Origin of the sequence: Pseudomonas sp. EL_65y_Pfl1_R83, assembly GCF_963970695.1 — a bacterium.
Lineage (GTDB): Bacteria > Pseudomonadota > Gammaproteobacteria > Pseudomonadales > Pseudomonadaceae > Aquipseudomonas > Aquipseudomonas tritici.
Genome location: NZ_CAXAQI010000018.1, coordinates 1 through 57,671, shown reverse-complemented (window position 1 = coordinate 57,671; position 57,671 = coordinate 1). Strand labels below are relative to the sequence as shown.

The window sequence follows — 57,671 nt, the reverse complement described above, 5'->3', positions numbered from 1 at the left end:
GATGACCCAACCGTAAACGCCGGTGACGACGACGGTGAAGACCAAGGTGCCAAGAATGAGCAGCGGAAAGGATTCGATGCCGAAGTAAGCCAGCAGTGCCAGACTGATCGCCGCGAGGTAAGCGGAAATCATATAAACCTCGCCGTGGGCGAAGTTGATCATGCCAATGATGCCATAGACCATTGTGTAGCCGATGGCGATCAGGCCATAGACCGACCCGAGGGTCAGGCCATTGACCAGTTGCTGCAGGAAAATACCATCCATAACGCAATCTCACGCGGTGAGCACCTGCACACCGGTGGGTGTGCGGCGCTTCTGGAGGAAAAGACAGATATCGATCACGACACCACTCCCCTGTGGAAGCGGCGGTTCGACGCTTCGACTTGCTCGCGAATGCGGTGTATCAGTCAACACATTTGCTACCTGACAGACCGCTTTCGCGAGCGAGCCCGCTCCCACATTGGTTAGGTGCTGACTAGCCTTACTTCTGCTTTTCCAACTGGTGGTATTTACCTTCCTTGTCCCACTGGTAAACCACATAGTCGGAGACTTTCAGGTCGCCCTTGGCGTCCCAGGTCTTCTCGCCCATCACGGTTTTCACAGGGTTGGCCTTGAGCCACTTGGCGGCGTCTTCGCCTTTGTCGGACTTGGCGCCGTTGAAGCCGGCGGCCAGGGCCTGGAGCGAAGCGTAGGCGTACAGGGTGTAGCCTTCAGGCTCGTAGCCGGCTTTGCGGAACTCTTCCACCACGGCCTTGCTTTCGGGCAACAGGCGCGGGTCGGCGCCAAAGGTCATGTAGACGCCGTCCACGTATTGCTTGCCGCCTGCGGTGGTGACCAATTCGTCGGTCACTACGCCGTCATCGGACATGAACTTCACATCTTTCAGGCCGGCTTCACGCAGTTGGCGAACCAGCGGACCGGCTTCCGGGTGCAGGCCGCCGAAGTACACGACATCTGCGCCGGTAGAGCGGATTTTGGTGACCAGCGCACTGAAGTCTTTCTCGCCACGGGTCAGGCCTTCTTCCAGCACCGGCTTGACGCCGCGCTTGGTCAACTGGGCAGCAGTGGCGTCAGCCAGGCCTTTGCCGTAGGTGTCCTTGTCATTGATCACGGCAATTTTCTTGCCCTTGAGCACGTCGACGATGTAATCGCCGGCGACGATGCCTTGCTGGTCGTCACGCCCGCACATACGGAACATTGCGCTCATTCCGCGCTCGGTCACTTGTGGGTTGGTGGAACCTGGGGTGATGGCGATCACGCCCGCGTCGTTATACACCTCGGACGCCGGGATGGTGTTCGACGAGCAGAAGTGCCCGACCACGCCGATCACTTTGTCCTGGTCGACCAGCCGGTTGGCGACGGCTACGGCCTGCTTGGGTTCGCAGGCATCGTCGCCGGCAACCAGCTTGATCTGTTCACCGTTAATGCCGCCGGCCTTGTTGATCGCATCGGCTGCCGCTTGGGCACCCTTCATGTACTGCTCACCGAATGAGGCGTTGGCGCCAGTCATCGGCCCCGCAACGCCAATCTTCACATCAGCTTGAACAAACGCAGAAACACCCAGCGCCGCTGCAACGGCGAGGGCCAGGAAACCTTTCTTGTAAAACGTCTGGGACATGAGTAGTGCTCCGATATTTTTGATTTTTGGCACGACAACTTGCGTTCAAACTTTTCACTGAAAGCTCAGAGCAAGGCGCGTGCCACTACGTTTTTATTCTTCAAAAAGACACGGTGTCATTGTTATTGCAGGTGTTTCAGCGCCATTCGCAAGGACGTGCAACCGTCTAGCATCAGAAGGTGCAACCAGCGAATCGAAAAAGTACAACCTCGACAGGTCGCACCTGCAACCAACCCCATAAACGACAGTTCCTACAGCTGTAACAAACGACGTAACGGAACTGCACATTTACAGTGCGTGACTGCTACGACTTGCACCAATACAGATTAGTAGCCGACTAAGAAAATGCAGGCTTTTGAGCGGTACTTCGCTGATCAGATCACGATCCTCAGACATTGGCCTGCGTGATACAGCGAAAACCCGGCCTCATAAAGACAGCTGCGCAGACCGACCCCGGCCAGCGGTTGCATGGGCGCGAAGGGAATCGGCAATGCCTGTGGATTCTGGTGACACAAGTAGTCGGCGAACGCCTTGCCGACCACGCTGGCGGTGGTCACGCCGCGTCCGTTATAGCCCGTTACTGCCACCAGGCCAGGGGCGGGTTCGAATAGGCGCATCAAGTGGTCCGGGGTGAAGGCAATGCAGCCGGTCCAGGTATAGTCCCACTGCACCGATTTGAGGTACGGGAAGTAATGCTGCCGCACCCGATCGGCCCACGCCTCGAGGAACCAAGCCGGTTTCTGGTTTCCGTTGCCCAGGCTACCGAGTAACAGACGGCCATCGGCATCGCGGCGAATGCTGCTCAGCACTTGGCGCGTATCCCACGAGCCTTGCCCGCCGGGAAGGATTTGCTGGGCGGCGTCCCCCGTCAGCGGGGCCGACGCGACCTGGTAGTAGTAACCGGGGAAGAAATTGCGCCGCAGTTCGGTCCATTCGCCTTCGGTATAGGCATTTGATGCGATGACCACCTGTCCAGCCTGCACTGAGCCTTGGGCCGTCTGCACCGACCAGCGCGCACCTTGGCGCTCGAGTTGGGTGACCGGGGAATGGTCGAACAACTGTCCGCCTAGGCCGACAGCCGCATTCGCCAAACCACTGGTGTAAGCCATTGGATTCAAGGTGCCGGCGCGCCGATCCAGCAAGGCTGCCGCGATTTTCTGAGTGCCAGTGGCTTGCTCGCATGCCTGGCCGGTGAGCAATTCCACAGGCGCGCCCCGGCGCTTCCATTGTTCTTCACGACTGCGCAAATCCGCTTCGCCACGGGCGTTGTGCGCCATGTGCAACGTGCCCTCGCGGCGCAATTGGCAATCGATGTTGTATGTGTCGATCAGGCTGAACACCAGCGACGGCGCCGCGCCCAGCATGCGGTTAAGCTGGCTGCCCACCGCCTCGCCGAAACCGGCTTCGATCTCGTCCGGCGGGATCCACAGGCCGGCGTTGACCAGCCCGACGTTACGCCCCGAGCCGCCATGGCCGGTGCGATGGGCTTCCAGCACGGCAACGCTTTTACCCTGCTCCAGCAAGTGAACGGCCGCCGACAGCCCGGTGATCCCGGCGCCGATCACGCACACATCCACGTTGACCTCGCCCTTGAGCGCGACGCGATCCGGCCTGCCAGGGGTGAGGTGTTCCCACAAACATGTTTCGCGCAGTGCCATTGCCAGACTCCGATGAGACCTAACAAACAACCATTTCAGGTTTGTAAACCCAATCAACTGTGGGAGCAGGCAAGCCGGCCTCCCACATTTTGACCTCACTCCGACTGAGAGATCAGTCGAAGGTAATACCTTGGGCCAATGGCAGCTCCAGCGAGTAATTCACCGTATTGGTCTGCCGACGCATATACCCGCGCCACGCATCCGAGCCCGACTCACGCCCACCGCCCGTCTCTTTCTCACCGCCAAACGCACCGCCGATTTCCGCGCCGCTCGGGCCGATGTTGACGTTGGCGATGCCGCAGTCACTGCCCACGGACGACATGAACTGCTCGGCTTCGCGCACATCGGTAGTGAAGATGCATGACGACAAACCTTGCGGCACGGCGTTGTTCAGACGCAGGGCTTCAGCGAAATCGGTGTAGCCAATCACGTAAAGAATCGGCGCAAATGTTTCAGTGCACACCACGTCGCTTTGCTCAGGCATTTCCACAATGGCCGGCGACACGTAGTAGGCGTTAGGGAATGTGTCTTGCAGTTGGCGCTTGCCGCCGAACACCTTGCCGCCTTCGCTCAAGGCTTGCTCCAGGGCGTCCTGCATGTTCTCGAAGCCGTGTTTGTCGATCAGTGGGCCGATCAGGTTGCCTTCCAGCGGGTGGCCGATGCGCACCTTGGAATAGGCGGCCTTGAGGCGGGTGACGATTTCCTGCTTCACCGATTCGTGAGCGATCAGTCGGCGCAGCGTGGTGCAACGCTGACCGGCGGTGCCGACGGCGCTGAACAGGATCGCGCGCACGGCCATGTCCAGGTCGGCGCTTGGGCCGAGGATCATTGCGTTGTTGCCGCCCAGCTCCAGGATGCTACGGGCAAAACGTGCGGCGACTTTCGGTGCCACTTCGCGGCCCATGCGGGTGCTGCCGGTGGCGCTGATCAACCCGACGCGCGGGTCATCCACCAGTGCGGCGCCGGCGTCGCGGCCGCCGATGATCACTTGGCTGAGGTACTCGGGAGCGCCGTCGAATTTTTTCAGCACGCGCTCGAACAGCGCCTGGCAGGCCAAGGCGGTAAGCGGGGTCTTTTCCGAGGGTTTCCAGATCACCGCGTTGCCGCACACCAGCGCCAGGGTGGTGTTCCACGCCCACACGGCGACCGGGAAGTTGAAGGCGCTGATCACGCCGACCACGCCCAGTGGGTGCCAGGTTTCACGCATATGGTGGCCCGGGCGTTCGGAGGCGATCGTCAAACCGTACAGCTGGCGCGACAGGCCGACGGCGAAGTCACAGATGTCGATCATTTCCTGCACTTCGCCCAGGCCTTCCTGGGTGATCTTGCCGGCTTCCCAGGACACCAGCTCGCCGAGATCGGCCTTGTACTCGCGCAACACATCACCGAACTGACGCACCAGTTCGCCGCGGCGCGGTGCGGGCACGTTGCGCCAAGCCTGGAATGCATGCTCAGCGCGACTGACCTGTTGCTCTACCTCGGCGGCGCCTTCCCAGTTCACGCTGCCGATACGGCTGCCATCGATCGGCGAATGCACGGGTTGTTTCCCCGACTGGTACAGCGCCGGGTTTACCCCGAGACGATCAAGCAATGCGGCAACCATGGGTCACTCCTTCAATGTTCAAAACAGTAAATAGCGCCGCCGACAGACACGGCGATCCAGGGCTTATTTGTAGCTGGCCCAAGACGTGCCAACAAACGACGATTAGGCGAGATATCATTCCGTTTATTCATGCAAAGAATAAAAAGAGGCGTGCCGTGCTCAATAAAAGACATTTGCCCTCAATCACTGCCTTGCAGTGCTTCGAAGCCGCCACCCGCCACCTGAGTTTCACCCGCGCCGCCGAGGAACTGAACCTCACGCAGAGCGCGGTGAGCAAGCAGGTGGCGCAGTTGGAAGAGTTGTTACAACACCTGCTGTTTCGCCGGGTGCGCCGCCGCTTGCAGATGACGCCAGCGGGCGACCTGTACCTGGTGGAAGTGCGCAAGATCCTCACGCAGGTGGAGATGTCCACTCACTACCTGCGTTCCTACGGCGGCGAGACCGAAGTGTTGCGGGTGTCTACGCCCTACACCTTCGGCGCGCGCTGGCTGGTACCGCGCCTCAAGGGATGGCGGCTGCGTCACCCGCAGATCCATCTGGACCTGTGTAATGAGCAGGCGCCGGACGAGCTTTTGCAAGGCAAGGCCGACATGGCCTTCTACTTTGGCCAGGGCTCACGCCCCGGCACCGAGAGCCTGAAGCTGTTCAGCGAAGAGCTTGTACCTGTCTGTGCACCGGAAAGCCTGCCCGCGCAGCCGTTCACCGACCCCACGCAACTCAGCGATCTGGTCCTGCTGCAAAACGCCTCACGGCCGCAGGGCTGGCATGACTGGTTCGCCAGCCAGGGCTATCAGACAGAGCACAGTTACCACGGGCCACGATTCGACACGTTCTATATGTGTATTCGTGCAGCGCAGGTGGGCTGTGGCGTGGCGTTGTTGCCGCGCTTTCTGGTGGAAGAAGAGTTGGCCGAAGGCAAGCTGGTGATCCCCTGGCAGCATGCGCTGCCGAGCCAGGATGCGTATTACTTGGCCTACCCCGAACATTCGGCGGAAGTGCCCAAGGTGCGTGAGTTTGTGAAGTGGATGATGGAGCAGGTGCTGTAGCGCCTGCGATGGCGCCAGTGGCCTTACCGAAAAAATCACTGGCAAAACAACACAGGTCTATGCGCCACTAGCCCTCTTCCCTAATTGTGCGTAAAGGTCGGCGCCCATTGCCGACCCGTCTGGAGATTCCCGCTATGAGCGAGAGTGTGTTTGCCGATCGCATCGTGCAGAACTTGCTCGACACCGACTTCTACAAGCTGACCATGATGCAGGCGGTGCTGCACAACTACCCCAACGTGGAAGTTGAATGGGAGTTTCGTTGCCGAAACAGCGAAGACCTGCGCCCGTACCTGGCGGAGATCCGCTACCAGATCGAACGCCTCGCCGAACTGAGCCTGAGCCCGGACCAGCTGGGTTTCCTGGAACGCATCAGCTTCATGAAGCCGGATTTTTTGCGCTTCCTCGGCCTGTTCCGCTTCAACCTGCGCTACGTGCAAACCGGCATCGAGAACGGCGAGTTGTTCATCCGCCTGCGCGGGCCGTGGCTGCATGTGATCCTGTTTGAGGTGCCAATGCTGGCCATCGTCAGCGAAGTGCGTAACCGCTACCGCTACCAGACCGTGATCATCGAACAGGCCCGCGAGCAGTTGTATCGCAAATTCGACTGGCTGACGGCGAATGCCAGCAGCGATGAGCTGTCGGAGCTGCAAGTGGCCGACTTCGGCACGCGCCGGCGCTTCTCGTACCGCGTGCAGGAGGAAGTGGTCAGTGTGCTCAAGCACGATTTCCCCGGGCGTTTTGTCGGCACCAGCAACGTGCACCTGGCCCGCGAATTCGATATGAAGCCGCTGGGCACCATGGCGCACGAATGGATCATGGCGCACCAGCAACTCGGCCCACGCCTGATCGACAGCCAGATCGCCGCACTGGATTGCTGGGTCCGCGAATACCGTGGGCTGCTGGGCATTGCCCTGACCGATTGCATCACCACCGACGCGTTCCTCGGCGACTTCGATTTGTACTTCGCCAAGTTGTTCGACGGCCTGCGCCATGACTCCGGCGACCCGGTGCAATGGGCGGAAAAAGCCATCGCCCATTACCATAAGCTGGGCATCGAGCCGATGAGCAAGACACTGGTATTCTCCGACAGCCTGTCGCTGCCCAAGGCCCTGGAGATATTCCGCGCACTGCGGGGTCGGATCAATGTGAGCTTTGGCATTGGTACCAACCTGACCTGCGATATTCCAGGTGTGGAGCCGATGAGCATCGTGCTTAAAATGACCGCCTGCAATGGCCAGCCCGTCGCGAAGATCTCCGATGAAGCGGGCAAGACCCACTGCACCGACCCGAATTTTGTCGCCTACTTGCGTCATGTTTTCAAAGTACCTGCCATCTCTAGCAAGGAGTGAATCATGCAAGCCGTACAGCGTGAGATTGCTGAACAGCTCAAGGTCCAAGCGCCGTTCAAAGACCAGGCCGCCCTCGAGGCCGAAATCTCCCGGCGCGTGACCTTTATCCAGGACTGCCTGCGCAATGCCGGGCTCAAAGCGTTGGTGCTGGGCATCAGCGGTGGCGTCGACTCCCTGACAGCCGGCCTGTTGGCCCAACGCGCGATGCAGGAACTGCGCGCCAGCACCGGTGATGACGCCTACCGTTTTATCGCCGTGCGCCTGCCCTACGAAACCCAGTTCGATGAAGTCGACGCCCAGGCCTCGGTGGACTTTATCGAACCGGACGAGCGCCACACCGTGAACATCGGCCCGGCAGTGAAAGCCCTGGCCAATGAAGTGGCGGCGTTTGAAGGCAAGGCTGCCGTATCCCGCGATTTCGTGCTGGGCAACACCAAGGCGCGCATGCGCATGGTGGCGCAGTACACCATCGCCGGCGCGGCCGGTGGGCTGGTGATTGGCACCGACCATGCAGCAGAAGCGGTGATGGGCTTTTTCACCAAGTTTGGTGATGGCGCGTGCGATCTGGCGCCATTGAGCGGGCTGGTGAAGAACCAGGTGCGCGCAATTGCACGGCACTTTGGTGCGCCGGAATCATTGGTGGAGAAAGTGCCGACGGCGGACCTGGAAGACCTGTCGCCGGGCAAGCCGGATGAGGCGTCACATGGCGTGACCTACACCGAGATCGACGCGTTCCTGCACGGCGAGCCGGTGCGTGAGGAAGCGTTTCGGATTATCTGTGAGACGTATCGCAAGACTGAACACAAGCGGGTGATGCCGTTTGCGCCGTGAGGTGAGCCAGATAGGCTTGTGTTGACTGTCAGACCGCTATCGCAGGCAAGCCAGCTCCCACAGTTGACCGGGTTCCAGCATGAGAATGCGGTTGAATGTGGGAGCTGGCTTGCCTGCGATGAACGATGACTCGGTTCAACTGACCGCCCACAAAAAAGCGCCCTTCGGGGCGCTTTTTTTTCGACCGGAGTCGGCTTACTTAACGGTCACAGTACCTTTCATCATCGAGATGTGGCCTGGGAACGAGCAGAAGAACGCGTAATCAGTACCGGCGGCCAGCTTCGACACGTCGAAGGTTACCGAGTCTTTCTCGCCAGCACCGATGATCTTGGTGTGGGCGATGATGCGGTCATCGCCTGGCTTGAGGTAGTCTTTGTCGATGCCGGCGGCCATGCCGTCAGTGGCGACTGACTGCATGGTGGCGGCGCTGGTCAGCACCCAGTTGTGGCCCATGACGTTTTTCGGCAGGTTGCCGGAGTGAGTCAGCTCGACGGTGAAGGTCTTGCAGCTCTTGTCGATTTCGATGGCTTTGGTGTTGAAGGACATTTGGTCAGTGGAGTCGACGGTGACCTTGCACTCTGCAGCAAGCAACTGGCCGCTCGCCAGAGTGAGCAGGGAAACAGCAACGAGTTTGGCAAACATGTGAATCTCCAAGGCAGGGTTTAAAAACGCGTATTGCGACAAGGGTGCCTGAAGCAGGCCGAAATGCTTATGATCTGAATCAACAGATTGTATACAACTTTAGGCTATCAGACCTATCAACACAATCTACCAGCCAAAGTACCGGCACCTGCTTATGATCGGCTCATTCCCCCCTGGAGCCTACGCCATGCACCTCAACCAACTGTTCAACGGCCTGCTGGCTGCCTACGCCTGCGGTAAGTGAGGCCCAAGCGCGCTGCTAAGCTGCTACCATAGCGACCCAAGGCAGCTGCCCGCCGCCCACCCTCACCTTCGACCCTAGAGGATCGCCCATGGCCAAACCTAATTACTCCTTCGCCAAACGTCAGAGAGACTTGGCCAAGGAACAGAAGAAAGAGGAAAAACTGCAACGCAAGAAAGCCGCTGCTGACGAAGAAGCGGGCGCACTGAACCCGGATGCGGAAGGTGAAGTGGCAGTAGACGAAACGGAAACACCGAAAGATCCGGCTGAATAATTTCCTTTGTGCTGAGCCGGCCCGACCGGCTCGGCACAATCCACCTCTACTCCAGCGGCATCACCGTCACCCGAACCTCCGGGTCATGGCTCCCTCCCCCCAGAATCACCCCTCGCAACGGCGACACATCGGAAAAATCCCGGCCCCAGGCCAGGGTGATGTGCTCCAGAGCCGGCTGCACATTGTTTGTCGGATCAAAATCCACCCAACCTGATACCGGGCAATACACCGAGACCCACGCGTGGGATGCATCGGCGCCGATCAGCCGTGGCTGGCCGGGTGGTGGCTGAGTAAGCAGGTAGCCGCTGATATAGCGCGCCGCCAGGCCCCGTGAGCGCAGGCACGCCAACATCAGGTGAGCAAAGTCCTGGCACACACCGCGCCGGCGCTCCAGCACTTCCACCAACGGCGTCGCGACCTGGGTGGCTTCGGCATCGAAGGTGAATTCGCTGAAGATCTTTTCCATCAGCGCCTGCACGCCCAGTAGTAACGGCTGGCCAGGCGGGAAACAGCTTTCGGAGAACTCGACGAAGGTCTGCTTCAAGTGCACGTAGGGCGATTCGAAGCGGTAGCGGCAGGCTTCGATCAGCTCAGGTGACATGGGATGGCTGCTGTAGGTCAGGCTGTCGCGGGTCTGGTCCCAGGCCGGCGATTGTTGGAAATCCAGCACCGGTCGCGCCAGCACTTCCACGGTCAGCCCGGCATTCACCAGCAATTCGTCATGGGGACGTTCGAACGCAAGACGGGTGATCGGGTTGCCGAACACATCCAGCTCATCACGGCGCGACGTTGGTTCCGGGCTGATCTCCAGCTGCTGCGAGCTGCAACGCTGCCAGGCGCACGGCCGTGGCCACAGGTGCGCCAACTGCTGGGCCAGGGACACCGGGCTGTCGTAGTGGTAATGGGTATCGTGAAAAATCTGGTAGCGCGCACTCATCACACCGACACCGTTTGTTGGCTGACATCATCCACATGGGCAAAGTGGCGCAAGGCCAGGCGATCCGACACTTGCCCACTTTCATCGGCCACCGCTTGCAGCAGGTCGGCCAGGCCGTCCAACGCGGCACGCACGCTGGATTCGCCAAACAGCGGGTTCTCCAGGCAGCCCAGGTCGAAACGCGACAGGCGCTCCACCAACGGCGCGAGACCGGTTTCCCGGGGTACGCCGAAATCGTCGTTGAGACGCCGCAGGGTACGGCTCACCAGTTTGAGCTGGAACAACACCGCATGCGGGTTCTGCTCGTCCAGCAGCAACAGGTCGAGCACCGGGATCAACTGCGGCACCGCCAGGTAGCGCGAGCGATAGGTGATGCTGCTGTTGCCCAGCTCCAACAACCACTCCAGCCCGGCCTGATCGAACACCGCCACACCCCGCAGGAATGCGGCAAGGCTGCTGCTAAGAAATTGCAGGCGCTCGATGCGCCGGCCCATCATCAAAAAGCGCCAGCCTTCATCGCGTGTCATGTCGTCCAGGGCAAACCCGGACAGCGCCGCCAGGGACATCACCAGGCGGTTGAGGAAATCCAGCAATTCGCCAAAGTCCGGCGTCTCGCTTTCCAGTTCCAGGGCTTCGCGCTGCAGCTCCACCAGGGCCTGCCAGTTTTCCCGGGATAGCTTGCCGCGCACCTGGGACGCCGCCCACTGCAAGCGTTGCAGGTTGGCGCGCAGGCTCGAGGGCCAGTCATCACCGAGCAAGGCCGCGAGCAGGCGCTCCGGCAATTCGCCCTCTTCTGGCAGAAGGCGCAGGTTTTCGCCCAACTCGACGGCCGCCTGCAAGGCCAGCGCGTCATCGCCATCGACATACCGCGCCAGCACAACGCGCAACCAGCGAGCGCTGTCATCACAGCGCTCGCAGTAACGACCAAACCAGAACAGGTTTTCCACTACCCGCGACGGCAGATACGGATCGCGGCGCACTAGGTCATGGGCACCAATGGCGCGTTGCGCACGCCAGTGTTCGCTACCGGCTGCGCGTTCGCCGAGCACCCAGGTGTCTTTGCTGGCGCCTCCGCGTTGCATCGACACCACTTCGGCATCGGCCTCGGCGGCCACGCGGGTCAGGCCGCCGGGAAGCACACGATAACCGTCGGCGCTGGCCACGGCATAAACACGCATGCCGATGGCGCGATGTTGCAGGTGGTCATCCACGGTGTGCCACACCGGTGCCTGGGACAATTGCGCCAGTTCCTGGGCGACGTAGGCGTACGGCCGCGCGCGCATGCGTTCGGCCAGGGCTTGGCGCTCTTCGTCGCTCAGGTCACGGCCGAACACCGGCGAGAAACTTTGCGACGGGAAAGCCGGCTTTATCAGCAGCTCCGGCAACTTTTCCAGAGCTTCGGCCAGCACCGGCGCTTCACCGCACCACCACGTGGCAATGGACGGCAGGATCAGTGCTTCACCGAACAGAAACTCGTTGATCTTCGGCAGAAAGCCGAGCAAGCCGGGCGACTCCAGCACACCGCTGCCCAAGGCATTGGCCACCAACACATTGCCTTGGCGCACCGCATCGAGCAGGCCGGGGACGCCGAGGGCTGAATCGGTGCGCAGCTCCAGTGGGTCGCAAAAGTCGTCGTCGAGACGACGCATGATTGCGTGCACCCGGCGCAGGCCGCTGAGGGTTTTCAGGAACACCGTGCTGTCACGCACGGTGAGGTCGCCGCCTTCCACCAGCGGGTAGCCGAGTTGGCAGGCGAGGTAGAGGTGTTCAAAGTAACTTTCGTTGAATCGGCCCGGCGTGAGCAGAACGATCAGTGGCTGTTGATCATTCCCGGGCGCCTGTCGGACCAATGTTTCCTGGAGCGTACGGAAGAACCCCGTGAGGTGCTGCACCTGCAGATCACGGTACAGCTCCGGGAACGCGCGGGACACGATGGTGCGGTTCTCCAGCGCGTAACCAGCACCCGACGGCGCCTGTGTGCGGTCGGCGGTGACCCACCAGCGGCCATCCGGGGTGCGCGCCAGGTCCACGGCGTACAGGTGCAGGAAAGCACCGTCCGGCGGCTGGATGCCCTGGCACGGCCACAGGAAGTTGTTGTGCCCAAACACCAGTTCGACCGGCAGCAAGCCTTCCTTGATCAGGCGCTGCGGGCCATAGAGATCGGCCAGCACGGCATTGAGCAGCCGTGCACGCTGGGCAATACCGGCCGACAGGTGCTGCCACTCATCGGCTGCGAGCACGTGGGGCAACAGGTCAAGTTCCCATGGGCGGTCGGCGCCCTTGGGGTCGGCGTAGACGTTGTAGGTCACGCCGTTTTCCTGGATCTGCCGGGTCAGCAGCGCCTGGCGTTGGGCCAGTTGCGCGGGTGTGCTGCGTTTCAGGTGGTCGAGCAGGCGCTGCCAATGGGCACGCACCGCGCCGCTGTCGTCCAGCAGTTCATGATAGGTGCCCGCGGTCAGCGGGTAACGGTCGAGCAAATCGGACATGGAACGCTCGGCAGAGGCAAGGGGGCTCAGATTAACTCAACAAACACTGCAAATCCCTTCGCGGGAGCGGGTTTGCTCACGAATGCGGTGGGTCAGTCAATACCTGTATCGGCTGATCTACCGCATTCGCGAGCAAGCCCGCTCCCACATTAGGACCGGCGTTTAGTCATTTTTATTGGGGAAACGCCGTAAGTCCAAGGTCATCGGCAACTCATCGTTAATGACGACTGCCGGCACCGGAAGCTTCCCAGGGCTATGCCCCAACCGGAAAAACCTCGCCATGCGCCGGCTCTCCGCTTCATTGGCATTCACCGGCAAGCTGTCGTAATTGCGCCCGCCCGGATGGGCGACATGGTACTGGCAGCCACCCAGCGAGCGTTGCATCCAGGTATCCAGCAAATCGAACACCAACGGCGCATGCACCGCGATGGTCGGTTGCAGGCAGTTGGCCGGTTGCCAGGCACGGTAACGCACGCCCGCCACAAACTCGCCGACTCGCCCGGTGGGTTGCAAGGGCACCGGAATGCCGTTGCAGGTGAGCAGGTAGCGCTGCGGCGGCAGCCCGGTCAATTTCACCTGAAGGCGCTCAAGGGACGAATCGACATAACGCACCGTGCCGCCCACGGCGCCCTCCTCGCCCAGCACATGCCAGGGTTCCAGGGCCTGGCGCAGCTCCAGTTCGATACCGCTGACGGCATAGTCGCCGACTTTGGGGAAACGGAACCCCAGATGCGCCGCAAACCATTCGGCGCGCAGCGGGTAACCGGCGGCGTTAAGTTCGACGATCACGTCGGCAAAGTCTTGCTCGATGAAGTGCGGCAACAGGAAACGGTCGTGCAGCTCGGTGCCCCAGCGCGCCAGTTTCGGCGGGGCATAGGGTTCACGCCAGAAACGCGCGACCAAAGCGCGCAGCAGCAGTTGTTGGGTCAGGCTCATGCGCGCATGGGGCGGCATCTCAAATGCACGCAATTCCAGCAGGCCCAGGCGGCCGGTGGCGCCATCCGGCGAGTAGAGTTTATCGATGCAGAATTCGGCGCGGTGGGTGTTGCCCGTCACATCGATCAGCAGGTTGCGCAGCAGGCGGTCCACCAACCATGGTGGGCACTCTTCGCCGGGCTCCGGCATTTGCGCGAAGGCGATTTCCAGTTCGTACAGTGCGTCGTTGCGCGCCTCGTCCACCCGTGGCGCCTGGGAGGTCGGGCCGATAAACAGCCCGGAAAACAGGTAGGACAAGGAGGGATGGTTATGCCAGTAGCTGATCAGACTGCGCAGCAGGTCGGGCCGGCGCAGGAAGGGTGAGTCCTTGGGCGTCGCGCCACCGAGCACAAAGTGGTTACCGCCGCCGGTGCCGGTGTGGCGCCCGTCGATCATGAATTTCTCGGTGGTGAGGCGGGTTTGCCGCGCTTCCTCGTAGAGAAATTCGGTGCGCTCTACCAGCTCATCCCACGTGGCGGACGGCTGCACATTAACCTCAATCACACCTGGGTCCGGCGTGACGCGGAAGTTGCTCAAGCGTGTATCAGCCGGCGGCTCGTAGCCTTCCAGCAATACCGGGCAATGCAGCTCTTCGGCGGTCGCCTCGATGGCGGCCACCAGTTCCAGGTAGTCCTCGGCGCGCTCCAGCGGCGGCATGAACAGATAAAGGCGCCCGTCCCTAGCCTCAGCGCACAGGGCGGTTCGGGTCAGCCAATCGGCAGACTCGTCGACCTTTGGCACGCGCTCATCGCTGGGGGCGGGTTCGCCGTGGCTTTGCAGCTGGGTGGTGGTCGGCAGCGTCGGCTGATCCTGGTTGGGGTCGGTTGGATGCACAAACGGATATTCCGCCGCCGTGACCCAAGGCTGCGAGGCCAACGGCAGGCGATAGCCCAGCGGCGAATCCCCCGGCACCAGGCGGCAATGGTTATCGCGCAGGTACCAACGACCACTCTGCCAGCGATCATTCGCTGCCGTACGCGCCAGCGGCAGCACTTGGCCGATGACTTTATCCAGGCGCTGACTGAACACTTTGCGCAGGCGTTCGCGCTCCAGGTCGTCGCTCAGGCGCGGGTCTTGGGCGGTGACGTTTTGCGGCAGCGCGCCTTCGCGCCACAGGTAATAGAAATTGTCTTCGAAGGCCGGGAACACAAAGCGCGCCGGCAGCTTCAGGCGCTCGGCGACACTGGCCAGGAAGCGCCCGGCCATGACGCCGTCCGCGCCGTAATCTTCTTGTTCATCGGCAATCAACGCGCTGTTGTGCCAGATCGGCACGCCGTCGCGGCGCCAGTAGCAGTTGAGTGACCAGCGCGGCAGTTGTTCGCCGGGGTACCACTTACCCTGCCCGAAGTGCACCAGCCCCTTGGGCGCGTAGTGTTTGCGCATACGCTGAAACAGCTCGGCGGACAGGCGACGCTTGTCCGGCCCGAGCGCGGCGGTGTTCCACTCAGCGCCGTCGGGGTCGTCGATCGAGACGAAGGTCGGCTCGCCGCCCATGGTCAGGCGTACATCGTCTTTGAGCAGGTCGCCGTCGATCTGCCGGCCAAGCGCCTGGATCGCCAGCCATTGTTCTTCGGTGTAGGGCTTGGTAACGCGCGGGGCTTCCCAAATCCGCTCTACGGACATTTCGTGGGTGAATTCGCACTCGCATGGTTCCACCAGACCACTGATCGGTGCCGCTGAAGAGGGATCGGGACTACAGGCCAACGGTATGTGACCTTCACCAGCAAACAACCCGGAGGTGGCATCCAGGCCGATCCAACCGGCGCCGGGCAAATACACTTCGCACCAGGCATGCAGGTCGGTGAAGTCCACCTCAGTACCGGACGGGCCATCGAGGGCTTTGACGTCGGCGGTCAGCTGGATCAAATAGCCGGACACAAACCGCGCTGCCAAGCCGAGGTTGCGCAGCAACTGCACCAGCAGCCACGCTGAATCGCGACAGGAGCCGGAGGCGTTTTCCAGGGTGAATTCCGGCGTTTGCACGCCTGGTTCCATGCGGATCAGGTAGCCGATATCGGCCGCCAGACGCTGGTTGAGGCCGACCAGAAAATCCACGGCAGGCAACGGTGTGCGGTCGATGCCGGCCAGGTAGGCGGCAAACTTCGGCGTCAGCGGCAGCGTTTCCAGGTACGGCGCCAGCTCGCGCTGCTCATCGGCGGCGTAGCTGAAAGGGATTTTTTCGGCGTAAGGCTCAAGGAAAAAGTCGAACGGGTTGAACACCGCCATCTCGGCGACCAGGTCGACTTCGATGCGCAGTTCATCGGTCTTTTCCGGAAACACCAACCGCGCCAGGTAATTGCCCTGGGGGTCTTGCTGCCAGTTGATGAAATGCTGCTCGGGCAGCACTTTCAGCGCGTAGGACAAAATCCGCGTGCGGCTATGGGCCGCCGGGCGCAAACGCACAATCTGCGGGCCGAGTTCGACCGCGCGGTCGTAGCGGTAATGCGTAACGTGGTGCAACGCGACATGAATCGACACGGCGGCCTCCTGCGAGCCAGGGCATGGAAACAAAGCGCGCAAGACTTATGCCAGAGCGGCCGTCATTGCGCTTTATCGTGGGACCCGGTGCAGTACAGCACCAAAACGGCGCCAGTGGGGGTACCGTGGTGCAAGTGACGCACATATTTGTGGCGCGTGCATGAGGATGGGTGGTGAATATACCCAGTCATCGGTGTTTGTGTTGGGCAATTATGGCCTGGCGAAGGCGGCGGACTTCGACCAGCTTCTGGCGCATTTCGCGGTGGCGTTTGCTGTTGAGTAGCAGTAGCCCCAGCAGAGGGAAGAGCAGGCTTAATCCATAGGACAGCGGATGCGGACCAAAGGCGATAGTGGGCAGTACCGCCACCACACAAAGTGCGAGCAGCGACACCAGCGGCCATACCCACTGCGGTCGCCCGCGTGCGATCATGAAATTGCAGTGCACGATGCACCACGTCAGCGCGAGGCCGCCCAGGAAGGAATACTTGAGGTTGTCGTCCATCGGCAAGCGTGGGAAATAACTATCGAAAATCAGCGGTACCGCAAACACAAGGCTGAACACCGCCGCGAAAATCGCGCCCATGAAGACCGGAAAATACTGCGTCAGAAAACTACGAATGCCCGGTAGCTCATTCATCGCTCATTTCCTCATACAGACCAACGGCAATGGTGCGCACATTGCCCGAAATTGCGCTGCCGGTAAAACCGATGGCAGCGCCCAATGCATCCTGTATCTGGGTCACCGTCGCATGCTTGACCTGGGCGGGCGTGAAACGCTTGGTCGCCTCGCGGGACAGTTGCTTCAACTTGAGTAGTTTGGCGCTCATGCGCGGGTCCTGGATGCTGAGCAGCTCTTTCGTAAGCTTGGCGCGCTCTTGCCGGGTTAATCCTCGCAACACGTCCCGCACACTTTTGCCGGTGGTCGCCTGGTTCAACCGCACCAGTTTTATTGTGGTCAACGTCGATGCACCGACCCCGATCAACGACGCCGCATCCAGCGCGATCATTGTGTACTGGTACCACTGCGAGCTATCAAGTTTGTCATTTTTGGAGGGGTCACTGATCTCATTGCTGACGCGATAGCCACTGGCAAAACACTGGAGCGTGCTAGCCGTAGCAGCGGTATAACCGATGGCCGTAATCACACTGCTGGCGCCCGCCGTGAAAGGCACAGCGACGGTGCCGCTGAGCACGACGATCCAACCGATGATCGCGCCCGCACAGGATAAAGAGGTGTTGATCGCCTCCCTCACCAGGCGCGATTCGCGGGGGTTGTCCTGGACCTGTTGCGCAAACTGTGCCGGGGCGATGTATTTCTTTGCCTCACGCAAAATAATGCGCTTGGGGGCAATGCTGCAGATCGGCTGAAACTCGCGCAGGGTGATCACGTTGAAATCGGCGTCAATATACACGACGCCTGCGCCAACGATACCTGGGTCGGCGTCGATGGCCGCAAACAGGCGCGGCAGGTTGATCTGGCTTTCAATGCGCTGGCGCTCCATGAATTGGGAGCGATTGGAGTCCATGCCGATGCCGGCCAGGGGGTTGCGAATGTGTGTTCTTCCTTGAAAGTTAGGGTGGTCAAACGGGCCTCATCGCAGGCAAGCCAGCGATGGCGACCACATCATAGTCCAAGCGAGAATCGGAAAAGATCGCCATCTGATCGTCCCTATGAACGGGAAAACAGCGGGCGAGGAAACCATTTGTCGAAGGCGACTCCTTCACATGCGACTACTTGATCGGACCGCCTGCCGAATGCGACGGATTCCCACGAGTTTCGTGCGCATCTCTCGTTGAACCTTGCTGTTAAGTGTCAATAATCCGAGCAATGGGAATAACAGCGCCAACCCATAAAGGACTTTGTGAGGCTGGAATTGAACCATCGGAACTACAAACAGTAGACAGGCGATGTAGATACCGACCATTACCCACACCCAGGAGGGTCGGCCCCGCAAAATCATAAAGTTGCTATGGACCGTCAACAGAATGAGCAGCGCCCCGGCAGACATGATCTTGAGCCCCACTTGAGCAATGGGCGCATCACGAAAATAGGTGATGAACGCCAGCGCCACAGCCAACGCCAAAGAAAAACACGCAGCAAATACGCCGCCCATAAACGTCAGAAAGTATTGCCTGAAAAAGTCGCGTAGCGTCATCAATTCGCTCATTCGCTTACCTCCTCGTAGAGTCCAATCGCGATGGTGTTGACGTTTCCGGAGTAGGCACTCCCGCCAAACCCAACGCTTGCGCCCAGGACGTCTTTGATCTGGGTAGTGGTGCTGTGCTTGAGCTGCGTAGGGGTGAAACGCTTGGTGAGTTCGCCCGACGCCTGCCTCAATTTGATCATCTTCGCGGTCAAGCTGGGATGGTTGATGCTCAGCAGCTCTTTCGTCAGCTTGGCTCTTTCCTGGCGATTCAAACCGCGAAGCACATCACGCAGGCTCTTGCCCGTCGATGCTTTGGCGGCCCTGACCAGCTTGACCGTCGTCAGGGCCGAAGCGCCCACGCCTGCCAGTGATACGGCGTCCAGCACGATGGACGAATTCTGGTACCAGCCTTCACTGTCGAGCGAATCCTTGACCTCAGGTTTGGCGACTTCCAGCGCTGTTCGGGCAATGCCGTTAAAGCACTGAAGCGTACTCGCGCCGGCAGCCGCATACCCCACTACAACGATGACGGAACTGGCGCCAGCGCTGAAAGGCACCAGAATGGTTCCACTGGCGATCGCAGCCCAACTGATGACCGCCCCCAAGCAGGAAAGTCCGGTATTCACGGCTTCGCCAATCAGTCTCGATTCTCGAGGATTGCTCACGACATGTTGAGCAAACTGCGTTGGCGCAATGTACTTCTGCGCTTCACGCAAAATGATGCGCTTGGGCTTGATGCTGCAGATGGGCCTGAATTCGCGCAGGGTAATGACGTTGAAGTCGGCGTCGATGTATACGACGCCTGCGCCAACGATACCTGGGTCGGCGTCGATGGCCGCAAACAGGCGCGGCAGGTTGATCTGGCTCTCGATGCGCTGGCGCGCCATGAATTGCGAGCGGTTGGAGTCCATGCCGATGCTGAGCAGGGGGTTGCCCAAGGGGTGATCTTCCTTGAAATAGGTGGTGTCTGAACTGACGCCTTCGCGAGCAAGCCCGCTCCCACAGTTGACCGGGTTTCAACATTGGAATGCGGTCCATTGTGGGAGCGGGCTTGCCTGCGATAGCAATCTAATGCGAGCCACCTTAACAAACAGCCTACCCACCCGCTAGAAAGCAAAACGCCAGCACGAGGCTGGCGTTTTGCATGTTCAGGCCGCGATCAACGCAGCACGACCGGGTTGCTGCCGTCGCTGCCACGTGGCGGCAGGCCGGTGTGCTGAGTGAGGATCTGGGTGGTGGTTTCCTTGGCGACCTTGTGGCTGCCGGCTGGCGTCGAGTTCTAAACGGCGCCGTCGTCAGTGCAACGGTGCATGCGCTGCTGTGTGGCGTGCGTATGAGTCTAGGTGGTGAAGCTACCCCGTCAGCGGGCTTTGTGCTTGGCGATCATGGCTTCGCGCAGGTGGCGGATTTCCAGTAGCTGACGGCGCATTTCCCGATGGCGTTTACTGTTCAGCAACAACAGTCCAAGCATTGGGAACAGTAACCCTATGACATAGGCAGCCATATGCGGCCGATAGCCATAGGTTGGTAATACGATCAAAAAGCACACCACGTAGAAGGCGACGATGGCCCAAACGCCCCAGGTCCTCCCCCTGATCATGACGAAGTGGCTGAACGCCAAGAGCAGCCCCAAGACAACCGCCGCCACAAAGGAATAACGCGCTCGCTCTGGTTCACCGCGAAAAAAGGTACTCGATGCCAATGAAATGGCAGCGGATAGGGAAAAACAGGCAAGGAAAAATGCGCAAATAAACGCAGGGAAGTACTCAGCCAAAAAAGCTTTTAACGAGACTTGGCGCACCATCACTCAAGCTCCTCGTATAACCCTACTGCAATGGTTCGAATGTTGCCGGACAAGGCACTCCCGGTGAAACCAATGGCGGCACCGAGGGAATCCCTGATCTGCGTAACGGTAGCGTGATTGATCTGCGTCGCCGAATAGCGCTTCACCAACTCACCGGAGCGCTGGCGCAACTTCAACAGCTTATTGCTCAGGCGTGGGTCTTTCAGGCTTAGCAACTCGTTGGTGAGCGCCTTACGTTGCTGCCGGGTCAAGCCCTTGGACAACTCGTACCAGCTTCTACCCGTCGTTGCTTTTCGAGCCTGCAACAGTCGAACAGTTGTCAGGGAAGAGGCGCCGACGCCCAACAGCGAAGCCGCGTCCAATACCGGCATTGCATAGCGATACCATTCCTCGTTGTCCATATCGTCGTTGGCGGTCGGGTCGTTGAGTTCGTTGAACGTTCTCATGCCTCCAACCACGCACTGCGCGGTACTGGCCGCCGCAGCGGTGGCGCCGAGGCCCGCCACTACCAGGCTCGCGCCACCCGTGAACGGTACGGCGACAGTGCCGCTGAACACCACAATCCAGCCCAGAATCGCACCGGCACAAGACAAGGTCGTATTGACGGCCTCCCCCACGAGTCGAGACTCACGCGGATTATTGGTCACCTGATCGGCAAACTGTGCGGGGGCTATGTACTTCTGCGCTTCACGAAGAATGATGCGCTTGGGCTTGATGCTGCAGATGGGCTTGAATTCGCGCAGGGTCACGACATTGAAGTCGGCGTCGATATACACGACACCTGCGCCGACGATGCCGGGGTCAGCGTCGATGGCCGCAAACAGCCGTGGCAGGTTGATCTGGCTTTCAATGCGCTGGCGGGCCATGAATTGCGAGCGGTTGAAGTCCATGCCGATGTCGAGCAGGGGGTTACCCATGGGGTGATCTTCCTTGAAATAGGTGGTGTCTGAACTGACGCCTTCGCGAGCAAGCCCGCACACAGTTGACCGGGTTTCAACATTGGAAGGCGGTCCACTGTGGGAGGTGACTTGCCTGCGATAGCAATCTAATGCGCGCCACCTTAACAAACAGCCTACCCACCCGCTAGAAAGCAAAACGCCAGCACGAGGCTGGCGTTTTGCATATTCAGGCTGCGATCAACGCGGCACGACCGGCTTGCGCGCAGGCTTCTTGCCTTTGCCCTTCGCCGCATCGGTGCGTTCTTTGGCCGCCTGCTTATTACGCGCCATGGCCGCAGCCTTGGCTTGCTCACGTTTGTCCCACGGGTTGCTGCCGTCGCTGCCGCGCGGTGGCAAGCCGGTGTGCTGGGTGAGGATTTTGGTGGTGGTTTCCTTCGCAACCTTGTGGCTGCCGGCCGGCGTCGAGTTCTTGCGACGCGCGCTCTGGTAGCTGTCGGTGCTCGGCTGATGCAGCGGGATCAGTTGCTCCTTGCCCGGCCCGATCAGGTCGGCGCGGCCCATGCGGGTCAGCGCTTCACGTAGCAGCGGCCAGCCTTTCGGGTCGTGGTAGCGCAGGAACGCCTTGTGCAGACGGCGCTGATCTTCGCTCTTGACGATGGTCACCGCGTCGCTCTTGTAGGTGACCTTGCGCAGCGGGTTCTTGCCCGAGTGGTACATCGCGGTGGCGGTGGCCATCGGCGACGGGTAAAACGCCTGCACCTGATCGGCGCGGAAGCCGTTGCCCTTGAGCCATAGGGCCAGGTTCATCATGTCTTCATCGGTGGTGCCGGGGTGGGCAGCGATGAAGTACGGGATCAGGTACTGCTCTTTACCGGCTTCCTTGGTGTACTTCTCGAACATGCGCTTGAACTTGTCATAGCTGCCAATGCCCGGTTTCATCATCTGGTTGAGCGGACCTTCCTCGGTGTGTTCCGGCGCGATCTTGAGGTAGCCACCGACGTGGTGGGTGACCAGCTCCTTGACGTACTCCGGCGACTCGACGGCGAGGTCGTAGCGCAGGCCGGAGGCGATCAGAATCTTCTTCACACCCGGCAACGCACGGGCGCTGCGGTACAGCTGGATCAACGACGAGTGGTCGGTGTTCAGGTTCGGGCAAATACCAGGGAATACGCACGACGGCTTGCGGCACGCGGATTCGATTTCCGGGCTCTTGCAGGCGATGCGGTACATGTTCGCGGTCGGCCCGCCGAGGTCGGAGATCACCCCGGTAAAGCCCGGGACCTTGTCGCGGATCTCTTCGATCTCGCGAATGATCGACTCCTCGGAACGGTTCTGGATGATGCGGCCTTCGTGCTCGGTGATCGAGCAGAAGGTACAGCCGCCAAAGCAGCCACGCATGATGTTCACCGAGAAGCGGATCATGTCGTAGGCCGGAATCTTTTCCTTGCCGTACACCGGGTGCGGGACACGTGCGTAAGGCATGCCGAACACGTAGTCCATTTCTTCGGTGGTCATGGGAATGGGCGGCGGGTTGAACCACACATCCACTTCACCATGTTTTTGCACCAGCGCGCGGGCGTTGCCTGGGTTGGTTTCCAGGTGCAACACGCGGTTGGCGTGAGCGTAGAGCACTGCGTCGCCACGGACTTTTTCCACCGACGGCAGGCGGATCACGGTTTTGTCGCGGGTCATGCGCGGGCTGGCCAGGATCTGCACAACCTTGGCTTCGTCCGGATCATCAACCGGACCTTTTTCCTGCTCAATGGCGCAAGCCTGGGTGTCCTGGGTGTTCACGTACGGGTTGATGATTTTGTCGATCTTGCCCGGACGGTCGATACGCGTGGAGTCCACTTCGTACCAGCCAGCCGGGGTGTCACGGCGAATGAACGCAGTGCCACGCACGTCGGTGATGTCTTCGATCTTGTGGCCCCACGACAGGCGCTGGGCAACTTCGACGATGGCCCGCTCGGCGTTGCCGTACAACAGGATGTCTGCGGCGGCGTCGATCAGGATCGAGTTACGAACGCGATCCTGCCAGTAGTCGTAGTGAGCGATGCGGCGCAGGGAGGCTTCGATGCCACCGAGCACGATCGGCACGTTCTTGTAGGCTTCCTTGCAACGCTGGCTGTACACCAGGCTGGCGCGGTCCGGGCGTTTGCCGGCCATGCCGCCGGGGGTGTAGGCGTCGTCGGAGCGGATCTTCTTGTCGGCGGTGTAACGGTTGATCATCGAGTCCATGTTGCCGGCCGCGACGCCAAAGAACAGATTCGGCTCGCCGAGCTTCATGAAGTCGTCTTTGGACTGCCAGTTCGGCTGCGCAATGATCCCGACGCGGAAGCCCTGAGACTCCAGCAGCCGGCCAATGATCGCCATGCCGAACGACGGATGATCAACGTAGGCATCACCGGTGACGATGATGATGTCGCAGGAATCCCAGCCAAGCTGATCCATCTCCTCCCTGCTCATTGGCAGGAATGGCGCAGGACCGAAACATTCGGCCCAGTACTTGGGATAGTCAAATAACGGCTTGGCTGTTTGCATGACGGTGACCGGTGTTGAGATGAAAAATCGCGGGCGCGGAATATAGCACAAAATTTGACCAATTCCGACCTTTGCAGTCGGAATTGGAGGCGTTCATTTACTCGTCTTCGAAGTTGTAACTGCCTGGCGCAAGGTTTTCGAACCGGGTGTATTTACCGATAAACGCCAGGCGCGTGGTGCCGATCGGGCCGTTACGCTGCTTGCCGATGATGATCTCGGCGATGCCCTTGTGCTCGGTTTCCGGGTGATACACCTCGTCGCGGTACACGAACATGATCACGTCAGCATCCTGCTCGATCGCTCCGGATTCCCGCAAGTCGGAGTTGATCGGGCGCTTGTTGGGCCGTTGTTCCAGGGAACGGTTGAGCTGGGACAGCGCCACCACTGGGCAGTTGAATTCCTTGGCCAGGGCTTTCAACGAGCGAGAAATCTCGGAAATCTCGTTGGTTCGGCTGTCACCGCTGGAGCCGGGGATCTGCATCAACTGCAGGTAGTCGATCATGATCAGGGCAATGTCGCCATGCTCACGCACCAGGCGTCGGGTGCGCGCGCGCATTTCCGAAGGGCTGATACCGGCCGTGTCATCAATGAACAGCTTGCGGTCGTTGAGCAGATTGACCGCCGAGGTCAGGCGCGGCCAATCATCGTCTTCCAGGCGACCAGCACGTACTTTGGTCTGGTCGATGCGGCCCAGGGATGAAAGCATCCGCATGATCAGCGATTCACCTGGCATCTCCAGGGAGTAAACCAGCACCGCCTTGTCACTGCGCAGAACGGCGTTTTCCACCAGATTCATCGCGAACGTGGTTTTACCCATCGACGGACGACCCGCAACGATGATCAAGTCAGACGGTTGCAGGCCGCTGGTCATGCCATCAAGGTCGGTGTAGCCGGTGGACAGGCCCGTGATCGCGTTGTCGGTGTTAAACAGGGTATCAATACGGTCGATGGCTTTGGTCAACAGGTCGTTGACGCTGACCGGGCCGCCCGTTTTCGGCCGCGCTTCGGCGATCTGGAAGATCTGCCGCTCGGCTTCGTCGAGGATTTCCTCGGCTGTACGCCCTTCCGGGTTGAAGGCACTGTCGGCGATTTCAGTGGCAATGCCGATCAATTGACGCAACGTTGCCCGCGCGCGGACGATCTGCGCATAGGCCTTGATGTTGGCGACCGACGGGGTGTTTTTTGCGAGCTCACCCAGGTAGCCGAGACCGCCCACCTGTGAGGTCTGACCTTCCTTGTCCAACTGCTCGGCAAGGGTCACGACGTCGATGGGGGAGTTCTGATCGGCCAGCTTGGCGATGGCGCGGAAGATCAAGCGGTGGTCATGGCGATAGAAGTCACCGTCCGAGACTTGATCCAGCACGCGCTCCCAGGCGTTGTTGTCCAGCATCAAACCACCGAGCACGGCCTGTTCGGCCTCGATGGAGTGCGGCGGCACCTTCAGGGCAGCGGTTTGCAGATCGTATTGCTCGGGAGCTGAAATATCGTTCATGGCCACTTGGAATTAGGGGTGTGTAAAAAAACAAAAGGCACGACCTGTAAACAGGATCGTGCCCGATGTTAACCGGCTGTCACGCAAGGTGCCAGCCAGTTGGGTCTTGCTTAAGCAGCTACCACGACAACGCGTACGGTGGCTTCAACTTCGGCGTGCAGGTGCACGGCTACGTCGAATTCGCCTACGTTGCGGATGGTGCCGTTCGGCAGACGAACTTCGCTCTTCTGCACTTCAACGCCGGAGGCGGTCAGTGCATCAGCGATGTCGTGGGTGCCGATCGAACCGAACAGCTTGCCTTCGTCACCGGCGGTGGCAGTGATAGTCACTTCCAGCTCAGCCAGTTGGGCAGCGCGAGTTTCGGCCGAAGCTTTTTTGTCTGCTGCTGCTTTTTCCAGCTCAGCACGACGCTCTTCAAACGCAGCCAGGTTGGCAGCGGTTGCAGCGGTGGCTTTGCCGTATGGCAGCAGGTAGTTACGACCGTAGCCGGCCTTAACGTTCACTTTGTCGCCCAGGTTGCCCAGGTTGGCGACTTTTTCCAGAAGGATCAGTTGCATGTGAAAATCCTCTAACTTTTAACCTTCACCGTTCGCGTTATCGGCGTCTTTCGGCGCCAGACGACCGCGAAAATCAATCAGGCCGTCGACAATGGCCAGAACCACGAGTAACGGATAGATCAGCTGCATGAACAGCAACATCGTTACGTACAACCCCACCAGCCAAAACTTGGCCAGGCGCTTCTGCGCGACCAGCCCGTGAATCAGGGCCAGTCCGGCGAACATCAGCGGTACGCTGCAAAACAGCACCATCAAGGCCATCTGCGAACCGAGGTTCGGTCCGATAACCATGAGTGCAAGCAGCAACATCGCTGAGCCCACGGGAATTCTGATACTGCGAAACTCGCGACCAAAACCACCCGGGTTGTACAACAACGCCTGCCAATATCGCCCAAGCATCAGGCTCAACAAGCTGACGATCTGCATCATTACCGCCATCAGGCCGATCAGGGCCGGTGTAATCAGTGTTGCCAGTCGCGCTCGCTCATCTACCGACAACTGCTGGTAGAGTTCCCCGAGGGCCATCGGCAGGATCTTGACGATCTCTTGCGACAGCGCCTCGATTTGCGGGCGGAAAGCCGCGTCAATCAACACCGAAAACACCAACCCCAATGCCACGCTGACCAGCAGCGTGCGGACCCAGGACTCACTTGCGCGCAACACCAACGCAAGGCTCGACGACCCCAGCAGTACCAGAAGTACCTTGGGTTCGCCCAGTTGCAGCCACCAGATCAAGGCGGCCAACACTCCCAGGGCCAGGACGCCAACGGCGCCCTGCAAACCGCGCCGCAGGAGCACAAGGCATCCAGCGGCAGCACCCAACCAATACAACAACGGCAATGCTGCACATCCAGCCACTACCAGAGTGGCCTGCACACGACCGCGCATGATGAACTCAGCTAAGGCGCGCATGCATTCAATCCCTTACTACTTGTCGACTGCCCGGTCTCAGCGGCCGTGGCTGTCGGTGTAGGCCAGCAGGGCCAGGAAGCGGGCGCGCTTGATAGCGGTGGCCAGCTGACGCTGATAACGTGCTTTGGTACCGGTGATACGGCTTGGAACGATTTTGCCGGTCTCGGATACGTAGGCTTTCAGAGTGTTGAGATCTTTGTAATCGATCTCTTTCACGTCTTCAGCGGTGAAGCGGCAGAATTTACGACGACGGAAGAAACGTGCCATTTGATAGGCTCCTTAAAAGGTCCGTGGATTACTCGTCAGCGTTATCGCTGTTGTCGCTGTCATCACTATCAGCGCTATCAGCGCCTTCGTGCTCAGGACGGTCGCGACGCTCACGGCGCTCACTGCGGTTTTCTTCAGCCTTGAGCATCTCGGATTGGCCGGTAACGGCTTCTTCGCGACGGATGACCAGGTTACGGATCACTGCATCGTTGTAGCGGAAGTTGTCTTCCAGCTCGGCCAGGGCCTTGCCAGTGCATTCAACGTTCAGCATCACGTAGTGAGCCTTGTGAACATTGTTGATTGCATAGGCCAGTTGACGACGGCCCCAATCTTCCAGACGGTGGATTTTGCCGCCGTCTTCTTCGATCAGCTTGGTGTAACGCTCTACCATGCCGCCGACTTGCTCGCTTTGATCCGGGTGGACCAAAAAGATGATTTCGTAATGACGCATGAATGCTCCTTACGGGTTGTAGCCTGCCGCTCAAAAACGGTCAGACAAGGAGTGAATGACACTTATGGATCTTGCCAAAGGGAGGCACATCGGTGCCCGCCAGGAAGGCAAGGGGCGCAATTGTAGAGAAGGGGGAGGAACGGCGCAAGGTGATTGGTGATTATTTGAACAATCCTCCAAACACCCTAAAACAGATATGGGAGCGGGCTTGCTCGCTCCCACATTTTCGACCTGCGCCAGACTTGGTTATTTCTTAGGCTTGGTTTTGGCCTTGGCGCCACGCTGGCGCTGGGCTTCAAACAGGCACACGCCGGTAGCAACCGACACGTTCAGACTGCTGACACTACCCACCATCGGCAAATGCACCAGGTAATCGCAGTGCTCACGGGTCAGGCGACGCATGCCCTTACCCTCGGCACCCATGATCAAAATGGTCGGGCCGGTGAGGTCCTGGTCATAAATGCTGACCTCAGCCTCGCCTGCCGTACCCACGATCCACAGGCCACGCTGCTGGAGTTTCTCCAGGGTGCGCGCCAGGTTGGTCACAGCCACCAGCGGAATCACTTCCGCCGCGCCGCAGGCCACTTTACGCACGACTGGCGTCAGGGTGGCCGACTTGTCTTTAGGCACAATCACTGCCAGCGCGCCGGCAGCATCCGCCGAACGCAGGCAAGCGCCGAGGTTATGCGGGTCGGTCACGCCGTCCAGCACCAGCAACAGCGGGGCACCTTCGGTACGGTCGAGCAGCTCGTCGAGCATGGCTTCGCCCCAGACCTGACTCGGACTGACGTCTGCAACCACGCCTTGGTGAACGCCCTCAACCCACACGTCCATTTCCCGACGCTCAGCCTGACCGATAGCCACCTTGTTTTGGGTGGCCAGTTCGACCAGCGCTTGCACGCGTGGCTCGCTGCGACCTTCTGCCAGCCACACTTGCTTGACGCGCTTAGGGTGGTGACGCAGCAGTGCTTCTACGGCATGCACGCCGTAGATTTTTTCCAGACTCATGACTTGGCCTTAGGTTTGCGCGACCCACCGCTTTTCGCGGGGGTCGAACCCGCTTTGGGCGGGCCTTTACGGTGCTTACTTGGCTTGCTCGACGGGTTTTCGTCCCCGCGAGACTTTCCCCCAGACACCGCTTTACCACCGCTTTTGGCTTCGTTGAGCAACTGCTGCTTCAACTCGCGGCTTTTGCGCAATTCGGCGTTTTTCGCCGCTGCGTCGCTTGGGCGGTAGGCCTCAGGAGCCTTTTCCTTGGTAGACGAGCGACGACCCGCCTTGGCTGGCGCAGGCTCGGCGGCTGCCGCTTTCGCGGAAGTGCCCCTGCCTTTGCCGGCTGGCGCAGTAGGTTCGCTGCCACGTTTTTTACGGCTGCCCGGCGCCTCGGCAGGCTTCTCAGGCATACCGAAGTCGATCTTGCGCTCGTCAAGGTCGACGCGCATGACCTGCACTTCAACCGTGTCACCCAAACGGAAGCTACGACCGGTGCGCTCGCCCGCGAGGCGGTGATGCACAGGGTCAAAGTGGTAGTAGTCACCCGGCAAGGCGGTGACATGCACCAGACCCTCGACGTAGATATCGGTCAGTTCAACGAACAGACCAAAGCCAGTCACCGCTGTGATCACACCCGGGAACGACTCACCCACGCGATCCTTCATGAACTCGCACTTGAGCCAGTTCACTACGTCGCGAGTGGCTTCGTCTGCACGGCGCTCGCTCATGGAGCATTGCTCGCCCAACTGTTCCAGCGCCGCTTCGTCGTACGGATAGATCCGCGCCTTCGGAATGGTCATCGCACCGGCACGCTTGACGTGCGGGGTGTTTTGCTTGGAATGGATCACGCTACGGATCGCACGGTGAGTGAGCAGGTCCGGGTAACGGCGAATTGGCGAGGTGAAGTGGGTATAGGCTTCGTAATTCAGGCCGAAGTGGCCTTGGTTATCAGCGCTGTACACCGCTTGACTCAGGGAACGCAGCATCACGGTCTGGATCACGTGGTAATCCGGACGGTCCTTGATGCTCGCGAGCAGCGCCTGGTAATCCTTCGGCGATGGGCCATCTTTGCCTTTGTGCAGGGACAGGCCCAACTCACCGAGGAATGCACGCAACTTCTCCAGACGCTCCGGCGGCGGACCGTCGTGCACCCGGTAGAGCGCAGGAATTTCGTGCTTTTTCAGGAATTCAGCAGTGGCCACGTTGGCCGCCAGCATGCATTCCTCGATCAGTTTGTGAGCATCGTTACGCGTGGTCGGGGTGATCGCGGCGATCTTGCGCTCGGAACCGAAGACAATTCGGGTTTCCTGCGTTTCAAAATCGATCGCGCCACGTACGTGACGGGCACCCAGCAACACCTTGTACAGCGCATAGAGCTGCTTGAGGTGCGGAACCACGCCGGCGTACTCGGTACGCAGGGCCTTGGCTTCGCTGGTTTTCGGCGTTTCCAGGATGGTGCTGACCTTGTTGTAGGTCAGGCGCGCCTGGGAGTGGATCACCGCTTCATAGAACTGGTAGTCGGTCATTTCGCCGGTTTTCGAGATGGTCATCTCGCACACCATGGCCAAACGGTCGACTTTCGGGTTCAGGGAGCACAGACCGTTGGACAGCTGCTCAGGCAGCATCGGGATCACGCGCTCAGGGAAGTACACCGAGTTGCCGCGCACCTGGGCTTCGTTGTCCAGGGCCGAACCGATTTTCACGTAGCTGGACACGTCGGCAATGGCGACAAACAGCTTCCAGCCACCCGAGAACAGGCGCAGCTTGCCAGGCTTGGCTTCGCAGTAAACCGCATCGTCGAAGTCGCGGGCATCTTCGCCGTCGATGGTGACGAACGGCAGATGACGCAAGTCGATGCGTTTTTCTTTGTCTTTTTCTTCAACTACCGGCTTGAGCTTGGCGGCTTCTTTCAGCACAGCGTCAGGCCAGACGTGAGGAATATCGTAGGTGCGCAGCGCAACGTCGATTTCCATGCCCGGCGCCATGTAGTTGCCGACCACTTCAACGATATCGCCCTGTGGCTGGAAGCGCGGAGTTGGCCAGTGGGTGATTTTCACCTCGACGAACTGACCGACCTTGGCAGCGCCATTGCGGCCCGGGGTAATCAGCACTTCTTGCTGGACCTTCGGGTTATCCGGCACAACAAAGCCGATACCGCCTTCTTCGAAGTAACGACCGACAATGGACTCGTGGGCGCGGGACACCACTTCAACGATCACACCTTCACGACGACCACGACGGTCCAGGCCGGAAACGCGGGCCAAGGCACGGTCGCCGTCGAACACCAGGCGCATTTGCGCCGGGCTCATGAACAGGTCGTCACTGCCGTCGTCCGGGATCAGGAAGCCGAAGCCGTCACGATGGCCGGCAATGCGACCCAGGATCAGGTCGAGCTTATCCACAGGCGCGTAGGTGCCACGGCGGGTGTAGATCAGTTGAGCGTCGCGCTCCATGGCACGCAAACGGCGGCGCAGGGCTTCGAGCTGGTCTTCGGTGGTCAGACCGAATTCTTCAACCAGTTGCTCACGGCTAGCAGGCGAACCCCGATCAGCGAGATGCGCCAGGATCAGTTCACGGCTAGGAATAGGGTTTTCATATTTTTCCGCTTCACGAGCGGCCTCGGGATCGAGGGACTGCCAATCGGCCATTAGAGAGTTTTCACCTTGTCTATATACGGGTTAGTTTGGCATACGCGTATTGAAACGGGAAATTTCAGGCACGAACAAGCCGTTAAAAGCACTTTACAGCTTCCGAAATACAGCTTGCACGCCCGGCGGTGATATTTTCCAGTTTTTTTTGATAGCGGGGGTTTACAGTACAAATACCACTCCGTATAGTGCGCGCCATCGACGACGGCAACGTTGTTGATGCTGCCCAGGTGGTGAAATTGGTAGACACGCCAGCTTCAGGTGCTGGTGATCGCAAGGTCGTGGAAGTTCGAGTCTTCTCCTGGGCACCAAATTCAGATCAAACCCGCGAAAGCGGGTTTTTTCGTTTCAAGTCTTTGATTTTTAAAGCAAAACCCGATTTATTTTTTCGAATCAGGGGTTTACAGATCAAAAACCCCGCCGTATAGTTCGCCCATCGACAGCGGCAACGTTGCTTGATAATGCCCAGGTGGTGAAATTGGTAGACACGCCAGCTTCAGGTGCTGGTGATCGCAAGGTCGTGGAAGTTCGAGTCTTCTCCTGGGCACCAAATTCAGATCAAACCCGCGAAAGCGGGTTTTTTCGTTTCCGGGGATTGAAAACATTAGCGTGGAAACTTCCCCCGCGATTTCGCCCTCGTCCGCACTTGAGAAGTTTTATCGTTTATCCTTGTAAGTATTTGTTGAATACAAGTGAGGAACAACCCGGATGATGATCCGCGATACCCATCTCAAGACATCCCTTCTGCGTGGCCTGACCATCACTCTGCTCGGCCTGACCCTGCTCTCGCCCACTGCCTATTCCGCCGACAAGGTCTCCCTGACCCTGTACAACGGCCAGCACAAAGAAGTCGGTGATGAACTCGCCAAGGCCTTCGAAGCCAAGACCGGCATTCACGTCAACGTACGCAAAGGCAGCAGCAACCAACTGGCCAGCCAGGTCGCCGAAGAGGGTGACCGCTCCCCTGCCGACGTGATCTACACCGAAGAATCGCCACCACTGAACAAACTCGGCGAACAAGGCCTGCTGGCCAAAATCGACGCGAGCACCCTCGACGTATTGCCCAAGGATTATGTCGGCGCCAATGGCGACTGGATGGGCGTGACCGCACGCACCCGCGTCGTGGCCTTTAACCCAAAACTGATTGCTGAAAAAGACCTGCCGAAATCGGTGTTGGATTTCGCCGGCCCCGAGTGGCAAGGCAAGGTTGGCTTCGTGCCCACCAGTGGCGCATTCCAGGAGCAGGCCGTGGCGATCATCAAGTTGCACGGTCGCGAAGCCGCCGAAGAATGGCTGACCGGCCTGCGTGCCTTCGGCAAGGTGTACAGCAATAATATGGTCGCCCTCAAAGCCGTGGAGAACGGCGAAGTGGCCACTGTGCTGGTGAACAACTACTACTGGTTCGCGCTGAAGAAAGAAAAAACCAACCTGGACTCCCAGTTGCACTACTTCACCAATGGCGATGCCGGCGGCCTGATCACCGTGTCTTCGGCTGCAGCGCTGAAATCCAGCAAGCACCCCAAGGAAGCGCAGCAACTGTTGGCGTTCATGGCCAGCGAAGAAGGCCAACGCGTGATCACCAACACCTCGGCTGAGTACCCGCTGCGCAAAGGCATGGAATCCAAGCGCGGCCTCAAGCCTTTCAGTGAGCTGCAACCTCCGAAAGTCACCCCTGCCGACTTGGGCAACGCCGAAGAAGCCCTGGAACTGGAACGTGACGTTGGCTTGAACTGATGAACCCATCGCTATCCGCCCCTGCCACGCGCAGGGGGTTCAGCCCAAAGCGCAAGCGCCCTTCTATCTGGCTGTTACTGCCCGTGCTGTTGCTGGTTGGCCTGAGCCTGCTGCCGCTGGCGTATGTCGGGCTGAAGGCCTGGCAGGCCGGCTGGGCGGAAGCGGTGCACCTGCTGTGGCGCCCGTACGTGTTCGGGCTGCTGCGCAACACCCTGGCGCTGATGGTCGGCGTGACGCTGGCATGCGGCGTGATCGGCCTGTCGCTGGCCTGGCTGCTGGAGCGCAGCAACCTGCCGGGGCGACGCATATGGGGCGTGATTTTATGCCTGCCGTTTGCGGTGCCGGCATTTGTCAGCAGCTTTACCTGGGTCTCGCTGAGCGCCAACTTCGAAGGGCTCGGCGGCGCGATCCTGGTGATGAGCTTGTCGAAATACCCGCTGGTGTTTTTGCCAGTGGCGGCGACGCTGCGCAACCTTGATCCCTCACTGGAAGAGTCGGCCCGCACCCTGGGGCTGAATCGCTGGAGCGTGTTCTTGCGCGTCACATTGCCTTTGCTATGGCCATCGCTGCTGGCCGGGGCACTGTTGATCGCGCTGCACATGCTGGTGGAATTCGGCGCGCTGTCGATTATCGGACTGCAGACCTTTACCACCGCGATCTACCAGCAATTCGAACTGGAATTCAGCAATGCCAACGCCGCGATGCTCTCGGCAGTGCTCCTGGTGATGTGCCTGACGCTGTTGTGGTTGGAGTTGCGCGTGCGCGGCAAGGGCCGACATGTGCGCATAGGCCAAGGCGCAGCGCGGCACGCCGAGCAGGTTCGACTAGGTAAGTGGGCACCGCTGGGCCAGGCGTATTGCCTGGTACTGGCGATCATCGGCAGCGGCATACCACTGGGGATGCTCGGTTACTGGTTGGCAGTGGGCTCTTCCGCCGCATTCCCGGTGGATGAGATCAGTGAAGCGTTGTTGTCTTCGTTGGCACTTTCTCTCGGCGGTGCGGCGCTGTGCTTAGTATTGGCGGTGCCAGTGGGCCTGCTAGTAGTGCGTTACAAAGGCCAACTGGCAATCTGGGCCGAGCGCCTGCCGTATCTGCTGCACGCCCTGCCCGGCCTGGTGATTGCGCTGACGCTGGTGTATTTCGCCCTGCATTACGTGCCGGCGCTGTATCAGACATCGGCACTGTTGTTGATCGCTTATGCGTTGTTGTTTTTGCCACTGGCCCAGGCGCCGATTCGTACAGCACTGAACAAGGCCGCGCCGCAGCTGGAAGAGGCCGCACGTACGCTGGGGGCGTCGTCGTTCAGTGCGTTTTGCCGAGTGACGCTGCCCATTATTTTCCCGGCATTGGGTGCAGCGTTTGCGCTGGTGTTTCTGGATGCGATGAAGGAATTGACGGCGACGTTGCTGCTGAGCCCGACCGGGTTGAATACATTGGCGACGGCGGTGTGGGCGCATACTTCGAATGTCGAGTTTGCGGCGGCGGCGCCGTATGCGGCGTTGTTGATTCTGGTGTCGGGGTTGCCGGTGTACCTGCTGACGACCCGGATGTATCTGAGCCGCTGAGACCGCTATCGCGGGCAAGCCCGACACCCACATTTGGAATGCATTCCAAGGTGGGAGCCAGGCTTGCTCGCGATGACGCCGGAACAGGCGACGCTAGGCCCGGAACTGTCCCAGGCTTGCCTTCAATTGCGCCGCCAACCCATCCAGCACCTTGCCACTGGCCGTCGTCTCCACCACCGCCTGCGCAGCACGCTCAGCCTGGGCATGGATCACTTCAACGCGACCACGCACCGCATGCGCGCCCTGCGCCTGATGCTCAGCCGCGCGCGTCGCCAAGCCAATCGCCGCATGCACCTGCTCCACCGAGGCCTGCATCGTCTGCTGCAAGCGCACGCTATCGCGCAGCACCAGCAAACCTTCATTGGCCTGGCGTCCGGCCTTGCCGATGGTTTCCACCGCCTCACGGGCGCCTTGCTGCAACGCCACGATATGCGCCTGGATATCACCGGTGGAGCTTTGGGTTTTACTCGCCAGCGCGCGCACCTCGTCTGCCACCACGGCAAAGCCGCGACCGGTCTCACCCGCGCGGGCTGCTTCGATCGCCGCATTGAGCGCCAGCAGGTTGGTTTGCTCGGCGATGCCGTGAATCACGGTCAGCACCACCTCGATCTGCTCGCTTTGCTGGGCCAGACGCTCAATCACTTGGGAGCCTGCCTGCACCTGGCCCGCCAGCGCCTCGATCAAACTGCCGACCTGCGCCGAAGTCCGCGAGTTCTCATCCGTGGCCTGGCGAATATCCACCACCTGCTGCAACGCCGCCTGCATCGCATGGCTTTCGGCTTGCGCTTCGTCTGCCATTTGCGACAGCGCGCGCAAGCTCTCGGCCACTTCATCACGCTGCAAGCCCGCCGCCGCATCAGCACCGGCATTGCGCAAGGTCATGGCGCCGATTTCCACGCCAGTACGCTGGGCCACATCCCCCGCCTCGCGGACGATAGGCTGCAACTTATCCACAAAGCGATTGACCGCCGAGGCCATGTCGCCGATTTCATCCTTGCTGCTGATCTGCACACGCTTGGTGAGGTCGCCCTCACCCGCAGCCAGGTCATCCATGGCTGCGATCAGCAGCTTCAAGCGGTTGACGACACGGCGCCCCAACACGATGGCGATCAGCAGCAATACACCAAAACCGACCAGCGCGAGCCCCATGCCGATGCGCCAGCGTAAGGTGCCAGCAGCCTCCTGAACGGCGCTGGTGGTATTGGCGGTCATCTGGGTGGCCGTGGCTTGCGCGGATTGCAGGCGGGCGCCCATGGCGGCCGCGCTATCAGCCGACGCGCCTTTGAGGCTGTCGCCGACCAGTTGATCGCCGCTGGCAATCAGCGCCGCGAAACGCTTGTCCAGTGCCTGCAGGTCGGCTTCAACCGACACGGTCGAAACACCCATACGGACTTTGCCAATTTCTACCCCATTGGGGCTGATAGACGCCTCGACGTAGTACACGGAAGGGTCGTTCTTGGCCGCGTCGAGCACCTTATCCAATGCGCGATCACCCACTCCCTTGGCCAGCAGCGCCTGGTTGATCGGATTCTCGCGATTCAGGTAGCGGGTCAAATGCTCACCCGCGGCGTCGTCATAAACTACAAATAGTACGTTGGGATTGCGCTGCGCACGGCGCGCAAACTCCGACAACGTCGGCACGTCGCTGTCCCACATGGCGCGAGGCGCTACAGAGGCCAGTAGTTGCGCCATGTCATTGGCAGAGTCTTGCAGGTCTTTTTCCAGGGTCGCACGCAGCTGCTTCTGCTCTTCTTGCAGGCGGGTCGAAAGCCCTGCTGTCAGGCGCTGACGGGTGCTGCTAGACAAGCTATCCAGACTGGACGTGACTTCTTTACCAGCCTGCGCCAGTTCGCCAGACAGTTTCTGGCTATCGATGCCCAGGCGATTGCCCAGATCAGCCTCCAGCGCCGTGACCGTGCTGCGTGTGAGAGCAACCGCTACCAGCACTTGCACCAAAAGAGCGATACCTAGGGTAACGAACACCGGCCGCAACAGACGGCTTTGTAACAATGAGAGAACGGCAGACATCGGGAATCCCTCGACCACGGGTGCCATTAATTTGATAGCACCGCGAAAGAGAGAACCAAAGCAAAGGTCGTGCCGCTAAGGCGACAGAAACGACAAAGGGCTCCATTAGGAGCCCTTTGCTTTTTACATCAACAGCTTATTAAGCGAACGGGTGACGCAGAACGATGGTTTCGTTGCGGTCCGGACCTGTCGAAATAATGTCGATGGGTGCGCCGATCAGCTCTTCAACACGCTTGATGTAGGCACGAGCGTTAGCTGGCAGCTCTTCCAGGGTTTTGGCACCCACGGTCGATTCGGTCCAGCCCGGCACTTCTTCGTACACAGGCTGCAGGCCCACGTAGCTGTCAGCGTCAGTCGGGGCAACGTCCTTGCCTTCTGCATCTTTATAGCCGATGCAGATATTGATGGTTTCCAAGCCGTCGAGTACGTCCAGCTTGGTCAGGCAGATGCCCGAGATGCTGTTCACATCGATAGCGCGACGCAGGATAACGGCGTCGAACCAGCCACACCGACGAGCGCGGCCGGTGGTTGCGCCGAACTCGTGGCCTTGTTTGGCCAGGTGCGCACCGACTTCGTCGAACAACTCAGTCGGGAATGGACCTGAGCCTACACGGGTGGTGTAAGCCTTGGTGATGCCCAGGATGTAGTCCAGGAACATAGGACCAACGCCCGAGCCAGTCGCAACGCCGCCCGCGGTAGTGTTGGAGCTGGTCACGTACGGGTAGGTACCGTGGTCGATGTCCAGCAACGAACCCTGGGCACCTTCGAACATGATGTCCTTGCCAGCGCGACGCAGATCGTGCAACTCAGCCGTCACGTCCAGCATCAGCGGCTTGAGCAGCTCAGCGTATTCCTTGCACTCGGCCAAGGTCTTTTCAAACTCGATGGCCGCCTCTTTGTAGTAACCCACCAGCATGAAGTTGTGGTAATCCACCAGTTCACGCAGCTTGTCTTCGAAGCGCGGCATGTTCAGCAGGTCGCCAACACGCAGGCCACGACGAGCCACCTTGTCTTCATACGCAGGGCCGATGCCGCGACCAGTAGTACCGATCTTCAGCTCGCCACGGGCCTTTTCACGGGCCTGGTCCAGCGCTACGTGGAAGGACAGGATCAGCGGGCAGGACGGGCTGATACGCAGGCGCTCGCGCACCGGTACGCCTTTCTCTTCCAGCTTGGTGATCTCGCGCAACAGGGCGTCAGGTGCAACCACCACGCCGTTGCCGATCAGGCACTGCACGCCTTCGCGCAGCACTCCCGACGGGATCAGGTGCAAAACGGTTTTTTCGCCATCGATGACCAGGGTGTGGCCAGCGTTGTGGCCACCTTGGTAGCGCACTACGGCGGCAGCATGTTCGGTCAGCAGATCAACGATCTTGCCTTTGCCCTCATCACCCCATTGGGTGCCCAGGACTACGACATTCTTACCCATAACACTTGTCCTCATTCGCGCAAACTTGGTGCCGGCGATGGCCGGCAGGAAAACTCAAGAAGCCAGTGGCGATACTTGCCAAAGCCCGTTCTGCAGAATCAATTGCCGGTCGCAGTCCGCTTCACGGGCGGCGGCCAATGGCTGACCAGGCAAGGCCTGGACAACGCGCTGACCTTCACTGCGCAACTGGCAAACCTGCTGCCAGAGTGCTGCGTCCGTACTGTCGGGCATCCAGATGCCACCAGACGGCAGCTCGACCTCAGCACGCCCCAGGGTCACCAGGGTTTTCAAATCGGTGGAAAAGCCGGTGGCCGGACGCGCACGGCCAAAATCGGCGCCGATATCGTCATAACGACCGCCTTGGGCGATGGCTTGGCCGACGCCTGGTACAAACACCGCGAACACCACACCGGTGTGGTAGTGATAGCCGCGCAACTCACCCAGGTCAAAATACAGCGGCAGCTGCGGGAACCGTGCCGACAACTGCTCGGCAATCGCCAGCACATCGTCCAGCGCAGCCAGTACTGGTGCCGGCGCATTGGCCAGGCGCTCACGCGCAGCCACCAGCACTTCACGGCCGCCGCACAGGTTCACCAGCGCACGCAGCATGTCGGCCAGATCGGCAGGCACGCCAGCGGTCAGGGCAATCACTTCATCGATGGCCTTGCGTTGCAGGGCATCGAACAACTGTTGTTCCACTTCACCGGACAAACCGGCTGCGCGGGCCAGGCCACGGTAGATACCCACGTGGCCCAAGTCCATGTGGACATCAGGTACTTCAGCCAATTGCAGCATGGCCAGCATCAAGCTGATCACCTCAACGTCGCTGCTCGGGCTGGCATCGCCGTACAACTCGGCACCCAATTGGATCGGGCTGCGCGAAGACGACAGTGCACGCGGTTGCGCATGCAGCACGCTGCCGGCATAGCACAGGCGGCTAGGGCCTTCGCGACGCAGGGTGTGTGCATCAATGCGCGCCACTTGCGGCGTGATGTCGGCACGAAAGCCCATTTGCCGGCCCGATTGCGGGTCGATGACTTTGAAGGTGCGCAGATCCAGGTCCTGGCCCGCGCCGGTCAGCAGGGATTCCAGGTACTCGATATGGGGGGTCACGACAAACTCGTAACCCCAGCTCTGGAACAGATCCAACACCTGGCGACGCGCTACTTCAATGCGCGCAGCCTCCGGTGGCAGTACTTCTTCGATGCCATCTGGCAGCAGCCAGCGGTCTACCGTTGCCATTACGCCATTCCCCTATGATCCGGGCGGCCAGCCCTCGGCCGAGCCTTGAGTAGAGCAGAAAATACCCGCCCCTTGCATAAACCACGCGCAAGAACGACGTGACGAACGACCTATCACCGGCCTCGTCGGGCACTTTCCTCGAAAAACCTGTAACGCCTGCCGAATCAAACATGCAGACGCAAAAAAGCCGGGAATTTCCCGGCTGCCGCATCATACACCCGTTTTCTGAAAGGATCACCCCGCCAGGCGTTTTAGCCGCCCGACGGGAGTGACACCTACAGAATCACAGGCTGGTTACTTGGACTTTTCCAGGTAGCGGAAGAAGTCGCTGCTTGGGTCCAGCACCATGACGTCGGTTTTGTTCGCGAAGCTTTCACGGTAGGCACGCAGGCTACGGTAGAACGCGTAGAACTCCTGGTCCTGGCCGTAGGCCTTGGCGTAGATCGAAGCAGCTTGGGCATCACCATCACCACGGGCCTCTTCAGACTCGCGATAGGCTTCGGCCAACAGTACACGGCGCTGACGATCGGCATCCGCACGGATACCTTCCGCCAACTCGTTACCCTTGGCGCGGTGCTCACGGGCTTCACGCTCACGCTCGGTGCTCATACGCTCGAACACGCTGCGATTCACTTCCTTCGGCAGGTCGATAGCCTTGACCCGAACATCAACCACTTCGATGCCCAGCTCTTTTTCCGCCATCGTGTTCAGCGAACGCGTGATGTCAGCCATCAGCGCATCACGCTCACCGGATACCACCTCGTGCAGGGTGCGCTTACCAAACTGGTCACGCAGGCCCGACTCCAGACGGCGCGACAAACGCTCGTCAGCAATCTGCTTGAGGCCGGAGGTCGCAGTGTAGAAGCGCTCGGCATCCTTGACGCGCCACTTGGCGTAGGCGTCAACCATCACGGCTTTCTTTTCCAGGGTCAGGAAGCGCTGTGTCGGAGCATCCAGGGTCATCAGGCGGGCGTCAAACTTACGCACCTGGTTGACGTAGGGAACTTTCACATGCAAGCCCGGCTGGACATCCGCCTGGACCACGCGACCGAATTGCAGCAGCACCGCACGCTCGGTCTGAGCCACGATGTAGAAGCAGTTCCAGGCAGCGATGACCACGACGACGCCCACAATCAGGGCGGTCAGCGATTTATTGCTCATCAACGACTCTCCCTGGTACGTGTTTGCTGTTGAGACAAGTCAGCGGCCGCACGGGCGCTCGCTTCGTTGGCAGCGGCATTGGAACCGGTGGACGGTGCGCCGGTGCTGCTACGACCACCTTCGATCATCTTGTCCAGCGGCAGGTAGAGCAGGTTGTTCTGCCCGCCTTTGCTGCCAGTCACGAGAACCTTGCTGGTGTTGCTGAAGACTTCCTGCATGGTGTCCAGGTACAGACGCTCACGCGTAACTTCCGGCGCCTTGCGGTACTCGGCGACCAGTTTGGTAAAGCGATCCGCCTCACCCTTGGCACGGGAGACCACTTCGTCGCGGTAACCATTGGCATCCTCAAGGATACGCTGGGCCTGACCACGGGCTTCCGGCACGACGCCGTTGGCGTAGGTTTCAGCCTGGTTGCGCGAACGCTGCTCGTCTTCACGGGCACGGATCACATCATCAAAGGCTTCCTGCACTTCGCGCGGCGCGGCTGCGTTCTGTACGTTGACCTGGGTGACGGTAATACCGGTGCGATAGGTATCGAGGAACCGTTGCAGGCGCTCCTTGATTTCGCTGGCCATCAACTCACGACCTTCGGTAAGCACCTGGTCCATGGCGGTAGAACCCACCACGTGGCGCAGGGCGCTTTCAGTTGCGTGTTGCAGGCTGATTTCCGGCTGGTCAACGTTCAGCACGTAGTCCTGCAGGTTGCTGATCTTGTACTGCACGGTCAGCGGCACTTCGACGATGTTCTCGTCTTCGGTCAGCATCTGGCCCTGCTTGGTGTAGGCACGCTCACGCGTGACATTCTCCATGTACTTCTTATCGATCGGCGGGAAGTAGATGTTCAGGCCCGGACCGACGGTTTCGTAGTACTTGCCGAAGCGCAACACCACGGCTTGCTCCTGCTCGTCCACCACGTAAACGGCGCTGTACAGCCATACGGCCGCCAGCACGACAAGACCCAGGCCAAGCAGGCCATAGCCACCGCCCTTGCTTGTGCGACCGCCGTCGTCACCACCACGTTTTTTCCCACCACCGAACAACCCATTCAGGCTTTCCTGCAGCTTTCGGAAGGCCTCGTCGAGATCTGGTGGCCCTTTGCGGTCGCCATTATTGCGGCGTTTACCACCCCAAGGATCCTGATTATTCGAGTTGCCACCCGGCTCATTCCAAGCCATAGCGCTCTCCATCTGATAAAGCAAAGACGCACCCACGGCGCGCCGACCAATGCTACAGAATGCCTGCCACCGCGGCACAACCGCTTTGGGAGGCTTTTATTGCAAAGTGTGTTGTTCGATGAACTCTGCCGGTATAGCGCCTTCACGGCTGACCAGCCGATTCAGCTCCGAGCGCGGCAATCGAACGGCCAGCAAGCTGACCCCCTCTTCGTCGTGTTCTTCTTTCTGTACCGCGCCCAATTCGAAAAACTGTGCACGCAGTCGAGCAAAACGCTGCGGCAAGCGCAAGGTGCCAACGAACAAATCGCCGCCGAGCAATTCGGCAATGGCTTGTTCAAGCAACTCAAGACCACTGCCATCACGCGCCGATAGCCAGACCCGCTGGGGCTTGCCGTTCTCGTCGCGCTGGATTTGTGGCTCAACCCCTTCAAGCAAATCGAGTTTGTTATAGACCTCGAGGATCGGCAAGTCCTGGGCACCAATCTCGCCCAGCACCAGCATCACCTGTTCAATCTGCAACATGCGATCCGGTTCAGCCGCATCAATCACATGCAACAGCAGGTCGGAATTGCTCGACTCTTCGAGCGTAGACCGAAATGCCTCGACCAGCTTGTGCGGCAGGTGACGAATGAAACCCACGGTATCGGCCAGGACAATCGGCCCCAGGTCGTCCAGATCCAGACGGCGCAAGGTCGGGTCGAGGGTCGCGAACAGTTGGTCGGCCGCGTACACGTCCGATTTCGTCACGTTATTGAAGAGTGTGGATTTGCCGGCGTTGGTATAGCCCACCAGGGACACGGTAGGGATATCCGCACGGGAACGGCCACGTCGCGATTGCTCGCGCTGGCTGCGCACCTTCTCGAGGCGACCCTTGATCTGGCGCAGGCGAACCCGCAGCAGACGTCGGTCGGTTTCGAGCTGGGTCTCACCAGGGCCACGCATGCCGATACCGCCACCTTGACGCTCAAGGTGAGTCCAGCCGCGAACCAGCCGGGTACTCATGTGGTCAAGCTGGGCCAGTTCAACCTGGAGCTTGCCTTCATGGGTACGGGCGCGCTGAGCGAAAATATCCAGAATCAGACCGGTACGGTCGATCACGCGACACTCGAAAACACGTTCGAGGTTACGTTCCTGACTGGGCGTGAGGACGTGATTGAAGATCACCAGATCAGCTTCTTCAGCGTGGACCAAGTCGCGAAGCTCCTCGACCTTGCCGCTGCCGATCAGGTATTTGGCGGTTGGCCGATGACGCGGCACGTTAAAAAACGCAACGGTCTCGGCGCCGGCCGAATTTGCCAACTCCTGAAACTCCTGCGGATCTTCGCGCGCCTCAGGGTCCTGTCCATCCAAGTGAACGAGGATTACTCGCTCACCACCACCGTGGCGCTCAAAGAACAAAGGAGACTCCTATCAGGCGTTACCTGGCTCAGCGTCAACTGCATCTTCACCTGCTGCGCTAGGCAGACGGATTGGACGAACAGGGACGACTGTCGAGATAGCGTGCTTGTAGACCATCTGGCTGACGGTGTTTTTCAGCAGGATCACGAACTGGTCAAACGACTCGATCGTGCCTTGAAGCTTGATACCGTTGACCAGATAGATGGAAACACCCACTTTCTCTTTACGTAAAGTATTCAAGTAAGGGTCTTGTAGCGAATGCCCTTTTGACATGTGCCGCACTCCTTTAAGGATCAATAATAAAAAATCGGAAAATAGATAACTTATGGCCGTCACACCCCCAAGGATAGACGGCTATTGCAAGGACTCAGCTCAATATGGAGACCGTTCCCAAGTATTTCAAGGCGCGTGACAGATTGTCGCTGTCCAGGCTGTCCAGCCAGTGCAAGTCGCTCCAGCTGCGCAACCAGGTGAACTGGCGTTTCGCCAATTGGCGCGTGGCAATGATGCCGCGCTCCTGCATTTCGGCTGACGTCAGCTTGCCATCCAGATGATCCCAGACTTGGCGATAGCCCACAGCACGTATCGAAGGCAACCCTGGATGCAGGTCACCTCTGGAACGCAGTGCTACGACCTCGTCGACAAACCCCTGTTCCAACATAATTGTGAATCTTTGTGCAATTCGATCATGCAGCACCTGGCGATTTGCCGGAGCGATGGCCAGATTCGCCACAGTATAGGGTAATTGTGGCTGTCCAGATGCGCCTGCGTCAGCACTTTGCGCACTTTGTTTCAGCCGATGTTCAGTCATGGTCTGGCCGCTGACACGCCAGACTTCCAAGGCACGCGTGAGGCGCTGGGGGTCATTGGGGTGGATGCGTGCAGCAGATACCGGGTCCACGACCGCCAACTGCTCGTGCAGGGCTTGCCAGCCAAGGCGTACAGCCTCTTCCTCAAGCTCGGCGCGCACCAAGACGTCGGCGGGCGGCATGTCCGCCAGGCCTTCCTGCAAAGCCTTGTAATAGAGCATCGTGCCACCTACCAGCAGCGGAATATTGCCGCGTGCGGTGATTTCGGCCATGGCCGCCAGGGCGTCGGTACGGAAATCCGCCGCCGAGTAGCTCTCGGAGGGATCAATGATATCGATCAAACCATGCGGATACTCAGCCAATAGCGCTTTGGAAGGCTTCGCGGTGCCAATATCCATGTCCCGGTAAACCAGGGCAGAGTCGACACTGATCAGCTCGCACGGCAGCACCTTGGTCAGCTCGATGGCCAGGTCGGTCTTGCCGGCGGCCGTTGGGCCCATCAGGAAGATCGCGGGGGGCAAGGCACTCATCAACGGCCGCGCAAGAACAGTTTGTCCAGATCGTCCAGTCCCATCTGGGTCCAGGTCGGTCGGCCATGGTTGCATTGACCGCTGCGCTCGGTGTTCTCCATATCGCGCAGCAGGCCGTTCATTTCCGGCAGGGCCAGGCGGCGGTTGGCGCGGATGGCGCCGTGGCAGGCCATGGTGCCGAGCAGTTCGTTGATGTGCGCCTGGATGCGGTCGCTGGTGCCGTATTCCATCAGGTCTGCCAGTACGTCGGCGACCAAACGGTTAGCCTCGGCCTGCTTGAGTAACGCGGGAATCTGGCGGATGGCCAGGGTTTCCGGCCCCAGTCGTTGCAATTCAAAGCCAAGCTTCTGGAACACAGCATGGTGCTCTTCGGCACAATCTGCCTCACGCTGGCTGACCGCAAGGGATTCCGGCACCAGCAACGGCTGGCCGCTGAGGCCTTCGCTGGCCATGGCAATCTTCAGGCGCTCGTACATGATCCGCTCGTGGGCGGCATGCATGTCCACCAGCACCAGGCCGTGGGCGTTTTCCGAAAGAATGTAGATGCCCTTGAGCTGCGCCAATGCATAACCCAGCGGCGGAATATCACCGCCACCCTCCGGCAAGGCCACAGCAGCGCCAGGCTCGGCCCCGGGCAGCGGCGCGAAAAACTCGCGATATGCCGCCTGGGCCTCGGCCACTGGCACTGCCGACTGCGGGCGTGGCGTGTATTGGTACTGGTAACCCGCACCCGAGCCAGAACCCGGCGTGGTGTACGACGGCTGCGGCTGTGGCGATTGCAGCAGGTTTGCCGCCAGGCTCATTTCGCCCTGAGGGCCGAACTCACCCGCTTCCGGGCCGCTCGGGCGGACCATCGCCGTCACAATCGGTGCCGACAGTTGATCATCCGGACGCACATCACCCAAGGTGCGGTGCAAGGTGCCGTAGAGGAAGTCATGCACCATGCGCCCATCACGGAAGCGCACTTCGTGTTTGGTCGGGTGCACATTGACGTCCACCACCGATGGGTCGACCTCGAAGAACAGCACGAACGTCGGGTGCCGCCCATTGAACAACACGTCGCGGTAAGCCTGACGCACCGCGTGGGCCACCAGTTTGTCGCGCACAGCGCGGCCGTTCACAAAGAAGTACTGCAAGTCCGCCTGACTGCGGGAGAAGGTCGGCAAACCGACCCAGCCCCAAAGCCGCAGGCCATTACGCTCGATTTCAATCGGCAGCGCCTGCTCCAGGAAACCCGCGCCACAAATCGCCGACACCCGGCGCGCGCGCGCGGCGTCATCATGGGCTTCATGCAGGCTGAGGATGGTCTTACCGTTGTGGCGCAGGTGGAAAGCCACGTCGAAACGGGCCAGGGCCAGACGCTTGATGACTTCTTGCAGGTGATCGAATTCGGTTTTTTCGGCCTTGAGGAATTTGCGCCGCGCCGGGGTATTGAAGAACAGGTCGCGCACCTCTACCGATGTACCGACCGGATGGGCTGCCGGCTGAACCCGAGGCGCCATGTCGCGGCCTTCGGTTTCCACCTGCCAGGCTTGGTCGGCGTCACGGGTGCGCGAAGTCAGGGTCAGGCGCGCTACGGAGCTGATCGAGGCCAGGGCCTCACCGCGAAAGCCTAGGCTCATCACGCGCTCAAGGTCTTCCAGGTCGCGAATCTTGCTGGTGGCATGACGGGCCAGGGCCAGCGGCAGGTCATCGGAGGAGATGCCGCTGCCATCGTCACGTACGCGCAGCAGCTTGACGCCGCCCTGCTCCACATCGACATCAATGCGCTTGGCACCTGAGTCGATACTGTTTTCCAGCAGCTCCTTGATCACCGACGCCGGGCGCTCAACAACCTCGCCCGCAGCGATCTGGTTAGCAAGGCGCGGGCTCAGCAGCTCAATGCGCGAGCCGCTGTTCAGGGTGGACTCACTCATTACTGCGCCGCCAATTCAGTGCCAGGGATGGTCAACACCTGGCCGACTTTCAACTCATCCGTCTTCAGTTTGTTAGCACTGCGCAAGGTAGCGGCCGACACTTGAAAACGCACCGCCAGCATGGCCAGAGTATCGCCCGGCTGCACGCGATGGTCACGCGGGCCTTGGGCGATTTTCCCCGAGTCACGCAGCCAGGCGATGTAAGTGCCCGGCGGTGGGTTCTGCTGGAAGAACTGGCGAATACCGGCGCTGATGGAGCGCGACAGGGCCTGCTGGTGGCTGGCGCTGGCCAGCTTCGAGGCTTCCTTGGCATTGGAGATGAACCCGGTTTCTACCAGGATCGACGGGATGTCCGGCGACTTCAACACCATAAATCCTGCTTGCTCCACACGATGCTTGTGCAGCGAAGTGACTCGACCGATATTGCTCAAGACCTTCTGGCCGACGTTCAAGCTGGAGGTCAGCGAAGCCGTCATCGACAGGTCGAGCAGCACCCCCGCGAGCATTTTGTCCTTGTCATCGAGGGACACGTTGCCGGCGCCGCCGATCAAGTCGGAACGGTTTTCACTGTCGGCCAACCAACGCGCGGTCTCGGACGTAGCGCCGCGATCCGACAGGGCAAACACCGAAGCACCGAATGCAGCGCTCGAGGGCGCGGCGTCGGCGTGAATCGACACAAACAGGTCGGCGCCTTTCTTACGGGCGATTTCAGTTCGGCCGCGTAACGGAATGAAGTAGTCGCCGGTACGGGTCAGCTCGGCGCGGTAGCCTTTCATGCCATTGACCTGGCGCTGCAGCTCACGGGCGATGGCCAATACCACGTCTTTCTCGTGCTGGCCGCGCGAACCGGAAGCACCTGGGTCTTCACCGCCGTGGCCGGCGTCGATCACTACAATAATGTCGCGCTTGCCTGCCGGGGCCGGTGGCGGCGGTGGCAGCTTGACCTGGGGTTGCGACGGACTCACCGGGACTGCCGGCACCGTTGCCACGCTTGGCGTTGGGGCCGGCGGCGGCGCGGCATCGGCGGCGTTATCGAACAGGTCGACCACCAGCCGGTTGCCATATTGGGCGTTTGGCGTCAGCGAGAAGCTTTTCGGCGTTACAACCTTTTTCAGGTCGATCACCACGCGCAGGTCAGTGGGCGTGCGCTGGGCCGAGCGTATAGAGGTAATCGGGGTGTTGGCAGTGGATACCTTCAACGGCGCGGCCAGGGTCGCGCCGTTGATGTCGATCACCAGGCGATCAGGAGACGTGAGAGTAAAGACGCTGTGCTGGACCGGGCCAGACAGGTCGAACACCAGTCGCGTGTTATCCGGCGCTCGCCACAGGCGAACACTTTTCACCTGTGAAGCAGCCAGAGCATTGACAGTCATTGCCGCAAGCAACACCCCCACGACAGCAACCAACGCGCGAAAGCGCATACCTAACCCCACCAATTATTTGAATTCCAATGCCAAAGCGGCGCACCACGACTGGCCGCGCGCGCTCTGGGGCAACAACTTCAACTGACGTCCGTGCTCATGCGGCGTAATGGTAATGGTCAGGTCCGGCTTTGGCAAAAAGCCTGTGCCTTTATCTGGCCACTCAATGAGGCACAACGCATCTTCATCGAAGTAATCACGGATGCCCATGTACTCCAGCTCTTCGGGGTCTACCAGGCGATAGAGGTCGAAGTGGAAGGCGCGTACTGCACCGATCTCATAGGGCTCGACCAGGGTGAACGTCGGACTCTTCACCGCCCCCGCATGACCCAAACCACGAATAATCCCCCGCGACAACGTGGTCTTGCCCGCCCCCAAGTCACCTTCAAGGAAGATCAGCCCGGCACCGGCCGTGACCTGGGCGATGCGCTGACCGAAGGCAACCATGGCGTCTTCATCGGCCAGGAAAAGAATTACTTCAGGCACGGCGACTGTTCCTCCAACAATTGACGAATGGCGGGTATCAGATCGCTCGCAGCCAGCCCTCGTCCAAAAGTACCCTGACGGTCCCCCGCCGTGGCGTGCAACCAGACGGCCAGGCAGCTTGCTTCATAGGCATGAATGCCCTGGGCCAGCAGTGCGCCCACCAGGCCGGCCAACACATCGCCGAGCCCTGCCGTTGCCATCGCCGGGTGGCCTTGGTCACATCGCGAAACACGTCCGTCTGGGCCGGCAATCAAACTGCCAGCACCCTTGAGGATAGTCACTGCGTTGAATGTCTGGCTCAACGCGCGCGCCACCTTAAGGCGATCGGCCTGGACCTCGGCTGTCGAAATGCCCAACAAGCGCGCGGCCTCCCCTGGATGCGGGGTGATCACGCAGTTGGCCGGCAGAGCCACCGTGCCGGTGGCGAGTTGATTCAAGGCGTCGGCGTCCCAGACCTGCGGCTGCTTAGCGTTTGCGGCAGCAGAAAGCAGGCTTTTGCCCCAGGAGGCGTCTCCGAGCCCTGGCCCGATCACGATGACCGAGATCTTTTCCAGCAAGCCCATTAATTGATTAGCCGAGCTGACCCCCACGGTCATGACTTCCGGCAAACGCGCCAACGCAGCAGGCACATGCTCCAGGCGCGTTGCCAGGGACACCATGCCGGCGCCACTGCGCAAGGCACTTTCGGCGCTCAACAGCGCAGCGCCGCCAAAGCCGCGGTCACCGCCAATGACCAGCAGGTGGCCGAACTGACCTTTATGGGCGTCCGGGGAGCGCGCAGCCAGTTGCGGCAAATGGCCGGGCAACAGGGTCTGTACGTCGGTTATTGCGTGTTTTGTCTGCGGCATGCGTCTTCAAGCTCCGATGTCTGGCAGAATTATACCTATCTAACCTGTGGTTTCCCGTGTCTCATGCCCGCCATTACCTCCGATCTGCCCGCCCTCGCCCAATCAATCAAAGACTGGGGCCGCGAGCTGGGCTTTCAACAAGTCGGCATCAGCGGCCTGGACCTGGCCGAGCATGAGCAGCACCTGCAACGCTGGCTCGACGCGGGCTACCACGGCGAGATGGAATACATGGGCGCCCACGGCAGCAAACGCTCCCACCCCGAGGAGTTGGTGCCGGGCACGTTGCGCGTCGTCTCGCTGCGCATGGATTACCTGCCAGGCGATACGCAGATGGCTCAACTGCTGGCCCAGCCAGAAAAAGCCTACATCTCGCGCTACGCCCTGGGCCGCGACTACCACAAACTGATTCGCAAGCGCGTGCAGCAATTGGCTGACCGCATCCAGGCGCAGATCGGCCCCTTCGGTTTCCGTGCCTTTGTCGACAGCGCGCCGGTGCTGGAAAAAGCCATCGCCGAGCAAGCTGGCCTGGGCTGGATCGGCAAAAACACCCTGGTGCTCAATCGCAAGGCCGGCAGCTACTTCTTCCTGAGTGAGCTGTTTGTCGACCTGCCGCTACCGGTTGACGCCCCTCACAGCACCGAACACTGCGGGCGCTGCACCGCGTGCCTGGACATCTGCCCCACCAACGCCTTTGTCGGCCCCTATGTGCTGGACGCGCGGCGTTGTATTTCCTACCTGACCATCGAGCTCAAAAGCGCCATTCCTGAAGACTTGCGCCCATTGATCGGCAACCGAGTGTTCGGCTGCGATGACTGTCAGATCGTTTGCCCATGGAATCGTTTCGCCCGCGCCACCGCAGAAAGCGATTTCAAGCCACGCCACAACCTGGATAACGCAGAACTGGCCGAGCTGTTTATGTGGGACGAGGATAAATTCCTCAGCAGCACCGAAGGCTCGCCGCTACGTCGCGCCGGTTATGAGCGCTGGCTGCGCAACCTCGCGGTGGGCCTGGGCAACGCGCCGTCGAGCATTCCGGTACTGGAAGCCCTTAAGGCGCGGCGGGACTACCCGTCGGAGCTGGTGCGCGAGCATGTGGAATGGGCGCTGAACCAGCACGCCACCCGCTAGTGCACGTCGTCGTTGTAGACGAACTTGGGCATTTCCCAGTGAAAACGGATCGCCAGCAGGCGCAATAGAAAGCCGCTGAACAGGGTCAGGAGTATTGCCTGTTCGCTGGGCAGCTCCAGATAAAGGCACAGCAGGTAAAACCAGGCGGCGAGGAACGACACGCTGGCGTACAACTCGCGGCGGAAAATCAACGGAATGTCGTTGCAGAAGATGTCCCGCAGGATGCCACCGAACACGCCTGTAATCACGCCGCTGACCGACGCGACCAGCATGCCGTGGCCCATTTCCAAGGCGGTCATACAACCGATCAACGTGAACGCCACCAGGCCGACGGCGTCCAGCGCCAGGAACAACGAGCGTAGGTGGCGCATCAGCGGCGCAATAAAAATCGTCACTAACGCCGCGATGGAGGTCAGCACCAGGTATTCCGGGTGCTTGACCCAGGTCAGCGGATAATGGCCTAGCAACACGTCGCGCACCGAGCCACCGCCCAACGCCGTTACACAGGCGATCAGCACCACGCCAAACCAATCCATGCCACGCCGGCCGGCGGACAGGGCACCGGTCATGGCTTCGGCGGTGATGGCGATGAGGTAGAGCATCAGCAGCATGGTGGCGATCCTTGCGATTAGGCCGGCAGTCTAATCATTTGGTGGTGGCACCAAAAGGGGGCACTAGTCGAAAGACCGAGTCGACCCTATCGCAGGACCAGGCGCCACAGACTCAAGCCTTGATGAAATGCTGACGGTAATGCTGCAACTCGGCAATCGACTCGCGAATATCATCCAGCGCCAAGTGGGTGCTGCCTTTATGGAAGCTGTCTTTGACTTCCGGCGCCCAGCGCGCAGCCAGCTCTTTAAGCGTCGACACATCCAGGTTGCGGTAGTGGAAGTAACTCTCCAGCGCCTTCATGTGCGTGTAGAGGAAGCGACGATCCTGGCAGATGCTATTGCCGCAGATCGGCGACTTGCCCTTCGGCACCCATTTTTCCAGGAAGGCGATGGTTTCAGCTTCGGCTTCGGCCATGCTGATGCGGCTGTCGCGCACGCGCTGGGTCAGGCCAGAGTTGCCGTGAGTGCGGGTGTTCCACTCATCCATGGTGGCCAATACGGCATCGCTGTGGTGGATGGCGATCACCGGACCTTCGGCCAAGGTGTTGAGGTTGCTGTCGGTGACAATGGTCGCCATCTCGATGATGACGTCAGTGTCGGGGTTCAGACCGGTCATTTCCAGATCGATCCAAATCAGGTTCTGTGGGTTTTGCATGGCTTGATTCTCTTGGCACCTTGGCGTAGCTGCGCAGTTTAGCAGGCAGGGCCGTGCTAGACTCGCGACCGTTTCACCTAAACCTTTGCATTATCGACACGGAACACCAATGGCCAAACGCCAGCTCAATCGACGCCAAAACTGGCGCATCGAAAAGATTCAAGGTGAGCGCGCCGCACGCGCCGCCAAACGTGAATCCTCCGCCGTAGAAGCGCTCGAGGGCGGCGACCTGGGGCCCGAACAGACGGGCCTGGTGATCGCGCACTTTGGTGTGCAGGTCGAAGTCGAGGCGCTGGAAGGCGAACTCGCAGGCTCGGTCTCCCGCTGCCACCTGCGCGCCAACCTGCCTGCGCTGGTCACCGGCGACAAAGTGGTCTGGCGTGCCGGCAACCAGGGCATCGGCGTGATCGTCGCCCAGTTGCCGCGCAACACCGAACTGCGCCGCCCCGACAGCCGTGGTCAACTCAAGCCGGTAGCGGCCAACGTCGATATGATCGTGATCGTGTTCGCGCCGTTACCTGAGCCGCATGCCAACCTGATCGACCGCTATCTGGTAGCAGCCGAACATGCCGGCATTCGCCCGCTGTTGCTGCTGAACAAATTCGACCTGATCGACGAGCAGAATGCCCCGGCGCTAAATGCGCTGCTGGCGGTCTACCGCACGCTGGGTTACCCGGTGCTGGAAGTCTCGGCGCATCACGGTAACGGCATGGAACAACTGCAACAGCAGTTGGACGGGCACATCAGCGTGTTCGTTGGCCAGTCGGGCGTGGGTAAATCCTCGCTGGTCAACAGCCTGTTGCCGGAAGTCGACACCCGCGTGGGCCCGCTGTCGGAACTGTCCGGCCAGGGCACCCACACCACCACCACCGCGCGGTTGTTTCACTTCCCCGGCGGCGGTGAGCTGATCGACTCCCCAGGCATCCGTGAATTCGGCCTCGGCCACGTCAGCCGCAGCGACGTGGAAGCGGGCTTCATCGAATTCAATGACCTGATCGGCACCTGCCGCTTCCGCGACTGCAAACACGACCGCGAGCCAGGCTGTGCGCTGCTCAAGGCGCTGGAAGATGGCCGTGTGCAGCAGCAGCGGATGAACAGCTATCGGTCGATTATTGCGAGTCTGCCGCAGAGCACTCACTAAACTGCTCCCCGAAGGTAGATACAACAAGGCCGCGATCATCGCGGCCTTGTTGTATGTGGACATCTACGAACCCGTACCAGGCACCGTAGGATCCTTCACGCCACCATCATCAAACAAATTCAGCTTCTGACGCAGCTCATGCGCCGGCAACGGCTCCTGCCCTGGCGGTATGGCGTTCGGGTCGGCCGGTACTTCACCCGGCGCACCTGCGCCTGGGGTGGGTTGCGGCGCCGGCGGCTGATCACCTTCAATCGCACGCTGGGCCTTTTTGGTCAGCACCACGATATCGATACGGCGGTTGGACGGGTTTAACGGGTCTTGATGATCAAACAGCTGCGAGGAGGCAAAACCCACCACGCGTGCCACTTGCGGGTCCGGGTAGCTGCCGGCCACCAACACGCGGCGTGCAGCGTTGGCGCGATTGGCCGAGAGTTCCCAGTTGCCGAAGTCGCCCTGGACCGCATACGGCTTGGCGTCGGTGTGGCCGCTGATGCTGATCTTGTTCGGCACCGTTTTGATGGTGTCGGCCATGGCCAGCAGGATGTCTTCAAAGTACGGCTTCAGGCGCGCGCTGCCGGAGTCGAACATCGGCCGGTTGGCCGCGTCGATGATCTGGATGCGCAGGCCTTCAGGCGTGATTTCGAACGAAATCTGATCCTTGAATTTCAGCAGTTGCGGGTTTTCCTCAACCTTGGTCTGCAACTCTTGAAGCAACAGCCCAAGGCGTTCCTGCTCGACCTGCTCAGCCATGGATTCGACAGTGTCGCGCTCGATCGGGATTTTTTCCTGCGGCGCTTCGGTCTTGACCTCTGGGTTAATGGTGCGCTCAGGCGCCAACTGCGGCGAACCGCCCAGGTCGATCACGAAGGGCGTGCCGCTTTCAGAGAAACCAATCGGGTCTTTGAAGTAGCCGGCGATGGCGATTTTCTGTTCGGGGGTGGCAGTGGACATCAGCCACAGCACCAGAAAGAACGCCATCATCGCCGTCGCAAAGTCGGCGAAAGCGATTTTCCAGGCACCGCCATGGTGCCCCGCAGCGAAGCGCTTGACGCGCTTGATGATTATCGGCTGGCTGTTTTCCATGGCTTAGCGACCGCGAACCGCTTGTTCCAGCTCGGCGAAGCTTGGGCGATGTTTCGGGTACAGCACCTTGCGACCGAACTCCACCGCCAGCGAGGGCGGCACGCCGGAAGCGGAGGCTACCAGGCTGGCTTTGATCGATTCGTACAGGTTGATTTCTTCCTTGGCGTCATGGGCCAGCGAGGTGGCCAGCGGGCCGAAGAAGCCGTAGGCCGCGAGAATACCGAAGAAGGTACCTACCAGCGCCGCACCCACGTGCATACCGATGGCTGCCTGGTCGCCTTCGCCCAGGGAGGCCATGGTCACAACAATACCGAGTACCGCCGCAACAATACCAAAACCCGGCATGCCGTCGGCGATGCCTGTCACCGCGTGAGAGGGATGCTCCAGCTCTTCTTTAAGGCTGAACAATTCCATGTCGAACAGGCCTTCCAACTCATGGGGGGCCATGTTGCCGGAGGACATGATGCGCAGGTAGTCACAGATGTAGGCGGTCATGCGCTCATCTTTGAGCACGGCCGGGTACTTGGCGAAAATCGGACTGGCCGAGGCGTCTTCGATGTCGGCCTCGATGGCCATCATGCCTTCGCGGCGGCTTTTGTTGAGGATCTCGTAGACCAGCCCCAATACCTCCAGGTAGAAGGTGTGGGTGAAGCGCGAACCGAACATGCTCAGGGATTTCTTGACCACGTGCATGGTCATGTAGCCAGGGTTCGCCTGCAAGAATGCGCCGAACGCCGCACCACCGATGATCAGCACTTCGAAGGGCTGGATCAGCGCAGCAATTTTACCGTGGGACAGGACGTAGCCACCTAGCACACTTGCGATGACGACGATGATGCCGATAATTTTAGCCATAGGAGATGAGTACTTGCGCCGTCGGGTTCATGGACATATTGGGGGGGAACTGAAAACTCTTGTTCCTCTTATCGGCAAAACTGCGCCAGACTATAGCCCGTTAAGGCGAAAAGCCAGTTCGGCCCGCTCCGGGCGTGTTGACCGCAAGTGATGATCGCGCCCCAATCATGGCTAATGAAACGACAGTCCCAACTGCAAAACCTACTTCTCTCGCCGCTTGGATCAAGCGCCTGGACGATGTGCTGCTGCCTGTTCCCCAGGCCAGCCACGACCGCGTGTGCAAAGGCATCCGCGACAGCCGCAGCTCATTACGAGATATTGCCGAGCTGATGCAAGACAGCCCGGCCCTCGTGCTCAGCGTGATGCGCGAAGCCAACAGCCACACCCATGGCAGCCTGGCGGAACCGGCGGAAAACCTCGAAGTGGCACTCAACCGCCTGGGCCTCAAGCGCGCCGAGGAACTGTTGGCGCGCCTGCCTTCGGTGCCCGCCAACGAGATTCCCGTGGCGCTGCGCCAACTGTTGTTGATAAGCCAGCACGCTTCGCAGCAAGCCAACGGCTTGTTTGGCAGCCGCCTGGCACGACTGTGGCAGGACATTCACTGGGGCAGCCTGCTGTTTCTATCGCCGCTGTGGCCGATGGCGGTCGCCTACCCCAAGCTCCTGGAAGAATGGGAGCTGCGGGTTATCCACAAAGGCCAGCCAGCCCGTCAGGTCGAGCAGGAATTGTTCGGCGTGCGCCTGCTGGACCTGTGCGTCGGCCTGACCGAAGCCTGGCACCTGCCGATTTGGGTCTCCCAAGGCTACAAGCTGCTATTGAGCGAACAGCGCTTGCTGGTCAAGGCGTTGCATATCGCCCGCGAAGATGACCCGCTGCACCATCAGCAATTGCTCGACGCCGAACCCAACCTGCGCCGCTGGCTGAACCAGCCGGCCAATACCGTGTTGCTGGCCAACGGCTTGGCGATGTCGGCGCAAGAGTCCTGGACCTGCCCGCACACCGAGCGCTGGCAGCTCCTCACTGCGCTATACCTGCAGCAACCCCTGGGCGAGTTACAGCAACACGTCCATCAACAAGCCGTGACCAGCGCCCGCAGCACGCTGATGCCCGACCTGTGGCACCCGGCGCTGTCACTGATCTGGCCCTGGCATGTGCAGAAGATTCATCGCGGCCTGCTGCCGGCACCGCCGCCTACCGCCGAGTCGCTGGCCGTCTGGCGTAAACGTTGTACAGAACTGCTGGTAGAGCCGAGCCGTTTTGCCAACGCGATGCACCTGACCACCTGCGCCAAGGAGGCCCTGGTGGCCAGTGGCATGCAACGGGTCATGCTGCTGATGACTGATCGCGCCCAGAGTACTTTGCGCGTGCATCAGGTCGACGGCCTGCCAAAGGACGCCGCTAACCTGAGCCTGGACGTGGTCAACAGCACACTGCTGCAGCGCCTGCTGGAAAAGTCCGCGCAGGTGCGTCTCAACCCTGAAAACCACGCCCAGTTCTCAGCCTTGCTGCCACCGATCCTGCGCCGCCTGTTTACCGGTGAACACCTGCTACTGCGCTCCTTGAGCTGCAATGGCAAGGTGGTGATGCTGATGGTGGCCGACCAGGGCGGCGGACCGTTCTCGGAAACCACCGTGCAGGCCTTCGGCAAAACCGCCCAATGCATCGAGAAAGCCCTGCTCTGCTTTACCAACCGCAGCGCCTGATGCTTGCGCTACAATCGCCCTCTTTATATCGCCTACATTTGTGCCCAGGAGACCTCACATGCCTGACTTCTCTGGCTTGCCGCTGGTGATCGAACCCAGCGACCTGCTCGGTCAACTGGATGCCGAACACCTGATTCTGGTGGACCTCACCAGTGCCGCCCGCTACGCCGAAGGGCATATCCCCGGCGCGCATTTCGTTGACCCCAAGCGTACCCAATTGGGCCAGGCGCCGGCACCCGGCCTGCTGCCCAACAAGGCGGACCTGGAGAAGCTGTTCGGCGAACTGGGCCACACCCCGGACGCGACCTACGTGGTCTACGACGATGAAGGCGGCGGCTGGGCCGGGCGGTTCATCTGGATGCTCGACGTGATCGGCCATCAGAAATACCACTACCTGGATGGTGGCCTTCTGGCCTGGCTGGAAGAGGAACGCCCGGTCTCCACCGATGTACCCGCCCCGGTCGACGGCCCGGTCAGCCTGACGCTGCACGAAGGCCCCACCGCCACCCGTGAATACCTGCAAAGTCGCCTGGGTGCTGCCGACCTGGGCATATGGGACGCACGCGGCCCGCTGGAATATTCCGGTGAAAAAGTCCTCGCCGCCAAAGGCGGGCACATCCCCGGTGCCGTGAACTTTGAATGGACTGCTGGCATGGACCCGACACGCAATCTGCGTATCCGCCGCGACATGCCGCAGATCCTCGAAGGCCTCGGACTGACCAAAGATAAAGAAATCATCACCCACTGCCAGACTCACCACCGCTCTGGCTTCACCTACCTGGTGGCCAAGGCACTCGGTTATACGCGAGTCAAAGGTTATGCCGGTTCCTGGGGCGAATGGGGTAACCACCCCGACACCCCCGTCGAGATTTAAGGTTTAAGGACAGTTATGAAAAAGCAGTTGTTTATCCTCAGCCAGTACTTGCTGCCACACCACTTGCTATCGCGCCTGGCCGGCTGCATCGCCGAGTGCCGCGTGCGCTGGTTCAAGAATGCCTTCACCACCTGGTTCGCCAAGCGCTATCAAGTGGACATGTCCCAGGCGCTGGTTGAAGACGTGACCGCCTACGAGCACTTCAACGCCTTCTTCACCCGCGCACTGAAAGACGGCGCGCGCCCACTGGATCAAACCCCAGGCGCGGTGTTGAGCCCAGCCGATGGCGCGGTCAGCCAGCTCGGCCCGATCGAACATGGCCGCGTGTTCCAGGCCAAGGGCCACAGCTTCAGCGTGCTGGAGTTGCTGGGCGGCGATGCCGCTGTAGCGGCGCCGTTCATGGGCGGCGATTTCGCCACCATCTACCTGTCGCCAAAGGACTATCACCGGGTGCACATGCCACTGGCCGGTACCCTGCGCGAGATGGTCTACATCCCGGGCCGTATCTTCTCGGTGAACCAGACCACCGCCGAAAACGTACCAGAGCTGTTTGCACGTAACGAACGTGTTGCCTGCATTTTCGACACCGAACGCGGCCCGATGGCCGTGGTTCTGGTGGGCGCGATGATTGTGGCGTCCATTGAAACCGTGTGGGCCGGCTTAGTGACGCCGCCGAAGCGTGAGCTGAAAACCTTCCGTTATGACGAAGCTGCGCGCGCGCCGATCCACCTGGAAAAAGGTGCGGAGCTGGGCCGCTTCAAACTGGGGTCGACGGCGATTGTGCTGTTTGGGCCGGATCAGGTGAAGTGGGCGCAAGAGCTGGTGGCAGGTACGCCGGTGCAGATGGGCCAAGGCATCGCTGCACCTAAAGCCTGACAAAAAACCCAATGTGGGAGCAAACCCGCTCTTATCAAACAAAAATTAACTCATTGTTTTTGCTCTTAAAATTTAAGCCGCTTTAACCAGCTGCAATCCCAGTTTGCGTGCCTTGCGTTCCAAGGCGCGCATCTGCCGATCACGGCTTCTTTCT

49 protein-coding genes, 2 tRNA genes and 1 pseudogene (1 of these 52 running past the window's edge) are annotated in these 57,671 nt (G+C 60.2%); 13 read left to right on the top strand and 39 right to left on the bottom strand.

The features are described 5' to 3' along the window. The 4 genes from AACY08_RS22765 to amaB form a co-directional block, all read right to left on the bottom strand. Nucleotides 1–264: the 5' portion of an ABC transporter permease subunit gene (locus tag AACY08_RS22765; RefSeq protein WP_048727385.1), read on the bottom strand. The gene continues 651 nt to the left of window position 1, outside the view; 264 of the gene's 915 nt are visible here — the first part of the coding sequence; it begins with the start codon at nt 262–264; its stop codon lies off the left edge, out of view. 217 nt (nt 265–481) lie between these two features. Further along, nucleotides 482–1,618 (bottom strand): branched-chain amino acid ABC transporter substrate-binding protein, encoded by a 1,137-nt coding sequence (locus AACY08_RS22760; RefSeq protein ID WP_065874340.1) that lies wholly within the window; start codon nt 1,616–1,618, stop codon nt 482–484. 374 nt (nt 1,619–1,992) lie between these two features. Then, nucleotides 1,993–3,276 carry an L-pipecolate oxidase gene (amaA, locus tag AACY08_RS22755; RefSeq protein WP_339471492.1) on the bottom strand — a complete coding sequence of 428 codons (1,284 nt, stop codon included), beginning with the start codon at nt 3,274–3,276 and terminating at the stop codon, nt 1,993–1,995. A 112-nt stretch (nt 3,277–3,388) separates the two neighbouring features. Then, a complete protein-coding gene (gene amaB, locus AACY08_RS22750; protein ID WP_339471491.1) occupies nt 3,389–4,879 on the bottom strand; it encodes an L-piperidine-6-carboxylate dehydrogenase in 1,491 nt (496 codons plus the stop codon). A gap of 155 nt (nt 4,880–5,034) precedes the next feature. Between amaB and AACY08_RS22745 the strand changes: the two genes are divergently transcribed. The 3 genes from AACY08_RS22745 to nadE all read left to right on the top strand — a co-directional run bounded on the left by AACY08_RS22745 (nt 5,035) and on the right by nadE (nt 8,105). After that, nucleotides 5,035–5,925, top strand: coding sequence for a LysR family transcriptional regulator (locus AACY08_RS22745; protein ID WP_339415677.1), 891 nt, complete (start codon nt 5,035–5,037; stop codon nt 5,923–5,925). 134 nt (nt 5,926–6,059) lie between these two features. After that, the gene (gene pncB / locus AACY08_RS22740) at nt 6,060–7,274 is read left to right on the top strand and encodes a nicotinate phosphoribosyltransferase (RefSeq protein WP_339427243.1); all 1,215 of its coding nucleotides are present in this window, start codon (nt 6,060–6,062) and stop codon (nt 7,272–7,274) included. A 3-nt stretch (nt 7,275–7,277) separates the two neighbouring features. Beyond that, nucleotides 7,278–8,105, top strand: coding sequence for an ammonia-dependent NAD(+) synthetase (gene nadE / locus AACY08_RS22735; protein WP_339471490.1), 828 nt, complete (start codon nt 7,278–7,280; stop codon nt 8,103–8,105). A gap of 195 nt (nt 8,106–8,300) precedes the next feature. Here the strand turns inward: nadE and azu are convergent, their stop codons facing one another. Continuing rightward, on the bottom strand, nt 8,301–8,747 hold the full coding sequence (gene azu, locus AACY08_RS22730; RefSeq protein WP_339471489.1) for an azurin: 447 nt from the start codon (nt 8,745–8,747) through the stop codon (nt 8,301–8,303). A gap of 332 nt (nt 8,748–9,079) precedes the next feature. Between azu and AACY08_RS22725 the strand changes: the two genes are divergently transcribed. Next, entirely contained in the window at nt 9,080–9,262 is a 183-nt protein-coding gene (locus AACY08_RS22725) for a hypothetical protein (RefSeq protein WP_065874346.1), read from the top strand. 46 nt (nt 9,263–9,308) lie between these two features. On the opposite strand, the gene AACY08_RS22720 is transcribed toward AACY08_RS22725, so the two are convergent. From AACY08_RS22720 to rnr, 18 genes and pseudogenes are all read right to left on the bottom strand, one after another. After that, nucleotides 9,309–10,199 carry a transglutaminase family protein gene (locus tag AACY08_RS22720; protein ID WP_049710283.1) on the bottom strand — a complete coding sequence of 297 codons (891 nt, stop codon included), beginning with the start codon at nt 10,197–10,199 and terminating at the stop codon, nt 9,309–9,311. Next, complete coding sequence (locus AACY08_RS22715; protein ID WP_339471488.1) at nt 10,199–12,685, bottom strand: circularly permuted type 2 ATP-grasp protein; 2,487 nt, start codon at nt 12,683–12,685, stop codon at nt 10,199–10,201. Before AACY08_RS22715 ends, AACY08_RS22720 begins: the two co-directional genes overlap by 1 nt. Nucleotides 12,686–12,847: 162 nt before the next feature. Further along, entirely contained in the window at nt 12,848–16,138 is a 3,291-nt protein-coding gene (locus AACY08_RS22710) for a transglutaminase family protein (protein WP_339471486.1), read from the bottom strand. Nucleotides 16,139–16,325: 187 nt separating this feature from the next. Further along, nucleotides 16,326–16,775: a hypothetical protein gene (locus AACY08_RS22705; RefSeq protein WP_339471485.1), complete on the bottom strand. Its 450-nt coding sequence runs from the start codon at nt 16,773–16,775 to the stop codon at nt 16,326–16,328. After that, nucleotides 16,768–17,691 carry an NAD synthetase gene (locus AACY08_RS22700; RefSeq protein ID WP_339471550.1) on the bottom strand — a complete coding sequence of 308 codons (924 nt, stop codon included), beginning with the start codon at nt 17,689–17,691 and terminating at the stop codon, nt 16,768–16,770. The genes AACY08_RS22705 and AACY08_RS22700 overlap by 8 nt, the downstream gene beginning before the upstream one ends. Before the next feature lie 168 nt (nt 17,692–17,859). Then, complete coding sequence (locus AACY08_RS22695) at nt 17,860–18,306, bottom strand: hypothetical protein (protein ID WP_339427248.1); 447 nt, start codon at nt 18,304–18,306, stop codon at nt 17,860–17,862. Next, a complete protein-coding gene (locus tag AACY08_RS22690; protein ID WP_339471484.1) occupies nt 18,303–19,223 on the bottom strand; it encodes an NAD synthetase in 921 nt (306 codons plus the stop codon). The genes AACY08_RS22695 and AACY08_RS22690 overlap by 4 nt, the downstream gene beginning before the upstream one ends. Nucleotides 19,224–19,459: 236 nt before the next feature. After that, nucleotides 19,460–19,564, bottom strand: a pseudogene (locus AACY08_RS30625) (hypothetical protein); the annotation flags it as partial. Nucleotides 19,565–19,645: 81 nt separating this feature from the next. Then, entirely contained in the window at nt 19,646–20,089 is a 444-nt protein-coding gene (locus tag AACY08_RS22685; protein WP_339415669.1) for a hypothetical protein, read from the bottom strand. Then, on the bottom strand, nt 20,089–21,006 hold the full coding sequence (locus AACY08_RS22680) for an NAD synthetase (protein WP_339471483.1): 918 nt from the start codon (nt 21,004–21,006) through the stop codon (nt 20,089–20,091). Before AACY08_RS22680 ends, AACY08_RS22685 begins: the two co-directional genes overlap by 1 nt. 219 nt (nt 21,007–21,225) lie before the next feature. Continuing rightward, nucleotides 21,226–23,529, bottom strand: coding sequence for a YgiQ family radical SAM protein (locus tag AACY08_RS22675; protein WP_339471482.1), 2,304 nt, complete (start codon nt 23,527–23,529; stop codon nt 21,226–21,228). Nucleotides 23,530–23,626: 97 nt separating this feature from the next. After that, complete coding sequence (dnaB, locus tag AACY08_RS22670; RefSeq protein ID WP_049710289.1) at nt 23,627–25,021, bottom strand: replicative DNA helicase; 1,395 nt, start codon at nt 25,019–25,021, stop codon at nt 23,627–23,629. A gap of 110 nt (nt 25,022–25,131) precedes the next feature. After that, nucleotides 25,132–25,578, bottom strand: a complete 447-nt coding sequence (gene rplI / locus AACY08_RS22665) for a 50S ribosomal protein L9 (RefSeq protein WP_003171376.1) — start codon at nt 25,576–25,578, stop codon at nt 25,132–25,134. Between the two features lie 18 nt (nt 25,579–25,596). Continuing rightward, nucleotides 25,597–26,490 (bottom strand): hypothetical protein, encoded by an 894-nt coding sequence (locus AACY08_RS22660; RefSeq protein WP_339471481.1) that lies wholly within the window; start codon nt 26,488–26,490, stop codon nt 25,597–25,599. A gap of 36 nt (nt 26,491–26,526) precedes the next feature. Next, on the bottom strand, nt 26,527–26,757 hold the full coding sequence (rpsR, locus tag AACY08_RS22655; RefSeq protein WP_002551829.1) for a 30S ribosomal protein S18: 231 nt from the start codon (nt 26,755–26,757) through the stop codon (nt 26,527–26,529). A gap of 28 nt (nt 26,758–26,785) precedes the next feature. Then, on the bottom strand, nt 26,786–27,208 hold the full coding sequence (gene rpsF, locus AACY08_RS22650; RefSeq protein WP_003236224.1) for a 30S ribosomal protein S6: 423 nt from the start codon (nt 27,206–27,208) through the stop codon (nt 26,786–26,788). Between the two features lie 246 nt (nt 27,209–27,454). Next, nucleotides 27,455–28,216: a 23S rRNA (guanosine(2251)-2'-O)-methyltransferase RlmB gene (gene rlmB, locus AACY08_RS22645; protein WP_339471480.1), complete on the bottom strand. Its 762-nt coding sequence runs from the start codon at nt 28,214–28,216 to the stop codon at nt 27,455–27,457. Further along, nucleotides 28,213–30,849, bottom strand: coding sequence for a ribonuclease R (gene rnr, locus AACY08_RS22640; RefSeq protein ID WP_339415663.1), 2,637 nt, complete (start codon nt 30,847–30,849; stop codon nt 28,213–28,215). The genes rlmB and rnr overlap by 4 nt, the downstream gene beginning before the upstream one ends. Before the next feature lie 224 nt (nt 30,850–31,073). On the opposite strand from rnr, the gene AACY08_RS22635 reads away from it, so the two are divergent. The 4 genes from AACY08_RS22635 (at nt 31,074) to AACY08_RS22620 (ending at nt 34,148) form a co-directional block, all read left to right on the top strand. Next, nucleotides 31,074–31,160: transfer RNA gene (locus AACY08_RS22635), tRNA-Leu, on the top strand. Between the two features lie 152 nt (nt 31,161–31,312). After that, nucleotides 31,313–31,399 (top strand) — tRNA-Leu (locus AACY08_RS22630). Nucleotides 31,400–31,557: 158 nt separating this feature from the next. After that, a complete protein-coding gene (locus AACY08_RS22625) occupies nt 31,558–32,583 on the top strand; it encodes an extracellular solute-binding protein (RefSeq protein WP_339471479.1) in 1,026 nt (341 codons plus the stop codon). Next, nucleotides 32,583–34,148 (top strand): ABC transporter permease, encoded by a 1,566-nt coding sequence (locus AACY08_RS22620; RefSeq protein ID WP_339471478.1) that lies wholly within the window; start codon nt 32,583–32,585, stop codon nt 34,146–34,148. Before AACY08_RS22625 ends, AACY08_RS22620 begins: the two co-directional genes overlap by 1 nt. Before the next feature lie 93 nt (nt 34,149–34,241). Here the strand turns inward: AACY08_RS22620 and AACY08_RS22615 are convergent, their stop codons facing one another. The 12 genes from AACY08_RS22615 to AACY08_RS22560 form a co-directional block, all read right to left on the bottom strand. Further along, nucleotides 34,242–36,176 carry a methyl-accepting chemotaxis protein gene (locus AACY08_RS22615; protein ID WP_339471477.1) on the bottom strand — a complete coding sequence of 645 codons (1,935 nt, stop codon included), beginning with the start codon at nt 36,174–36,176 and terminating at the stop codon, nt 34,242–34,244. A 139-nt stretch (nt 36,177–36,315) separates the two neighbouring features. After that, nucleotides 36,316–37,605, bottom strand: coding sequence for an adenylosuccinate synthase (locus tag AACY08_RS22610; RefSeq protein WP_339415659.1), 1,290 nt, complete (start codon nt 37,603–37,605; stop codon nt 36,316–36,318). A 54-nt stretch (nt 37,606–37,659) separates the two neighbouring features. Further along, nucleotides 37,660–38,847, bottom strand: coding sequence for an ATP phosphoribosyltransferase regulatory subunit (locus AACY08_RS22605; protein ID WP_339471476.1), 1,188 nt, complete (start codon nt 38,845–38,847; stop codon nt 37,660–37,662). A 294-nt stretch (nt 38,848–39,141) separates the two neighbouring features. Further along, complete coding sequence (gene hflC, locus AACY08_RS22600; protein WP_017849753.1) at nt 39,142–40,008, bottom strand: protease modulator HflC; 867 nt, start codon at nt 40,006–40,008, stop codon at nt 39,142–39,144. Continuing rightward, the gene (gene hflK, locus AACY08_RS22595; protein WP_339415654.1) at nt 40,008–41,183 is read right to left on the bottom strand and encodes an FtsH protease activity modulator HflK; all 1,176 of its coding nucleotides are present in this window, start codon (nt 41,181–41,183) and stop codon (nt 40,008–40,010) included. The genes hflC and hflK overlap by 1 nt, the downstream gene beginning before the upstream one ends. Nucleotides 41,184–41,279: 96 nt before the next feature. Beyond that, on the bottom strand, nt 41,280–42,581 hold the full coding sequence (gene hflX / locus AACY08_RS22590; RefSeq protein ID WP_339471474.1) for a ribosome rescue GTPase HflX: 1,302 nt from the start codon (nt 42,579–42,581) through the stop codon (nt 41,280–41,282). A 12-nt stretch (nt 42,582–42,593) separates the two neighbouring features. After that, nucleotides 42,594–42,854 (bottom strand): RNA chaperone Hfq, encoded by a 261-nt coding sequence (gene hfq, locus AACY08_RS22585; protein WP_049710299.1) that lies wholly within the window; start codon nt 42,852–42,854, stop codon nt 42,594–42,596. Between the two features lie 94 nt (nt 42,855–42,948). Continuing rightward, complete coding sequence (miaA, locus tag AACY08_RS22580) at nt 42,949–43,920, bottom strand: tRNA (adenosine(37)-N6)-dimethylallyltransferase MiaA (protein WP_339471473.1); 972 nt, start codon at nt 43,918–43,920, stop codon at nt 42,949–42,951. Further along, nucleotides 43,920–45,836, bottom strand: a complete 1,917-nt coding sequence (gene mutL / locus AACY08_RS22575; RefSeq protein ID WP_370468023.1) for a DNA mismatch repair endonuclease MutL — start codon at nt 45,834–45,836, stop codon at nt 43,920–43,922. The genes miaA and mutL overlap by 1 nt, the downstream gene beginning before the upstream one ends. Beyond that, on the bottom strand, nt 45,836–47,257 hold the full coding sequence (locus AACY08_RS22570) for an N-acetylmuramoyl-L-alanine amidase (protein ID WP_339471472.1): 1,422 nt from the start codon (nt 47,255–47,257) through the stop codon (nt 45,836–45,838). The genes mutL and AACY08_RS22570 overlap by 1 nt, the downstream gene beginning before the upstream one ends. Nucleotides 47,258–47,272: 15 nt before the next feature. Then, a complete protein-coding gene (gene tsaE, locus AACY08_RS22565) occupies nt 47,273–47,743 on the bottom strand; it encodes a tRNA (adenosine(37)-N6)-threonylcarbamoyltransferase complex ATPase subunit type 1 TsaE (protein WP_049710303.1) in 471 nt (156 codons plus the stop codon). Then, nucleotides 47,731–48,591, bottom strand: coding sequence for an NAD(P)H-hydrate dehydratase (locus AACY08_RS22560; RefSeq protein ID WP_339471471.1), 861 nt, complete (start codon nt 48,589–48,591; stop codon nt 47,731–47,733). The genes tsaE and AACY08_RS22560 overlap by 13 nt, the downstream gene beginning before the upstream one ends. Before the next feature lie 63 nt (nt 48,592–48,654). Here AACY08_RS22560 and queG point away from each other — a divergent pair, with 63 nt between their 5' ends. Then, nucleotides 48,655–49,719 (top strand): tRNA epoxyqueuosine(34) reductase QueG, encoded by a 1,065-nt coding sequence (queG, locus tag AACY08_RS22555; RefSeq protein ID WP_049710305.1) that lies wholly within the window; start codon nt 48,655–48,657, stop codon nt 49,717–49,719. Here queG and AACY08_RS22550 read toward each other — a convergent pair. Both AACY08_RS22550 and orn read right to left on the bottom strand, forming a co-directional pair. Next, nucleotides 49,716–50,330 carry a trimeric intracellular cation channel family protein gene (locus AACY08_RS22550; protein ID WP_069075149.1) on the bottom strand — a complete coding sequence of 205 codons (615 nt, stop codon included), beginning with the start codon at nt 50,328–50,330 and terminating at the stop codon, nt 49,716–49,718. The two genes, queG and AACY08_RS22550, sit on opposite strands and share 4 nt — an antisense overlap. Nucleotides 50,331–50,442: 112 nt before the next feature. Next, nucleotides 50,443–50,985, bottom strand: a complete 543-nt coding sequence (gene orn / locus AACY08_RS22545) for an oligoribonuclease (RefSeq protein WP_339471470.1) — start codon at nt 50,983–50,985, stop codon at nt 50,443–50,445. A gap of 109 nt (nt 50,986–51,094) precedes the next feature. Between orn and rsgA the strand changes: the two genes are divergently transcribed. Then, entirely contained in the window at nt 51,095–52,126 is a 1,032-nt protein-coding gene (gene rsgA, locus AACY08_RS22540; RefSeq protein ID WP_339415645.1) for a small ribosomal subunit biogenesis GTPase RsgA, read from the top strand. A gap of 63 nt (nt 52,127–52,189) precedes the next feature. On the opposite strand, the gene motB is transcribed toward rsgA, so the two are convergent. Then, entirely contained in the window at nt 52,190–53,209 is a 1,020-nt protein-coding gene (gene motB / locus AACY08_RS22535; protein ID WP_339471469.1) for a flagellar motor protein MotB, read from the bottom strand. Between the two features lie 3 nt (nt 53,210–53,212). Then, nucleotides 53,213–54,064, bottom strand: coding sequence for a flagellar motor stator protein MotA (gene motA, locus AACY08_RS22530; protein WP_339471468.1), 852 nt, complete (start codon nt 54,062–54,064; stop codon nt 53,213–53,215). A 167-nt stretch (nt 54,065–54,231) separates the two neighbouring features. Between motA and AACY08_RS22525 the strand changes: the two genes are divergently transcribed. Genes AACY08_RS22525 through asd form a run of 3 tightly spaced genes read left to right on the top strand, consistent with a single transcriptional unit; the run spans nt 54,232 to nt 57,517 of the window. Next, nucleotides 54,232–55,767 carry an HDOD domain-containing protein gene (locus tag AACY08_RS22525; RefSeq protein WP_339471467.1) on the top strand — a complete coding sequence of 512 codons (1,536 nt, stop codon included), beginning with the start codon at nt 54,232–54,234 and terminating at the stop codon, nt 55,765–55,767. A gap of 58 nt (nt 55,768–55,825) precedes the next feature. Beyond that, a complete protein-coding gene (locus AACY08_RS22520; RefSeq protein WP_339471466.1) occupies nt 55,826–56,641 on the top strand; it encodes a rhodanese-like domain-containing protein in 816 nt (271 codons plus the stop codon). 15 nt (nt 56,642–56,656) lie between these two features. Then, nucleotides 56,657–57,517: an archaetidylserine decarboxylase gene (gene asd, locus AACY08_RS22515; RefSeq protein ID WP_339471465.1), complete on the top strand. Its 861-nt coding sequence runs from the start codon at nt 56,657–56,659 to the stop codon at nt 57,515–57,517. Nucleotides 57,518–57,671 lie beyond the last annotated feature (154 nt).

Excerpts from the sequence above, each read along its gene's own strand:
- hflK (WP_339415654.1), bottom strand. The coding sequence starts at position 41,183 with ATGGCTTGGAATGAGCCGGGTGGCAACTCGAATAATCAGGATCCTTGG.
- AACY08_RS22660 (WP_339471481.1), bottom strand. The coding sequence starts at position 26,490 with ATGCGCGCCTTAGCTGAGTTCATCATGCGCGGTCGTGTGCAGGCCACT.
- AACY08_RS22550 (WP_069075149.1), bottom strand. The coding sequence starts at position 50,330 with ATGCTGCTGATGCTCTACCTCATCGCCATCACCGCCGAAGCCATGACC.
- rsgA (WP_339415645.1), top strand. The coding sequence starts at position 51,095 with ATGGCCAAACGCCAGCTCAATCGACGCCAAAACTGGCGCATCGAAAAG.
- pncB (WP_339427243.1), top strand. The coding sequence starts at position 6,060 with ATGAGCGAGAGTGTGTTTGCCGATCGCATCGTGCAGAACTTGCTCGAC.
- orn (WP_339471470.1), bottom strand. The coding sequence starts at position 50,985 with ATGCAAAACCCACAGAACCTGATTTGGATCGATCTGGAAATGACCGGT.
- AACY08_RS22610 (WP_339415659.1), bottom strand. The coding sequence starts at position 37,605 with ATGGGTAAGAATGTCGTAGTCCTGGGCACCCAATGGGGTGATGAGGGC.
- AACY08_RS22675 (WP_339471482.1), bottom strand. The coding sequence starts at position 23,529 with ATGCAAACAGCCAAGCCGTTATTTGACTATCCCAAGTACTGGGCCGAA.
- nadE (WP_339471490.1), top strand. The coding sequence starts at position 7,278 with ATGCAAGCCGTACAGCGTGAGATTGCTGAACAGCTCAAGGTCCAAGCG.
- AACY08_RS22695 (WP_339427248.1), bottom strand. The coding sequence starts at position 18,306 with ATGAGCGAATTGATGACGCTACGCGACTTTTTCAGGCAATACTTTCTG.
- rplI (WP_003171376.1), bottom strand. The coding sequence starts at position 25,578 with ATGCAACTGATCCTTCTGGAAAAAGTCGCCAACCTGGGCAACCTGGGC.
- hflC (WP_017849753.1), bottom strand. The coding sequence starts at position 40,008 with ATGAGCAATAAATCGCTGACCGCCCTGATTGTGGGCGTCGTCGTGGTC.
- AACY08_RS22680 (WP_339471483.1), bottom strand. The coding sequence starts at position 21,006 with ATGGGTAACCCCCTGCTCGACATCGGCATGGACTTCAACCGCTCGCAA.
- AACY08_RS22570 (WP_339471472.1), bottom strand. The coding sequence starts at position 47,257 with ATGCGCTTTCGCGCGTTGGTTGCTGTCGTGGGGGTGTTGCTTGCGGCA.
- amaB (WP_339471491.1), bottom strand. The coding sequence starts at position 4,879 with ATGGTTGCCGCATTGCTTGATCGTCTCGGGGTAAACCCGGCGCTGTAC.
- motA (WP_339471468.1), bottom strand. The coding sequence starts at position 54,064 with ATGGCTAAAATTATCGGCATCATCGTCGTCATCGCAAGTGTGCTAGGT.
- AACY08_RS22705 (WP_339471485.1), bottom strand. The coding sequence starts at position 16,775 with ATGAATGAGCTACCGGGCATTCGTAGTTTTCTGACGCAGTATTTTCCG.
- AACY08_RS22760 (WP_065874340.1), bottom strand. The coding sequence starts at position 1,618 with ATGTCCCAGACGTTTTACAAGAAAGGTTTCCTGGCCCTCGCCGTTGCA.
- AACY08_RS22525 (WP_339471467.1), top strand. The coding sequence starts at position 54,232 with ATGGCTAATGAAACGACAGTCCCAACTGCAAAACCTACTTCTCTCGCC.
- AACY08_RS22615 (WP_339471477.1), bottom strand. The coding sequence starts at position 36,176 with ATGTCTGCCGTTCTCTCATTGTTACAAAGCCGTCTGTTGCGGCCGGTG.
- rpsR (WP_002551829.1), bottom strand. The coding sequence starts at position 26,757 with ATGGCACGTTTCTTCCGTCGTCGTAAATTCTGCCGCTTCACCGCTGAA.
- mutL (WP_370468023.1), bottom strand. The coding sequence starts at position 45,836 with ATGAGTGAGTCCACCCTGAACAGCGGCTCGCGCATTGAGCTGCTGAGC.
- rlmB (WP_339471480.1), bottom strand. The coding sequence starts at position 28,216 with ATGAGTCTGGAAAAAATCTACGGCGTGCATGCCGTAGAAGCACTGCTG.
- AACY08_RS22715 (WP_339471488.1), bottom strand. The coding sequence starts at position 12,685 with ATGTCCGATTTGCTCGACCGTTACCCGCTGACCGCGGGCACCTATCAT.
- AACY08_RS22725 (WP_065874346.1), top strand. The coding sequence starts at position 9,080 with ATGGCCAAACCTAATTACTCCTTCGCCAAACGTCAGAGAGACTTGGCC.
- AACY08_RS22685 (WP_339415669.1), bottom strand. The coding sequence starts at position 20,089 with ATGGTGCGCCAAGTCTCGTTAAAAGCTTTTTTGGCTGAGTACTTCCCT.
- AACY08_RS22605 (WP_339471476.1), bottom strand. The coding sequence starts at position 38,847 with ATGGCAACGGTAGACCGCTGGCTGCTGCCAGATGGCATCGAAGAAGTA.
- queG (WP_049710305.1), top strand. The coding sequence starts at position 48,655 with ATGCCCGCCATTACCTCCGATCTGCCCGCCCTCGCCCAATCAATCAAA.
- dnaB (WP_049710289.1), bottom strand. The coding sequence starts at position 25,021 with ATGAACGATATTTCAGCTCCCGAGCAATACGATCTGCAAACCGCTGCC.
- hfq (WP_049710299.1), bottom strand. The coding sequence starts at position 42,854 with ATGTCAAAAGGGCATTCGCTACAAGACCCTTACTTGAATACTTTACGT.
- motB (WP_339471469.1), bottom strand. The coding sequence starts at position 53,209 with ATGGAAAACAGCCAGCCGATAATCATCAAGCGCGTCAAGCGCTTCGCT.
- AACY08_RS22620 (WP_339471478.1), top strand. The coding sequence starts at position 32,583 with ATGAACCCATCGCTATCCGCCCCTGCCACGCGCAGGGGGTTCAGCCCA.
- amaA (WP_339471492.1), bottom strand. The coding sequence starts at position 3,276 with ATGGCACTGCGCGAAACATGTTTGTGGGAACACCTCACCCCTGGCAGG.
- AACY08_RS22560 (WP_339471471.1), bottom strand. The coding sequence starts at position 48,591 with ATGCCGCAGACAAAACACGCAATAACCGACGTACAGACCCTGTTGCCC.
- asd (WP_339471465.1), top strand. The coding sequence starts at position 56,657 with ATGAAAAAGCAGTTGTTTATCCTCAGCCAGTACTTGCTGCCACACCAC.
- rpsF (WP_003236224.1), bottom strand. The coding sequence starts at position 27,208 with ATGCGTCATTACGAAATCATCTTTTTGGTCCACCCGGATCAAAGCGAG.
- miaA (WP_339471473.1), bottom strand. The coding sequence starts at position 43,920 with ATGAGTGCCTTGCCCCCCGCGATCTTCCTGATGGGCCCAACGGCCGCC.
- azu (WP_339471489.1), bottom strand. The coding sequence starts at position 8,747 with ATGTTTGCCAAACTCGTTGCTGTTTCCCTGCTCACTCTGGCGAGCGGC.
- AACY08_RS22625 (WP_339471479.1), top strand. The coding sequence starts at position 31,558 with ATGATGATCCGCGATACCCATCTCAAGACATCCCTTCTGCGTGGCCTG.
- AACY08_RS22720 (WP_049710283.1), bottom strand. The coding sequence starts at position 10,199 with ATGAGTGCGCGCTACCAGATTTTTCACGATACCCATTACCACTACGAC.
- rnr (WP_339415663.1), bottom strand. The coding sequence starts at position 30,849 with ATGGCCGATTGGCAGTCCCTCGATCCCGAGGCCGCTCGTGAAGCGGAA.
- AACY08_RS22520 (WP_339471466.1), top strand. The coding sequence starts at position 55,826 with ATGCCTGACTTCTCTGGCTTGCCGCTGGTGATCGAACCCAGCGACCTG.